Origin of the sequence: Ectobacillus ponti (assembly GCF_024294785.1) — a bacterium.
In the GTDB taxonomy this organism is placed as follows: domain Bacteria; phylum Bacillota; class Bacilli; order Bacillales; family Bacillaceae_G; genus Ectobacillus; species Ectobacillus ponti.
In genome coordinates this window covers 172741-226734 of sequence record NZ_JANCLT010000006.1, presented here as the reverse complement: position 1 = coordinate 226734, position 53994 = coordinate 172741, and the positions used below count along the sequence as shown (strand labels likewise).

Here is a 53994-nt window from a genome sequence, read left to right as displayed (position 1 = left end):
ACATGCATCAACAATATAATCGTATTGATTGCAAGAATACTATTGCCCGCAAATCTGGCACTCAGCCACTTCTCCATATGTTTCCCCCTTCTCCCACTGCAAAAAATAAAGGCGGTCCCGCAGGCCACCCTCTCTATTCCTTCCAAGTATACACTTTTTTCTTCTCCGTCTGTTTGATGGCATATTTCAAGGCTGCTGTACCGGCCATTGTTCCGCCGAAGGCCGCCAAGTCATGGACACCATGCCTCTTTAATGAAAGATACATGAATGGGCCAACCACGCACTCAAGCCAGAAAAACCGCCACAAGTCCCGCTTATCAAACACATAAATTTTCAGCTCTGCCGCTCTTGCTGCCATACAAAAAGCCCTCCCCGCTGATCTCTTCAGTCTAGCCTATGACAGCAGGAGGGCAAACATTTATGAATCTTCCTTCAGCCGCTCAATCTCATCCTTGAGCTGCCTCGTACGCTTGGCATTGCCCTCCGCAAAATTCTGCAGACGGTCCTTCAGCTCACCATCGTCATGAATGCGCTCTGCCGTAATCAGATATGTACGCATCATCTCATTTTCAATCTCCAGAGACTGCTCCAGTATATCTGTCAAATGCTCCTCTGTGATGGAGTTGCGCGGTGTTTCACCGCGGTCATAATCTTTTTCATGCTGATCCATGCTGATTCCTCCTTAATGAAGCGGCGTGCGCGGACCTTCCTCTGCATTCACCTGCACATGCATGAGCTGTCCATCAATGTAGGTGGAGCTCACCGTCACCTTTTTCCCTTCTGTGTCGATGAAAGTCATGAACTGCGTATCGCCCATTTGATCCTCGGTGACAAAATGATGGACAAAGTCCATGCCAAGCACCGGCATGGGCCCCCGTTCCTCCAGCAGCGACAGCATCAATTCATAAATATCCGGGTACTCCTCCAAGGGAAAGTGCTCTCCCAAATAATAACGGAATGCTTCACGCGCATCGGCTTCATTCATAATGAACAGACCCGGCTCGCCGTGGTAATTGATTCTTTCCATCAGCGATACCGCTTTTCACGGACATTCTGTAAAAATCCCCGGTGCTCATGCAGCTGATCCTCCAGCACACCGCGGGAAACGCCGTGCTTTACCTCTAAAATGTCTTCCTCCAGCTGCTGGATTTCACGCAGCAACTGCTCTTCCTTATGGGCATTCCATTGTTCGTCTGTTTGCTTCTCATGTTCCATACGAGTTCCCCCTTTTCAACGTAAGCAGAATCTATTTGTAAGTATGCGCTGTTGCCCGTAAATCATCCCATAAGAAAAACCGGATATCCTAAGACATCCGGTTTCCTTGTTTCAATCTTCGTAATGGCCGTATCTGTAATTTTGGTTGTTGTAACTGTAGCCTTCATTTTCATCTGCATTTTCTTGGTCTGAACCGTACTCAGCCTTCAGCTTCTGGCCATTTGAGAATTTCACCTTCAGCTCCAGCTCCTGGGCTGCACTTGTTCCCAGCGCCTGGTTGATGCGATCCAAGACTTGTCCTGTTGTCATGGTGGATTGCAGTGCCAAATCCTTCACAAAGGACTGCACATTCAAATCTCCAAACTGGCCTGTCTCATCTTCCATTTCCGCCTTGACTCTGCCTCTTTCACGCTCATACTTCAGCTCAAGACTTCCGGATGCAAGCTTCATCTCCAGCTGCAATTCCTGCAAATCGGCATTGTCTGAAACCCCATTTTTGTCGGCGTCCTCAGCACCATCCTTCACACCATCATGGTCACTGTCCGCCACAGACGGGTTTTGGCCGAGATCTATCTCAAGCTCGTTTGTCAGACCATCACGATCCGCATCTTCATCATTATCCAGAATCCCATCATGGTCCGTGTCAGCAGAACGCGGGTTTAAATGCAATTTATATTCAACCAGGTTGCTCAAACCGTCACGATCTGTATCCTGCTTTGCAACCGCCTTGCCCAAGCCAAGCTTGTATTTCACTTCCCAAGAATCCACAATGCCGTCACGGTTTTTATCTGTTACCACCGGCTTCTTGCTCTTCTTGTGCTCTTTGCCTTTTGCATCGGCAGCATACATCCCCTGTGCAAACAACAAAGTAAATGCGAGGCCTCCCGCCAACATCTTGTGCTGCTTCTTCATGATGATCCTCTCCCTTTTGTTATTGTACGGCAGCTGGCTGGCATAGCATGTCGCCTTAGCCCCTGTAGCTTTGCAGCCACTGCGTTTCCGCAGCTTTGCCCTTATCGTTACAACACCTGATGAAGATGCATAACTATATTTACTATAGCAAATACTAATATGCGCATCTATAGTCTTACGCTCCTAGGAAGGGCAGTATATTTTTCCTTTGCAGGAAGGTTTTCTACTGCGTCCATTTCAGCAAAAAAGGACACAAGCACCTGTGTCCTCTTTCTGCATCTCCCAATACCGGCTCCCCTAAAGGCGGCATGCTCTTATATAAGCTCCCTCCGCGGCACTTCTTCTCTCTTTTGCAGACACACACTTCGATGTGATAGTTATACTATCATTTACTTTTAAACAACGCTTTTATGTCAGAATCTCTCACATGATTTATATATTTCACTGTCCCTAATATCCAAATTCCGGTAAACTAGTATTACACACATTAGGAAGGGGGCATTCTTTCATGGAGCATGAACGGCCCTGGCTTTGGGTGGACTGGTTTCTGTTCGGGCTTCGCCTGTGCTGGCTCGGCAGCGGTCTCGCCTATTATGGAGTACGTCCTGAAGCGCTTGGCACTTTAGCCTATCCTCTGTTTCTCATCATCGCCTTTATCTGCTGCTTTATCCCTGTGCTGTTCTGGAGGCCCGGATACCGGAATCGAACTATGTACCTTGCAGTTGAACTGCTGGTGACAGGGTCCTGTTACCTGTACATGAGCATTGGGCTTCACCTGAACAGAGCCACTGTGTTCATCCTGATTCCCGTGTTGATGGCGGGGTATCTCTTAAATAAGCGGAATGCAGTTTGGACCATACCTGTTTTCATCGTACTGCTCCCGCTCGGCAACTATTTTACAGCGGCTGATATGACTACCTTTCTGATGCAGTACATTGATATCGGCATCTTTTTCGGATTTGGCTTTGCCTTTAACTTCATCATCACCTCACAAAGCAAAACAGAGGCTTTGCTTGCGGAAAATTTGCAGCAGTATGAATTGATTCAGAAGCAAAATCAGGCATTGGAGCAGTATGCACGGCAAATTGAACAGCTGACGCTGCTGGAAGAGCGAAACCGGCTGGCCCGTGACCTGCATGATACCATCGGCCATCATTTCACCTCTGTGATCGTTGGTTTGGACGCGGCAGCATACTTGGTTGATATACATCCTGAAAAGGCCAAAAAGAGGATTGAAACCCTTGCCCAAGTGGCGCGGGGCGGACTTGATGAGATCCGCCGCAGCATTCACCAAATTGCCCCGGACGAGGATGAACCATTCTTACAGCAGCTTGAAAAATTGGCACAGACCTTCTCCCAGCACACTGGCACAGAGGTGCGCATACATACAGAAGGCTCGGCCTATGACATTACACAGGCCGGGCAACTCACGCTCGTGCGCTGTCTACAGGAAGCTCTCACAAACGCCAAACGGCATGGAGATGCTACCGTTGTGGATGTAGCCCTTTCCTATCAGCCGGATGCGTTTTCCATGCGTCTTGTCAATAACGGCCATACACCCGAGCTGCTGCAGCACGGCTTCGGACTGAATGCCATGCGGCAGCGTCTGGAGGCATTGAACGGCTCACTGGAGACGGTGAGCACAAAGGAAGCTGGATTTGTACTTACCTGTACACTTCCACGGAGAAAAGAGGGGATTGCATGACACCGATTCGGTTATTGCTTGTGGATGACCAGGAATTAATCAGGGAAAGCCTGTCCATCGTATTGGATCTCGACCCGGAGCTGGAGGTTGCCGGCCTGGCAGCGAACGGGGAAGAAGCACTCGCTCTATGCGGCCAGCTGCAGCCGCAGGTTGTATTAATGGATATCCGCATGCCGGTCATGGACGGGATTACGGCAACACGGGAGATTAAGCAGCGCTGGCCGCATGCGCGCGTTCTCATTCTGACAACCTTTCAGGAGGTTGACCATGTGATTGATGCCCTTTCTGCCGGTGCCGAGGGATATTTGCTGAAAGCGATCCATCCGACTGACTTAATTGCCGGCATTAAGCTGATTCATAGAGGCGGCACACTGCTGCCGCATGACTTGGCCAAGCTGCTTGTCCAGCAGGTAAAGCAGCCGGCCAAGGAGGAAAAAGCAGCCTCGCGCTACGGACTCAGCGAACGGGAGGTACAGGTGCTGGAGTGCTTGGCGCTTGGCTTAAATAATAAACAGATTGCTGAACGGCTGTTCCTATCTGAAGGAACAGTAAAAAATTATATTTCCGGCATCTATCATAAGCTCGATGTAAAGGATCGCATGCAGGCGGCCTACAAAGCCCGCAATGAAGATTTAGTATGAGTGGCAAGAAAAAAGTCCGCACAAGCTGCGAACTTTTTTCTTATTTGACCCGGAGCTGAAAATCACCGGAGCTCGTTTCCACCTGCAGCTTATACTCGCCTGTCCCCGTTTTGCCGCGCAGGCTGTGCTTTCCCTTTTCTTCCCCCTCCAGCTTCATATCGGTGCGCCCGTCACCCGAACTGCTTTCAAACTCCAATGCCAGAGAAGCCGGCTCCTTCTCCAGCTCAATGGTTACATCGCCGCTGGAGGTTTCAATGCCCACCTGCTGCACGATATCTGCAGCCTGGAGCTTCACATCACCAGAGCTGGTGTTTGCGTGCAGCTGCCCTTGCAGACCCACACTGCTGATATCACCGCTGGAGGCCTGCAGGCTCGTTTTTTCTGCAGCTGTATCTGTGATGCGCATATCCCCTGAGGAGGTTTGTATATCGAGATTCTTTGCCTGTGCCCCGCTCACCTCAATATCACCGCTGGAGGTGCGCAGCAGCAGCCGCTCATATTGCTTTTTTGGCAAAGCAATCTCTAAGTTTGTTTGCAGATTTTTCAAAAACGTGAAATCGTCCGTTTTAACTGCCACAACGAGTTCATTGCCCTTTTGCTCCACCCCAAAATGGACGGATTTCACGCCCGCTTCGTTGCCTGTTCCATAGAAATGGACAGCGATTTGGCCATCCTTTGATGGGACAATTGTTACATCGGTTCCCTCCGCCGCCACCTGAATCCGCTGAATATCCCGTCCATCCATGTGCTTCTGCTTATCAATAGAATGCTGTCTCCCCATAACCGATTGGACGGAAAACCCGCCGCTTGTAAGACTTGTTGCCGCGAAACCGACCAATCCGGCGGCAAACACAAGCCCTGCTGTCAGCAATACCTTTTTCATTTCATATGTCCCCTTTGTGCCAGTTTTACATTCCATTTCACATACTTTATAACCAGCCGATACATGGAAGCCCCTGCGTGAATAAGACCTCCCGCAAGCAGCACCCCTAAACCGCCGGACATCATAGACAAGTACACAATCTGCGATACATGTTCATAGTCCATGAAAAGAATGGAAGCAAAGCCCCCGGCAGCCCCGACAACCAATCCGGCAGCCGCTGCCCATAAACCAATGTAGGCACCTGCCGCTCCGGCAGCAGGGCCGGCCACGAAAATCAGATTACATATGATTAAACCAAGCATTACAGCCGCCCTCATCGTTATGCCCCTTCCCCATTTCTTTGATGGCTTTATCATACCGGGAAGAAGTCACAGCACACAGTGCAGGAAGTCATATGATGAGTCACATCTTTACACGCCTATCTGCCTTAAAAAGAAAAAGACGGTACACTGCCGTCTTTTTACAATTTCCGTCCCATGAATTTGTTCACATCCGCGAAGCCGAATTTTTCGTACAGCCGCATAGCCTTATCATTATGGGTATACACATTCAGCTTCACTTCCTCATAGCCGAACTCTTGGAACTCCCGCAGAGCCGCCTCCATCAAGGCAGTGGCGCACCCTTGTCCGCGAAACTGTTCCTTTACAAATATATCATTAATCCAGCCAATTTCCTCGCCGGTCAGGTAGTCCATGCTTTTATCAATCATAACCCAGCCTGCAAGCATGTCCGCCTCTTTGGCACATAAGAAGTAGGCACCAAACCTGAAGGAATGCTCATAGGCGGAAATCATTTTATCTCTGCCATCTTCTCCCGTGTAGCCTGTGGCCTCTCTATGATTAATTCCTGCGAGCTCGTAAATCTCCTGCAGCTCCGCTTCTCCAGCACGTTTCATTGTAAACATATGTATCACTCTCCCCTTCCCATCCTACCATGATTGAAGACGGGACGAAACCAAAAAACGGAAAAAGCACCGCGCCTGCGGTGCCCCCTCTTATACAGTTTGCTTCAGCATCTGCTGCACGGTGTCCAGTACAGTCTGCACATCTTCAGCTGTGATATGGTAGTTCGTCACAAAGCGGACGTGCTCCTCACCCATGCCGCCGGCCAGGATGCCTTGCTCCGCCAGCTGGCGCAGGAAAGCTTCCCGGTCTTGGCCGGATTTTACCATATTGATCAGAATAATATTTGTCTCTACCTGATTATCAATTTGCAAACCCATGGCAGTCAATCCCTGTGCGAGCTGACGGGCATGCTTATGATCCTCGGCCAAACGGTCTGCCATCTTGGTCAGAGCGATTAAGCCCGGCGCCGCAATCACTCCAGCCTGGCGCATGCCGCCGCCAAGGCGCTTGCGCCATTTGCGCGCCCGCTCAATCACATCTCGCGGACCAGCCAGAATGGAACCGATCGGCGCCCCAAGCCCCTTGGACAGGCACACCTGCACTGTATCGACATACTGGGTAAACTCTTGGACAGGTATACCGCTTGCCGCAGCGGCATTGAACAGGCGGGCGCCATCCAAATGAACCGGGATGCCGCACTCCTTGGCAATTTCATACACAGCCTTCATGCTCTCAGGCGGAACGACCGCACCGCCTGCACGGTTATGCGTATTTTCCATACAAATCAACCCTGTATCCGGGTGATGGATATCATCATCCCGGATCGCCTTCATAAGGTCCTCCGGCTGAATGGCTCCGCGAACACCAGGTACAGTCCGGGTTTGCACACCTGCCAAAGCAGAAACAGCACCGCCTTCATATAAGAAAATATGGCTGTTTTCCTCCAGGATGATTTCCTCCCCCGGACGGCACCACGCCAGCACGGCCAACTGATTTCCCTGCGTGCCGCTTGTCACCAACAGCGCCGCTTCCTTGCCGAGCACAGCTGCTGCAGTCTCCTCCAGCTGTCTTACAGTCGGATCTTCCTGGTAGACATCATCTCCAACCATGGCATCAAACATGGCCTGGCGCATTTCCATCGTCGGCTGCGTCACCGTATCACTGCGCAAATCTATCTTTTTCATGGTCTCTCCGCCTTCCTGCATAAGCGATTTGAAACCATCATACTACTAATCTCTCATGCTGTACAAGAAAAGACGAAGGCCTTATTCTCCCTGTGCCTCCGGATGCTCATAGCGGACCTTTGCATGAGGGCAGCGCCCCTGCAGCTCCCTCATAAAAGCGGCGGGATCCAGCGGCATGGACACTTCAAAAATTTCATGCGGATACAGCATGACTTGAACTCGCGTCATGGTCCAGGCGGCCGCAATCGTGCTTCCCTCGACAATATCAACTGTACGGATTCTATCCAATGTCACCCGCAATGGCAGCGGACCGATATGATGGATCAGATGTTCATTTGTTACCTCCAAGCAGGAGCGCGTGGAAGCCCAGTACAAGCCTCCGCCGGCAACTGCAATCACAAATCCGAGCACCAGGCTTACAAATGCAAAAAAGCCGCTTTCCTCAATCCCCAGAATAAAAAGCAGCACGCCGATCGCTGTGAGACCTGCAATACTGCCTGTAATCGCTCTACTTCTTTGAATGGCAAACTTCACGTTGTGTCCCCCTTGCAGCATCATCCCTACTACATTACAAAACATGGTGTAACAAAAAAAGACACAATTCATTTCAATTTCTTAACATAGTGTTACAGGCACGAAAAAATTGAAGCAGCGTTATGTGCTCATACAACAAAAGAGACGTCCCAAAAGACCTTATGCAGCCTTTGGAACATCTCTTTTCAGATCAGCTTATCGAATTCAAGCTTCACATTTTGCAAGCTTTGATACACCTCTGACTGCAATTCGGCAGACAGATTTTGAATGCTCTCATTATCAAAGGAAAGGACCATTGACAGCATATCCGTTAAATAGCGATTATCCACAAAACGCTCTTCCATAGCCGGATGCACCCCCTTATACACAAATCTTTCCTATAGGATAGCCAAAAAACACGGCTTCCATACAGGTGCAGAATACATCCACCATCGCCTTGAAGGAGCAAGGGTTTTTTATCACCTGAATATACTGAAAAGTGTTGCATTTCGTTTCCCGGAATGGCATAATTTGTATCATATAAATTACATACTATCGTTCTTATCAAGAGAGGTGGAGGGTCTGGCCCGGTGAAGCCTCAGCAACCCCTGACAAGTCAGGAAGGTGCTACATCCTGCAGAGCAAATGCGGCTCTGAGAGATAAGAGGTTCCTATATGTACGCAGGCGGCCTCTTGTTGAAAAGAGGCCGTTTTTGTCTGCTTACCATATGGAGGTTACGTATCATGAAGAAAATCGGTTTAATCGGCGGCCTGAGCTGGGAATCCACTGTCCTGTACTATGAGCACATTAACACCCTTGCCCGCAAAGCATCTGCACACTGTGCCAAAATCATCCTGCACGGCATGGACTTTGCCGAGGTTACGCAGCTGACCCAACAGGGGTCTTATGATGTACTGCAGGAAAAGCTCATTGCGACTGCGCAAAAAATCGAGGCGTCCGGTGCTGATTGCATTCTTATGTGCTCCAATGCCGTCCATCAGTTCGCTGGTGCGGTACAGAGCTCTTTGTCAATTCCCCTTCTCCATATTGCTGATGCGGCAGCGGACAGCATGAATGCACATAGAATCCGTAAAGCCGGCGTCCTCGGCACAAAGCAGACGATGGAGCAGGACTTCTATCATGAACGCTTGGCCGCCCACGGCATTACCAGCCTCATTCCTTCTGCCGCCGACCGGGACGTACTGCAGCAGATCATCTTTCAGGAGCTGACGAAGGGCATTCTGTCATCTTCCTCTAAGCAGCACCTGCAGGATATCGCCGGGCGGCTGAAGGCTGACGGCGCAGAAGGAATCGTTCTCGGATGTACGGAGCTGCCGCTCCTGCTGGCCCAGGACGATGTGGATATTCCATTATTTAATACAACCTATCTGCATGCCGAGCAGGCGGTGCAGTTCGCTTTGGCTCCTGTGCCAATTTAACGACAAACGGGAAAATGGAGATTCTTATTCCATTTTCCCGATCAGCCGCAGCAGATGCTTCCGTGCCGTATCTGCACTATCCCTGTGAAATTGCTGCGTGTGCAAATAGTCTCTATCACATTGATCCCAATTTCGCGCCAAGTAATGCCCTTGCTGCAGATACTCCAAAAAAATGCCGCCAATCATCTCAATGTACCATTTCTCACATGTAAGCAAGTGACCTTTCACAATGGCCCGGTCGCGCTCATCCCAGCGCAAGATCCATCCCCCGCCCATCCGCAGCACCTCCGCTCTTTCTACAACATATGCAGAAAACAGCAGATGGAGACAGCTGCCTACCATTTTGAATGAATCGTTATAGATGGAACAGATTGCGGATTGGATACGCCCTGTTTTACATAGAGATAGACCAGCACAGTCAGGATGATCAGTACACCAAGCATAATATATACCGGCATATATTTTTTCCATTTACTCTTCCTTCTGAATGCAACAACCTTCCCCATGTATACCCCTTCTTTTCACTAAATATTCTGATAACATTATAACAAAAGAAGAAGATACATAGAAAGAAAACCTTCAGCCTGTATGCATTTGTACAGTGATCCATTCCTCACTTCGTGCCAAGAGCTGCTGCTTCAGCCCACCCATGGCATAGCGGCGCACTACATCCTTGTAGTTCCAGGTCACCATGCCTGATAGCAGCACCCGCCCTCCCTGCTTCAAATGGGACAAAATAAACGGACACAGGCTCTTCACCTCATCTCCGCCGATATTCGCAAATATCCAGTCGAACGCTTCATGCAGCCGGAATACAGGATCCAGTACATCTCCCTGCAGCACTTCAATACGGGACAGTTTGTTCAACCCGGCATTATACAGCACTTCCGCCCGCACATCCTCAATATCCACCGCCACAATCCGTCCAGCCCCCCGCAATGCCGCTGCAATGCTCAGCAGGCCGGCGCCCGTCCCAAGGTCCAGCACTCGCTTCCCGGTGAAATCCTCAGCCAAAATCACCCTCAGGCAATCCTGTGTTGTGCCATGGAGGCCGGAGCCAAAGGCACGTGGCGGCTCGAACAGAATGGTTTGCTCATGCGGGGCTTCACCGCAATCAGGCGGCTGAATGCGCCAACCGTTGCCTAGATCAATAACCGGAAAAGGCTGCTGCCAGCTTTGCTCCGGCACAAGCTGGCAGTCTACCGGCATATGCAGCAGCCCGGCAAGCCGCGCCTGCACCTGGTCCGGAACGGCAGTCTCTTCATAGATTTTCAGCAGCGCACTGCCGCTCCGGCATTCTGTAAATCCATACCCGTTATGATAGGAATACACTTCGATGGGCTGCTCATGGTACAAATGATAGAATCCGCTTGCTATCAGCATTTGCGTCATTTTCTCTGCTTTGGCGCACGGAATTGTGACTGAGAACTCATATAGCATACTGACTCCTCCTTTTCTCCACTATCCGCATTGTTGCCGGAAATGCACAACTACAAACAGCTCCTGCCAAAGCACATCTTTTTGCATTCTATTCCGCTGCAAGTCTGAAAAACGATCCGCCAAACAGACTAAGCACGCTTCCCCTCTATCTCTTTGTTGTTTTCTAAAAAGCTGTTGGGATTGGCCGATGGGCCTTAATTTCCTGGAAACCAGTTATTTTTGTAAAAACTGACGAGTATGCAGACCTTCTATAGTTGATATAGGGGATCATTCCCTTACAATCCACTTTTTCACCGCGTATCAGGGCAGTTTTTCACCTCTTTTATCGATCTTCATTGGAGAACCCGTCAAGCGTTCTCAAGGCTGCCAGCGAAACACGGCACACCCCCTTGCAAACTGGATAACTTTGCAGCGAATGAGCCTATTGTTCAATAAACTAAAAGGATAGGGCCGACTTAAGTCAACCCTATCCTTCACTTCATTCAATCTATTCAGCAGCCGTCCGGCCCGCAAGCCATGCCTTCGAGATCACCCAGACTGCTTTGCTTACGTGCTTCATCCCTGATAACCTGCTCCAGCAGCTCCTTCGAACGAACACCGGCCAATTTCGTTTCGCCGATGATGAAGGTTGGAACAGCTTGAATTTGCGCCTCATGCCAGGCATGCTGCAGGGCCTGCTCGTGCGCTTCCTTATAACGGCGCGTCTCCAGGGCCTCGCGGTACTCCGTCTCATGAAGCCCAAGCTCGCCTGCTAATTTCACCAGCACATCCACATCGCCAATGTCCTGCTCTTCCTGGAAAAAGGCGTGCAGCAGACGGTCGTTATAGGCAGTTCCCTTGCCTTGCTCCTTCGCATATTGATAGCCTTCAAATGCCAAGTGCGTGTAAGGCTGTGGTGAGACGCGGGGCAGTACAATTGGCACGCTCAGCTGCGCGGCCATCGGATAAACGGCCTGCTGCCATGTCCGCTGCAAATATTCACCTTCCGGGCGGAGTGTCTCGTTCGGGAACGGCCTCAGTTCATACGGCATCCACTCGACTTCCACATCTTTTCCCTTGATTGCTTCCTCCAACGGTCCCTTTGCCAAAAGGCAAAACGGGCATACATAGTCAGAGTATACTTTGATTTGTACTGTCATGACAGCAGCTCCTTTTCTCGATCATTACATGCGCATCTGCTGGAAGAAAGCAGCAAGATCCACATTCAATGCCGCGGCCAGCCGTTGGCCGCATTCCACATCTGCGCGGTAGAAATTACAAATTCCCAGCAGCTTCGTTCTCTCAGCCGCGCCGGCCAAATCCGCAGCGAGGCCGCTGATCAGCTGCGTACGCTCCTCTTCGGAAAGGCTGCGGTATTTTCCGCCCACCTCTTCAAAGTCATTTTCCTGCCACATGGAATTGTGGCTGGACTGATCCAGCCGCTTCAATGAATAGTAGTTTTCTGAAAAACTTGGCGCTCCTTGATTTGTTGTCAAATCTGACATGAAAGCTCCTCCTTTACATGATGATCCATCATGAGTATCTTTATTAGCGATCTCCAATACAAGTATTAGAGTTATTTCTTTTACAAAATAAGTATCTTTTTAAAATCATTATAAATAAAAACCATTGTGCTGACAACAAATTTGTTTACAGAAAAAAGCGCACTTGAGGGCTTCCTCTTCAGCCCCAAGTGCGCTTTTTTCTATTATCTGCTTCTCTTTCTCGTAGAGCTGCCGCGTTGCTCCGGTCTTGCCGCTCCCCGGCCTGCTTCCTGCCGGCCTCTTCCGCCTGGCGGTCTGCCTTCCTGTCTTCCACGGCTGTCTACACGTTCTGACGTCCGGCCTGCTTCCTGCCGGCCTCTTCCGCTTGATGGTCTGCCTTCCTGTCTTCCACGGCTGTCTACACGTTCTGACGTCCGGCCTGCTTCCTGCCGGCCTCTTCCGCTTGGCGGTCTGCCTTCCTGTCTTCCCCGGCCATCCGCACGTTCGGTTGATCTGCCGGCTCCCTGTCGGCCTCTTCCGCCCGGCTGTCTGCTCTCCGGCTTCCGGCTATCGGATCTGGCCGGTTTGTCAGTCCGCTCCCGGTAATCAGGCTTCTTTTCCATTTCCACCCGCGGCAGCTTCATCCCGATACCTGCCTCAATGTCACGCAGCTGTCCCATATCCTTGGCCGCCGCCAGCGTCACAGCCTTGCCGGCTCCGCCCGCCCGGCCTGTTCGGCCCGTGCGGTGAATATAGCTCTCGGCATCCTCCGGCATGTCATAATTGAATACATGGGTTACGCCCTCCACGTCGAGCCCGCGTGCCGCCACGTCCGTCGCCACCAAATATTGCAGGTCCGCTTTGCGGAACCGGTCCATAACCTTCTCCCGTTTTGCCTGCGACAGATCTCCATGCAGCTCTTCAGAATTATAGCCCAGGCTTATCAAGGCTTCATTCAGCTTATTGGCGCGGCGCTTTGTCCGGCAGAAAATGACGGCCAAGAACGGGCGCTCCTCATCCAGCAGCCTGCAAAGCAAGGCCTGCTTTTGCCGGTCCGTTGTCTCATAGACAATCTGTTCAATATCCTTTACAGTGATTTGCTCGGCTTTCACCCGCACACTGACTGGATTTTGCAGATACTTCTTTGCCAACGCCTGCACCTGCGGCGAGATCGTGGCGGAGAACAGCATGAGCTGCCGCTGTGGTGATACTTGGTGTAAAATGGCCTCCACGTCCGGCAAAAAGCCGATATGCAGCATCTGGTCCGCCTCATCCAGCACCAGCATGCTTGTCTCGTCAAGCTGCACCGTTTCCCGGCGCAGATGGTCCAGCAGCCGTCCCGGCGTTGCCACAATCAGATGCATTGTGCCGCGCAGCTTCTTCAGCTGCCGCTCCACATCCTGCCCGCCGTACACAGCCAATACATTCACATCAGATGTCTTCAGCTTGCGGGCCTCCTCTGTAATTTGCAGGGCAAGCTCCCGCGTCGGCGCAACGATGACGGCTTGTGTGTACGGCAGCTCCGGATTGATGCGCTGCAGAATGGGCAGCAGGAATGCCAAGGTTTTCCCTGTTCCCGTTTGTGCCTGGGCAATCACATCCCGCCCCTCCAGCAGCGGCGGAATCGCTTTTTCTTGAATCGGCGTCGGCTCTGTAATTCCGTTGCGCCGCAGTGCTGTCTGCAGCTGCTCATCGATTTGAAGATTCATAAAACTACTCATTAGATCCACTTCTTTCTCTTGTTAATATGTTCAGTATTTCCAAATTCCGCAAAAAAGGGCCGCTCCCAAACGGAACGACCCTCGTTCAAGCTTACAGTACCATCGCAGCAATCATGCCGAAGATGAGCACCGGGATATTATAGTGCAGGAAGGTTGGAATACATGTATCCCAAATATGATTGTGCTGCCCGTCCGCATTCAAGCCGGAGGTTGGACCGAGTGTACTGTCCGATGCGGGAGAACCGGCATCTCCAAGTGCGCCTGCCGCGCCAATGATGGCGATCGTCGCCATTTCACTGAATCCAAGTTGCATGCAAAGCGGGACAAAAATGGTTGTTAAAATTGGGACAGTTGAGAACGATGAACCAATTCCCATTGTAACAAGCAAGCCGATTGCCAGCATGAGAAAGGCAGCCAGCAGCTTGTTATCGCCAATCATATCCGCGCTTGCTTTTACCAAAGAGGCAACATCGCCCGTTTTGCGCAATACAGCGCCAAAGCCGGCAGCAGACAGCATGACAAAGCCGATGAAGGACATCATGCGCATGCCCTGCGTCAGCACCTGATCCGCTTCGCCGCGCTTGAGTGTTCCCGTCAACAACAGGACGGCCGTGCCTGTCAAGGCACCGAAAATCATGGACTCCGTCCACAATTGTACCGCAAGTGTCGCAACAATAGAAGCAATTGCTGTAATTAAGCTGAATGTTGTATAAGAGTTGGTTTCCATTGCTCCCTGTGCCGCCACATCTGTTGTCTTGTATTGGCGCGGCTTGCGATAGGAAAAGAATACAGCAAGCAACAGACCGGCCACCATACCGAGAGACGGAATCGTCATCGCTTCCGGAACCATGCTGACAGCAATGCTCATGCCGCTTTCCTTCATGTTCTTCTGGACAATTTCATGGAAGATGGCGCCAAACCCGGCCGGGAACCACATATATGGTGTAATCAGACCAAAGGTAATGATACTGGCTGTCAGGCGGCGGTCCACCTGCAGTTCATTCAAAATCTTCAGTAACGGCGGAATTAGAACCGGAATGAAAGCAATATGCACCGGAATGACATTCTGCGAGAAGCAGGACATGACCAGGATCATAAATAGAATCAGAACCTTTGAGTACATGTTTCTCTTGGTATCGCCATTTTTGCCGACAAGACGGATGGCGCCGTCAATCATGGCATCCGGCAGGCCGGTGCGGGACAGCGTCACCGCAAATGCTCCCAGCAAGGCATAGCTGAGGGCAATACTGGCGTTTGAGCCAAGTCCCTCCGTGAAAACGTTAATGGTATTTGTCAGGCCGAGGCCGCCAACGAGACCGCCCACAAGAGAGCCGATGACGAGCGCAAGCACGACATGTACCCGGAATAAGCTGAGCAGCAGCATGACTGCCACTGCAAGTACGACTGCATTCATATGTTGTTCCTCCTGTTATTCTAGTTGTCTATGGAATTGTTATTGCACACAATTAAAAAACCACTTTTACAAGCATCACCTCCTTTCCTGAAATACAAAAAAGCCATGCAGGCACAGAAATACCCACATGGCTTATGCTACGTGGGCAAACAGGAACAGCCCTGCATTGCCCACGAAAAATCGCGAGAACGCAAGGCCTAGAAATGATGATGTACAGTTGTCAGTTGTCGGATGGAAAGCTGGATCATCATAATCACCTTTTGATTCGAAAGATATATCCACTGTAGCATCCTATTTTTCTGCCGTCAAATGTAATATTATTCCGAAATATTATAAACGGCACACCATATCAATGTGCGGAATGCCGTCATCCAGGTACGGGTCTGTAATGGCGCCAAATCCAAGTGATTCATAGAAGCCTCTTAAATACTCCTGCGCTTGAATTTTGACTGTTTCCTCCTGCAGAACATCGCGGATGAAGGCCATCGCCTGCAGCATCAGCTCGCGGGCCAAGCCTTCACCGCGGTACTCCTGCTTCACCAGCACCCGGCCGATGGAGGCTCTCGTGTAACGCGTTCCAGCCGGCAGAATGCGGGCGTAGGCAACAACTTGTCCATTCTCCTTGCCCAGCAAGTGGCAGGCAGGCAAATCGTAGCCATCCACTTCCAAATATGCACAATTCTGTTCTACTACGAACACCTGCGTCCGTTCCCGCAGCATGTCGTATACTTCCATGGCAGTCAGCTCCGCAAAGCTTTTCATTTCCCAATTCATTACCTTCACTCCCAAGGCTTCTTTGTTGTCAAGAAGGCAGCCAGATCCTTGCTGTGCTGCTTCCGCTCCTTCCGTATCCGGGTCCGGTCCGGTGCTGTCTGGTGCAGGTACTTTTCCTCGTCTGTTTCCGGAGCAACTCCCGGCACTGCAACCGGCTTGCCGTTGTCGTCCAATGCGACAAAGGTCAAGAAGGCCGTCGCCGCCACTTTCCGGTCCCCTGTCAGCAGGTTTTCCGCAGTCACCTTCACGAATACCTCCATGGAGGTTCGGCCCGTATAGGTCACATACGATTCCAGACAAACCGAATCCTCCTGCGTGATCGGCTGCAGGAAGTCCACGGAATCTGTTGATGCGGTCACCGTCATGCGGCGGGAATGCCGCGCTGCTGAAATGGATGCAATATCATCAATCAGGCTCATCAGCTTGCCGCCAAACAAGGTTTGGTGGTTGTTCATGTCATTCGGGAATACCCGGCTTGTCTTTATGACTCTGCTTTCATTGCAAGTTCTTTGATCCATAGTAATCTCCTTATACTTGTTTTATGTACGGTAAGCGGTATAATGATTCACATACAATTCTTGTACAGTTTATCCCTACAGGAGGACAGAATCAATATGAGCAAAGCAAAATATGAACTGGCGACCTTTGCCGGAGGCTGCTTCTGGTGCATGGTGAAGCCGTTTGACGAGCAGCCCGGCATCCAAAGCGTCATTTCCGGCTATATGGGAGGCCATGTGGACAACCCGGCGTATGAGCAGGTCAAAACAGGCACAACCGGCCATTATGAGGTGGTCCAGATTACCTTTGACCCGGAAGTATTCCCATACAAGAGACTGCTGGATTTGTACTGGCCGCAGACAGACCCGACGGATGACGGCGGCCAATTTTTTGACCGCGGCCCGCAATACCGCACAGCCATCTTCTATCATACACCGGAGCAGAGGGAGCTGGCTGAGAAGTCCAAGCAGCAGCTCGCTGACAGCGGCCTGTTCAAGAAGCCGATTGTAACCGAAATTCTTCCGGCAGCTGTATTTTACCCAGCAGAGGAATATCACCAGCATTTTTACAAAAAAAAACCGGATGCCTACGCGCGGGAACGTGTAGAATCCGGACGTGATGCCTTTATTCAGGGAAATTGGAACAAGTAAAAAGGCGGGGCTGCATGCCTCCGCCTTTTCTCCGTTTATTGAGCAGCTATCTTTCGCGGCTGCTTCGCATAGCGGTCTTCAATCTTCTTCTCAATGCGTGCGAGCGCTGCTGTATCCTTCAGGATTTCCTGCTTCATTTCGTTGGTCAGCTCGCGCAAGGAAAGCTTGCGTTTCTTCATGACTGCGTCCTCCTTAGTTACATCATATAAAAAGACCTCTCCACGGCGGCAAAGGTCTGAAAAAGACAATACACCTTTACCAGTTCGGTAAAGGTCTCGCTAACAACATACAGTTGCCAACAAAGCCGGGAATGGATCCGTAATGACGACTTTGCTGTAAAAGCTACTCCCCTTTAGGAGATCGTATGCACCCTATTATAAGTTCTATGGAACTTTCGGTCAACCTTAAAAATTCTGGAAATCCAAATTTACAAACAATACGAAAAATGGGAAGAACCGGGGATGAACTGGCCCCCGGCTCTTCTATCACACCCCGCGATGCCCCACAATCGGATGCGGCACATACGGCTCTTCCAAGAAAGCCATTTCCCCTGCTGTCAGCTTTACTGAGAACGCTGCCGCCGCAGCCTCCAGATGGGACAGCTTTGTCGCGCCGACAATCGGCGCAGTGACCGGATGCTTATGCAGCAGCCATGCCAGCGCGATTTGTACACGCGGCACACCATGCTGCTCCGCCAGCGCTGCCACACGCTCGACTACAAGGCGGTCAGCGTCAGCCGTTGCATCATACTTGCCCTTTTGTACCTGGTCTGTTTCAGAACGGAGCGTTGTCTCGGACCAGTCGCGTGTCAGACGGCCGGATGCAAGCGGGCTGTACGGAATGACACCGATGCCTTCCTCCTTGCACAGCGGCATCATTTCGCGCTCTTCCTCACGGTATAGAAGATTATAGTGATTCTGCATGGACACAAACTTCGTCCAGCCGTGCTTCTCAGCAACGTGCTGCGCCTTCATGAAGCGCCAGGCAGGCATGGCGGACGCGCCGATATAGCGCGCTTTTCCGTATTTTACGATATCGTGCAGCGCCTCCATTGTTTCTTCAATCGGCGTATCATAATCCCAGCGGTGGATTTGGTACAGATCTACGTAATCTGTGCCAAGACGCTGCAGGCTTTGGTCAATTTCGTGCATAATGGCCTTGCGGGACAAGCCGCCGCCGTTCGGCCCCTTCTTCATGGGGAAATATACCTTCGTCGCGATGACCACCTCATCCCGGCTCACATAGTCCTTCAGTGCGCGGCCCAGAAACTCCTCGCTTGTGCCGTCGGAGTACACATTGGCCGTATCGAAAAAGTTGATGCCCAGATCCAGTGCCTTCTTGATAACCGGACGGCTGTGCTCTTCATCCAGTACCCACGGATGAATCCAGCGCGCCGCATCGCCGAAGCCCATGCAGCCCAAGCAAATACGTGACACATCCAATCCTGTCTTGCCAAGCTTGACGTATTCCACTCCCTTTTTACCCCCTTAGCTTTTGTGCTGTCTCCAAGACAGCTGCGCCGTTGCACACACCGTAGTGCGCCGGATGAATAAAGTCGACCGGAACTCCCTTTTCCTTTCCAAGCTCCCGCAGCTCCGTCAGCAATTAGCGCACCTGCGGCCCAAGCAGCAAAACATCTGCTTCATCCATGTGCCTTTTCACCGAACCGGCTGATACAGCCTGGATGCGGCAGGGAAAACCTTGCTCAGTTGCCGCCTTCTCCATCTTTGTCACAAGCAGGCTCGTCGACATGCCTCCTGCACAGCAGAGTAGAATATTCATATGAATCCCCCTGGGCTATTTCAAAATGCCAAGCATCTCCAGTCCGTGTGCAATGCCATCCTCTGCCACATCCTTTGTTACATAGCGCGCCGCATGCTTCACGGCTTCCGGCGCATTGCCCATCGCCACGCTCGTTTCTACAAATCGCAGCATCTCCACATCATTCAGCCCATCGCCAAAAGCGACGACCTGCTCCGGAGCGAAGCCGAGATGGCGTATGACTGCGTCCAATCCCGCAGCCTTTGAGCCTTCAGCTGGCAGCACATCCATTGATTTCTCATGCCAACGGACAAACCGCAGCGCCGGAAACGTACCGTCATACGCATGCTCCTCATCATCCGTGCAAAACAACAGCGATTGATAAATTTCCCGGTCCTGAAAGAACGAAGGATGATACTCCGGATAGCGTTCCGCCTTCAGCGAGCTGATGCTCTCCCGCACGTAGGCATGGTCTTCCACATTCATTTTCATATGCTCCGCATCCATATATACAAGCGGATGCCGCCTACCTTCCGCAAAGCGGACAAGTGAAGCAAATACTTCGGCCGGAAGCGGATTCCTCCGCACAATCATTCCCTTCACGACAGCATATTGCCCATTGAAGGTAACGTATGTATCAATGCCGAGCTCGCGCCGCAGCGGCTCGAACATGAACGGTGCGCGGCCGGTGGCAATCGCCACCTCATGCCCCGCCTCCTGCAGCTGCCGCACCGCCTGCTTGGCGGAGGAAGGCAACTGCTTTTCCTCATCTAATAATGTGCCGTCAATATCAAAGAAAATGAGCCGTCTCATTCGCGCACCAGCTTCTCTGCACCAAGACGTTCATGCAGCGCAACAATCTCCGCAGCCAACTCCTTCACTGTCATCGCGTTCATGAGATGGTCCTGCGCATGGACCATCAACAGGGAAATCTCGCTTTTCTCGCCGCGGATTTCACCTTGAATGAGCTGCGTCTGGATTGTATGCGCCTCGCCGAGGTCGCGCGCAGCCTGCTGAAGCTTTTCCTGCGCCAGCATGAAATCGCCGGCCCGGGCCGCCGCCATTGCTTCCATTGCCGAACTGCGGCCATTGCCGCCGTGCAGAATGATCTGGAAAACAAGCTGTTCTACATTCTCCATGTCCCGGCCTCCCCTACAGCTCTGCGCCGTTTGTCGTAATCACTTTTTCGTACCAATAATAGCTGTCCTTCTTGATGCGGCGCAAATCATGCCCGCCCTCTTCATGCTGATTCACATACACAAAGCCATATCGCTTCTGGAAGCCGTTCAGCCAGCTCAACAAATCCGTAAATGACCATGTGCAATAGCCCAGCATTTCCACGCCGTCTGTAATGGCATCCTGCACAGCCTCAAGATGCGCACGCAGGTAGGCAATGCGGTAGTCGTCATGCACAGCTCCATCCTCCAGCTTATCATACTCGCCCAGTCCATTCTCACTGATCAGGATTGGCAGACCGTACCGGCTGGTGATGCGGCGCAGACCGATGCGCAGCCCGGCCGGGTCAATCTCCCAATCCCAGTTCGTCGCTTCGAGATTCGGATTGCGGACCGTTTTGAATACGCCCGGAATGCCGGTGTCCTGAGACGTTCCCTTTTTGCCGGATGTATTGAAATGGCCTTCAGACACGCCGTTTGGCAGATTTTTTTCGTATGTTGTTGTCCGATAGTAGTTGACGCCCATAAAATCAGGCTTGCCGGATGCCAAGAGCTCCCAATCGCCGGCTTCAACCTTCGGTGCAAGACCTTTTTCCGTCAGGTAGTTCCAGGCTGCAGCCGGATATTTGCCCCATGCATATACATCCATCCACCAATGGGAGTTGAACTCCTCCGCGTTCTCCGCTGTGAGCACATCCTCCGGCTTGGAGGATGCAGGATATGCCGGGCTGTATGCAAAGCTCGGGCCGATTTTCCCATTCGGCACATATTGGCGGAATGCTGCGATGGCACTTGCATTCGCCAAATTGGCATGGTGGTTCACCTGATAAAACAGCTTCTCATCCTTCACCCCGGGCGGATGCAGTGCCAGCTTATAGCCAAGGCCGGTGAATATGTTCTGCTCATTCAGACTGACCCAATATTTTACCCGGCCGCCATAGCGTTTGAACAGCGTTACGCTGTAGCTGGTGAAATCCTCAACGATACGGCGGGATTCCCAGCCGCCGTACTCTTCCTGCAGCGCCTGCGGCAGATCCCAGTGGTAGATGGTCAAAATCGGTTCAATTTTATATTGTAACAGTTCATCAATGAGTCGGTCATAGAACGCCAGCCCCTTCTCATTGACTTCACCGCGGCCATTTGGAAAGATACGTGCCCAGGCGATAGAGAAGCGGTACGCCTTCAGCCCCATTTCTGCCATCAGCCGTACATCCTCTTCCATCCGGTGATAATGGTCAACTGCCACATCGCCCGTTGTGCCCTTGAACGTCACTCCCGGCTGGCGGACAAACACATCCCAGTTCGATAAGCCCTTCCCATCTTCATTCCATGCGCCCTCCACCTGATAGGCTGCAGAGGCGGACCCCCACAGGAAGCCCGCAGGAAATGATTTTCTCGCAGAATGAATCATGCATATACCTCCTCAAGCTGTTCATCTAATAATGCCAGTACTTCCTCTGGTGTCGCCTTTGCCAGAATTTCCTCCCGCAGCTGCTGCAGCTGCAGCTGTGACAATCCGCGCAGCGCACTGCGGGTTGGCAGAATAGAGGCTGCGCTCATGCTGAATTCATCAAGGCCGAGTGCCAGGAGAATGGGCAGGGCCTGCAGGTCGCCCGCCATTTCACCGCACATGCCGACCCATTTCCCTTGGGCGTGCGCCGCTTGAATGACCCCGTCAATAAGCCGCAGGAGTGCCGGATTGAATGGCTGATACAGGTGCGCCACTTGTTCATTCATACGGTCTGCCGCCATTGTATATTGAATCAAATCGTTCGTGCCGATGCTGAAAAAGTCGACTTCCTTCGCAAACTGGTCAGCAAGAAGCGCCGCAGCCGGAATTTCAATCATGATGCCAAGCTCAATCGCTTCTGACACAGCATGGCCTGACGCCTGCAGCTTCGCTTTTTCCTCTGCTACAATTTCCTTCGCTGCGCGGAATTCCTGCAGCGTCGCAATCATCGGGAACATAATTTTCAAATTGCCTGACACGCTCGCACGCAGCAGCGCCCGAATTTGTGTACGGAAGATATCAGTCTCCGCCAGACAAAGCCGAATGGCCCGGAAGCCGAGGAATGGATTCAATTCCTTCGGCAGCTGCAGATATGGAAGCTCCTTGTCGCCGCCGATATCAAGCGTACGCACGACAACCGGCTTGCCGCCCATCCCCTCCAGTACGGCCCGATAAGCCTGCAGCTGCTCTTCCTCCGTCGGCAGCGCATTTCTTCCCATATACAGGAACTCCGTACGGAACAGGCCGACGCCCTCAGCGCCATTTACCAATGCTCCTGCCACATCATCCGGCGTGCCAATATTCGCCGCCAGCTCCACTGTATGCCCATCCGCCGTCACCGACGGCTCCTGCACAAGCTTCCGCCATTGTTCCTGTTGCTGCTGTTGCATCAATTGCTTATCATTATAGGCAACCAGCTGCTCCTCATCCGGCTGCACAAGAACCATGCCGTCATTGCCGTCCAGAATGATCATCTCACCGTCCTGAACCTGTCTGGTAATGTCCTTTGTGCCGACAATTGCCGGGATACCGAGGGACCTTGCCATAATGGCAGAATGCGACGTGCGCCCCCCGATGTTCGTTGTGAAGCCCTTTACATAGCGTCGATCCATCTGTGCCGTTTCCGAAGGAGTCAGGTCCTCAGCCACAATGACGACCTCCTCCTGCAGCAGACTTAAATCCGGCAGCTTTACTTGTAACAGCTGCGCCAGCACCCGCTGCGTCACATCCTCAATATCAGCTGCCCGTTCCTTCATATAGTCATTGTCCATTTGGGCAAACAGAGAAATATAGAAATCAGCTGTTTCCGCCAGTGCGTATTCCGCATTGACACCTTCGCTTTCCACCTTCGCCTGCACTGCTCCGATAAGCTCAGGATCACTGAGGACAAGCACATGCGCTTCAAAAATAGCAGCCTTGTCGGCGCCAAGCCGAGCTTCAGTCTGGAGGCGGATTTCCTCTAATTCAGCCTTTGCCGCTGCTAATGCCCGCTCAAGCCGCTGTAATTCCGCTTTTGTATCTGCAACCGTTTGTCTCTCCACCTGCAGCTCCGGCATCTCAAGCAGATATGCCTTTGCAATTGCAATGCCAGGTGACGCCGCAATGCCCGCCACCGTTCTCATGCGCAAATTCCTGCTGTCTGCAGCACCTGTGTCAATGCAGCCAGCGCCGCCTCTTCATCCACGCCTAAAGCTGTAATTGTAATTTCCGCCCCCGTCGGCACACCCATTGCCATAACGCCCATAATGGATTTCAGATTCACCTGCTTGCCATTGTAAGCAATCTGCAGTTCACTTTGAAACTTGCTTGCCTGATTCACCAGCACCGCTGCCGGACGTGCATGAAGACCCGCCTGATCTTTTACTGTAAATACTTTCTCTGCCACAATAAGCACCCCTATTCATCAATTATATGCTTCCACTGTAGCAAGAAAGCGATTACAGCTACACACAACCTTCTTCCGTTGCTTAACGGAAGCATTTAATCCACTGAAACCATACCGTAAAAAAAGAGAATGCTCCTGCATCCCCTCTACTTTACAAACACTCTCGTAAACTCTTTATAGGTTTTACATTTTACCAACTGCTGCACAAGAGCGGCATCGTCCACCGCGCGGCCTAGCAGCTTGTACATATTTTGCAGATCTGCCTTGCTGTTGCGTTCCACGTTCAGGAGGCAGACAAACTGTACTTGCTTGTCCTTCCAAAGAATTGGCTTCTGCAGCGTGCAAACTGCCCAGAAGGTTTCATCCGTCTGCGGTGCCATCGGATGCGGAATGGCAACAAGATTGCCGAACGAAGTAGGAGAAAATCGTTCCCGTTCAAGCACCGAAGCAAGATACTGATCATCGACAAGTCCAAGTGCCTGCAGCTTGTCTGCTAAAAACTGCAGTACTTCCTCTCTAGATTCAAGCTTCTGCTGAAGAAAGACCAGCTCCTCGCGCGTATACTGCAAATCCGCCTGCTCCTCACGCAACGCCTGCTCCACCTTCGCCAAGTCCCCGCTCCCCAGAATCGTATTCACTGTAATCACCGGAATGGGCAGCGGCTGTGAGATCGGAATGGTACTAATCAAAAAATCTAACGTATCAAACGGTATTTGCGATAGCCTATAATATTCCGTTGTCCCAATAATGTCCAAGTTCCGGCCGAAGGTTGCCTGCAGCTTATAGTACACAAGCCGGGCACTGCCGATGCCGGATGCACACACAATCATGCAACGCTTTGGCGCATGCTGCAGCTTGCTGCGTTCCATTGCCGCGCCGAAATGCAGTGCAAGGTAGCCAATTTCATTTTCCTCCACATGCAGCCCTGTCTCCTGCTCCAACACAAGGCCGGCAAGCACTGCGGTCTCAAAAGCAACCGGATAGTTCGCCTTAATAGCGTCAAGCATCGGATTACGCAGATTCATGCCATAACGGTAGCGATTCATTGCGGGCTTCAAATGCAAGCACAAACCCACTATGAGCTCACGGTCATGGGCAATGTCAAGCTGCAGCTTCTCCTCAATCACCGCCAGCACCTTCTCCACCAGCTGAAAAATGCCTGTGCCAATAAGCTGATGCAGCTCCTCCTCCGGCAAATCCGTATCTGAAATCAGCTTCGTTCCAAGCAGATGAATGGCAATATAGGCAATTTCCGTCTGCGGAAACTCGACTGCCAACAATCGTTCAATTTCTGAAATAATGAGGGTCGCCACAGCATATTCCGCCTGCTCCGTGATTTGCTTCAGCTCCTGCGGATACAGCGTCACATGATTGCCGTCATGGATGCGTTTGCAAGCAATCGCAATATGAATGACAAGGTTATTCAGCCCAACGTCGGACAGGGTGATATTGTACTCGCGGATGTGTGCCATAATACTGCTGCGAATGCTATCCATTTGCTGTTCAGGCAGAATGCGCAGCATCGCCTGTTCCCCCGGCTGCTTTCTGTTGAACAGATGCTCCGACATACAGAAGCGGAGCCGCACCTCCTCACCCTTCACCCGCAGACCATAGTTTGGCCGCTTCTCAAGCACAATGCTGTACGCCTGCAGCAGCCGCTTTACATCGCGCAAGTCATTCTGCACCGTTGATCTGCTGATATACAGTTCATCAGCCAGGTCTTCCAGCTTCACATATCCATCTGCCAAAAGCAGCCGCTGCAGCAAATATTGCAGCCGTTCCTCCGGAGCATCCGGCACCGCCTGCGGCTCCTGCTCCTGAAACACATGCTGCACCCATCGGTGGAACTGCTGGTCATCCGTAATTTGCAGCGCATAGCCTGTTCCGCGAATCGATTGCAGCGCCGCTCCGTTCTTACGGAGCAGGCAATCCAGTTCCTTCAGGTCATTGCGCGCCGTCCTTGATGTTACCTGGTTCAAAGCTGCCAAATACTCGCTTGTAATCACTGTTGAGGCAGCCTTCGCTGCCATCAGCTCACGTAATGCCACCATAATCCGGGCACTCAGCATCGAAATCCCTCCCCTTATGTGCTATCGCCGTAAAAAGCTTTGTACGATTTGAAGAGTTTGCACAAGCACCGCCCGCGGCGGGATGCTATGCTCCGGACCAATTAGATGGCCCCGGGCAGCCATCCGCTGTCCAACGCTTAAGAACACATTCGCGATGGTTGATACAAGCAGCTGCGTATCTCCCTCATAATGAAGCGACCCATCCGTAATCCCCTCAGCCAGTGGAACCGGCAGCTTGCCTTCTCCATTCAAAAATGTACGATATGCTTCCTCCAACTGTGCATTCGGATATGTATTGCGATAATAGTGATCGAATAGTCCCATAAACCGCAGGCTGTGAGGATGCGTATCATAAAACCACAATGCCCCCTCAAAAAATAAATCCAGTTTGTCTGCGCCTGTTCTCCCCGCCAGCATCCACTCCCGCAGCAGCACATTCATCTCCCGAATCACTTTCATTTGCACCTCAAAGGCAATCTCATGGATGGATTTAAAATATTTATACAGCGTAACGCGGCTAATGCCTGCCCTCGCCACAATATCCGTCATTGTCACATTGGCTAAATCTCTCTCCAAAAACAATGCCAGCGCGCTCTCAATCAACTGCTGCCGCCGACTGCTTCTGTGCTCTGCTAAGGATTGCTTCCACGTTTCATCCATCTGCTTGCTCCCATCGAAAGAAATTACATATTGTAAAGATAGGTTTACACATTGTTAACTGATGAAAGCGTAGCATGCCCGTCATTTTCAGTCAATTTCCAAATAGGAAATTTCTTATAATTTTCACAAATATTCGAAATATATCATTTTCCTTCAATCCTAGCGCAGAAGCATTTCTTTCTCCATACAGGATTTTTCCGTTTTCAGCCGGAAACAGCTGTGTCTCGAAGCCGCCTGTCCCTGCCATATTTAGGCATTAAAAAGAAGCACCTCCTCAGGACGTGCCTCTCTCCTAATGCTATGCCCGCACAAGCAAGCGCTCCATCCCGCGGCTGCACATTCCGATAAATGTGCCAAGGAAGCAGACAAACACGAGACTGCCAAAACCGACCGGACCGCCAATCATAGATGCAAGCAGCAGACCTGTCCCCTCCAAAATCGTACGGGAAACCCCCAGCTTCAGACCAAAGCACTGCCCGATCGCCAGCATCGTCCCGTCATATGGCATGGCCGGGAACTTGGACTGCAAATACAAGCCGACGCCAATCCCAATCAGCACGACACCAAGCAGGAACAGCAGCCAGCGTGACATAAGCGGCAAACCTGCAAACACTGCATGCTTCAGCAGCCCCTTGTTGCACAGGTCCAAAATAAAGCCCCACAGCAAAATTGTGATGGCTGACTCAAACACCGGCCTCTTCTTCAGTAAGGCGCTATTAAGCAGCATAAATAGAATTTGTCCAACAATGACGCAAGTCCCAAGAGACAGCCCCGCCTTCTCCGCTGCCTCTATGTAAAATGCATCCCACGGGCCGGCGCCGATATTCGACCGGATGACAATTGAGACACCCGTGCAGGCAATGAACATACCGAGCGCGTAGTAGATAACTTTTTGTAGCATGCCTTCACCCCCTGCCTCATTGTACCAGCAAGGGCAAGCAATTTACATACAGTTTTTTTCCTCATGCCAACGGAAACAGGCATGAGCCTGCCTATTGCCTTTGCCCGCATAAAGAGCCGCAGCAAAAGCCATTTTTCCATCAAATAGACCGCCATTGAAGCCCTTGATGATACGATGGGATCCATGGCGGTCTTGCCGTTCTCTTTATGGATTGGTGGACCACATGCCGGCAGTCTTGATGAAGATGCGCGGATTCATCTTCAGCTGCGCCACCATGAATTCAGCAAGATCCTCAGGCTGCATCACCTTTTCCGGATTGCCGTCTGTCAGCTTGTTCTCCACTGCCAGTTCTGTTGCGACGGTGCTTGGCGCCAGCGCGCTTACACGGATATTGTACTTTCTCGCTTCCATCATCAGAGATTCGGTCAAGCCAAATACCGCAAACTTGGACGCACTGTAAGCGCTTGTTGCCGCTGCGGCGCGCTGGCCTGCAGAGGAAGAGATGTTGATGATATCGCCTGTTTTGCGCTCCATCATTTCAGGCAGCACCGCACGAGTTGTATAGTACACACCCATGAGGTTTACTTGAATAATTCTTTCCCACTCAGATGGGTCCAGCTCCATGAAGCCGCCGAATTTCGCAATGCCAGCGTTGTTGATGAGAATATCGATTGGACCCAGGTCCTCACGAATATGCGCCACAGCATCCTGTACCGCTTCCAGGTTGGACACGTCCGCTACTGCCGCAGATACATTCACATCATACTGCTCCAGTTCATTTGCCACCTTCTCAAGGTTTGCCATGGTTGTCCCAATTAAACCAATGTTGACACCTTCCTTTGCCAGTGCAATGGCAGCCGCACGGCCAATCCCTTTGCCCGCTCCGGTGATAATCGCTGTTTTTCCTTGTAGAGATTCCATCATCTTCACACCTTTCCTTATGTATTATGCCATAACAAGTTCAGATTATAGAGAAGTGGTATGTAAAAAGCAAATATTGTGATTTACTCTATTTTCACAGAAAAAGCCGCCCAAAAAAAGGGCGGCTTCTATCATTACGCCGATAAACGATCTTGTTCAGACTGAGATTGCACATGGTTCTTCTTTACCTGGCCATAGAACAGGATACCGCTCAGCAGCAGCAGCATACCGAACGCAAATGTCTTCAGGTCCGCTGTTCCGGCTATGATTACCCATGTAGAGTAGATTGTGGACAGAGCAGCCACGATGCCATCTGCCACACGCCCCTTGCCGTTCTCATACGTTTCACCTGTGAACACCAGCTTTAGCTGGAACACAGAAGAAATGAAGTAAGGAATCAAATAAGACAGTGTTGCCACGACAATAATAAAATCAAATGCCTTGGAAATGGAGTTGGACACTGTCGAGAAAATGAACAGCTGTCCAAGAACGTTTGTCACAGTCAAAGAGAAAACTGGCAGGCCCTTTTTGTTTTCCTTCATAAATGCCGGAATGAACAAGCCCTGCTTGGCAGCCTGATATGGAACCTCGGCACTCAGCATCACCCAGCCCATGGTAGAGCCCAGCAAGCTGATCAAACCGATGCCAGCCAGCAGCTTGCCGCCAATTGGGCCAAGCACTGTTTGGATCGCATCAATCAATGGCTTTTCAGACTTCATCAATGTGTTTTGATCCAGCATGCCCATGACAAGCGTACTGATGCCGATGTAAAGGGCCAATGCAATAAACAGACCAAGCATGGTAGCACGCTTTACATCTACTTGATTTTTCGCACGCGACGCAAATACAACTGCAGATTCTACGCCGATGAACGCCCAAAGCGTTGCGACTGCCGCATTTTTCACCTGTCCGAACAAGCCGATGGTTGCACCGCCATCGCCTGCTTTGTCAGCAACGAATGGCACGAGGTTAGACGACTGGAACGCGAATAGTCCAATGACAATAAATAGGAAAAAGCCGATGACCTTTGCCGCAGTTGCTGCGAAGTTCAGTTTGCCGGCATTCTCAAGCCCGCGCAAGATAATAAAATGTGTCGCCCATAGCAAAGCTGTACAGACTACAAACGTCACAGCATTGCCGACCTTTAGTGTGAACGAGCCGACTGTAAACAGTGCAGCTTGGTTTGTCATAACCGGGAAGAAGGTAGAAAGATACCCTGCAAAAGTTGTGACAATGGCTATGTTTCCTGCCAGGTTCCCGATCCAGTAGCCCCAAGAAGCCATAAAACCGGACAGCAGAGATGCCTTAGAGCCTGGCTTAAACAATTCTTTCGCATAAATTTGCGGTCCGCCTGTCAAATTCGGCTTGCGCAGCGCCAGATTGCCGAATACAAGTGCTGTCATTAATACACCAAACCCTGTCAAGAGCCATGCGCCCATGACGCCTGCCGGGCTTGCCGCCTCCGCCAAAGAACGCGGCAGCATGAAAATACCGGAACCGACCATGTTTCCGACAACGAGCGCTGTCAAAATCCACAGGCCGAGCTTATTACCGTTGCTCATTGTTTGTTCTCCTCCCAAGAATTCCCCCGCTCAAAATAGAGGGTATGTCTGCTGCTTTCGTGTCAACAACACAAAAAACACACCTTAGCTGAGGGTGTGAGGACAAACTCCACCGCACCAGATCAAAGGATAGTTCATCATAGCAAGCAACTATGACAGTCCTGCACCTGTTCGGATACAGTCCCAGCTGCCGCAACCAGAGCATGGCGGCGCTTCGGCGATGCTTCCTTTCCCTTGCTTTCATCAAGCTCTCTGACTCTCCGGCAAGATACTCTTAAGCCTCGCGACCTCTACCTCACCTTGAGCCGATGAGGAAGTTATTATTTCATTATATGTATACAGCATACCGACAAAATATGCACATGTCAATATAGAACTATATGGCATTTGTCGTATTTTGTTGAAGCTATTTCCTATACGAATGGATCGAATGAAAATTCACTGTACTATCCGGTGATTCTTACAGCTTATTGCTATTCCACTAAAAGAATCCTCACGCAGGATGCTGGACATCTCTCCAAGAAACGCCTACGACTAAATCATATATAAAGATAACAACTCCCCTTCCCGGACACGAAGTCTCTCCGGCTTTGCATAAGTGCATAAAGGCTGCATAAGGCCTCTGTACACTCTCTTCCTGCGTCCCAATGATTTTCACTGAAAGCGCCGCAGCTGCTCCAGCCTGTTTTCCGCACGCAAAATCCTTTCCTGCCGATCTCCAAACAAGTCAAAATGAGGATACTCGGAGCGCCGGTGAATGAAGCGCGCCTCCAGCCCATGCTGTTCGCCCCATTTCGCCAGCTTGTCCAGATTTGCACAGCCGACCTTCGTCACCGTCCGCATCTCCGGAAAATGTTCATCCACCCAATAATGCGTCAAAAAGGCGATTTCCCCGGACTTCACCCGCTGCTTCCATTCCTGCAATTCCTCCCGTTTAATGCCAAATGCCATGCTCTCATTCCTTTCTGCTGCTTGCGATTCCTTCTTCTTCCCAGTATAGTACTTGCATACACAAACTGCACGTTACGGGGAGATGTATTCCATGATGTACCATGTCACCTACCTATCCGGCGGATTCCGTGTGAAGGGATATCTTTGCCTGCCAAACGGCTTCTCGCTGCCGGTTTCGTTTTTAGAGCAACACCTGCAAAGGCTTTACGGAGTGAGCCTCACTGTCATCCCGCTGACATGCCCGCTGCCGCAGGCAACTGAGGACATCCGCTCTCTTCAGCTGCCGGCCTTCCTTTACTGCCGGGGCGGCATCAATCGTGTCGGCCGGGTCAAGCCGGATTGGGTTGCCCAGTTTGCCAATCAGGGCTTTGTTGTCTTTGCGCCGGCCTATCGCGGCAATGAAGGCGGCGAGGGGCGGGATGAGTTTGGGGGAGCGGAAAATGAGGATGTGCGGGAGGCATACCGCTTTCTAAGCAGCCTGCCGTTTGTGGATGAAAACCAGATTTCCATTATGGGATTTTCACGCGGGGCTGTCAATGCAGCGCAGACGGCTGTACAGATCCCCGCTATCCACAAGCTCGTGCTTTGGGGCGGTGTATCTGACTTGGCGCAGACCTATGAAGAGCGTATGGACCTGCGCCGGATGCTGAAGCGGGTTGTCGGCGGCACCCCCGCAAAAGTGCCGGAAGCTTACCAGGCCCGCTCCCCCATCCATCTGGCGGGGCAAGTCACCTGTCCGGTGCTGATCATGCATGGTACAGAAGATGTGCAGGTTGACTTCAGCCATGGCCTGAATATGTATCGAAGCCTGCAGGAGCTGGGCGCAGACGTTATCATGCATACATATGAAGGCTATGGTCACCACCTCCCCGCACCGATCCATGCGGAAGCTATTCAGCGTATGATGGATTGGGTGCGCTAGTCTTATGCTTTTTCAGAACGAGAGAGGGGAGTTCATTCACGGATTTATACATCTTGCGAATGAACTCCACTTTCAGTTCTTCCTCCCGCTTGTCCACTGTATAATGATGGTAAAGCATTGTAATAAGGAGGCTGCCCTTGAAAGCGATGCAGTTTGTCTTATTGTATATCATCACTTCTGTTATTTACGGCATTTACAAAGCACTGTTTGTCGCCGTACATTTGCAGTTTGGATTATCTCTTCCCTATGAAGCTCTCCTGCAGGCGGCAGGCTTTTTGCTCTTCCTATTCTTCTCATTCTCGGCAGCCTATGCTTATCAAAAGCGGCTTGCCCATGCATGCACCCTTCTTCTCTTTTCCCTGCTTTGGACCTCCGACACCCTTTGGCTGTGGACATACCTTCATGTGCTTTCTTAATATACCAAACCACCGAAAGGATTATGGAGATGAAAGACATTTTGCTGCAGTATATGACCCGTTTCACCTCCCTCAGCAAGGAGGAACAGCAAGCGGTTGCTGATGAACTGCCAATCCGTGAATATAAAAAGGGAGACCTCCTTCTGCAACAAGGAGACATGACAGCTGTGAAATGCTATTTCGTGCTGAAGGGATGTGTGAGGCAATACTTTATTGATGAGTCAGGCAAAGAAATTACCGTTCAATTTTTTACCGAGAAGCAAGCCATCCTCATCTCAAATGAACAAAAGCAGGAAGCACCGGCTGCATACTCTTTTATATGTATGGAGGATTCCGTGTTGCTTGTCGGCAGCACGGATTCAGAGAGAACCATGTACAAGAAATACCCGCAGCTGGAGACTATGGTCCGTAAAATGATGGAAATCAGCATGGGCGAAATGCTGGATGAGCATGCGATATTTATCAGTTCCTCCCCGGAGGAACGCTATAAAGCCCTATTGCAGAACCGGCCTCAGCTCATCAGCCGTGTCCCGCAGCACCAGTTGGCAAGCTATCTCGGCGTGACGCCCGAGTCGTTGAGCAGAATTAAGAAAAGACTAAGCAAGGATACCTAGCAGTCAACCGCTTTTCGGAAGCTTCCCGCCCCTGAGCAGCAGCCATATGCCAAGGCTGAATTCACCCAGAGACATCGGGACACTCAGAATGGCTTCAAGCATACTGATGGCCTTGTTGAATTGCGGCAAAAAGGCATAACCGGAATGAATGATGGTATAGCCTGCCGCCGCAATCAACAAAAGAATACCGATGACCTTCGGGACAGCCTCTGTTTTGAAGGCCATGAAGCCTATAATCAGCAAGTGGCCGCCAAACACAATCAAGCCGACGGACCACATCAGATGAAAATTTTTTAGAAAAAGGGCTGTCAATGCCTGAAGCTGCTCAAGGTTGAACGAAGAGAAGCCGCCCGCTTTGCCGGCCAATGCGGCTGCAAACATCAGGTTCATAATTGCCGCTCCCAGTATCCCGGCGTATACAAGACGCAGCCATGCACCCAGCAGGGACAACTGCCAATGAATGGGCTTGAAAAAGATATACAAGCCCCAAGCCGCCACAATATCACAGATTAAGGTGATCAGCCAGCCAGCTATCCCCGCACGAAACAGGCCGGGTGATGCCTGAAGATTATGAAACGTCGCTCCCTTATCCCCCTCAATCACAAGGCTTCCCCAAACAAAGCCATAGGAAAAAAAGGCTGCAAGAGCCATAATCATCAGCACTGTACCCGCTGCCAGCGCAGCCTTCCGTTGATACATCATATACAATCCCCCTGTTCACCATGTTTCCTTCAGTGTAACAGGGGGATTGTGATATCTCATTGACTTAAGTTAAGAAGATTTACTGCATCAGCTGCAGCATTCCCTGATCACGCTTCTGCCGCTCCTCCGCCGAAGACAAATCATATTTCTTCAACAGGTGAAACAGTTCATTCAGCACCTCCTGCGTATGCTCGCGCTGCAGGAAGCTGGCCAATCCTGCAGCAATCTCCTGCGGCAGAAATGCCCGCTGTCCTTCAAATTTTTGTACAACATCCTCGTGTGAGTGGTCTAAGTTACAAGCCATATGTATCCTCTTTTCTCTTGTTTTTTCTATTATATCTGTTTCGGCTGGCATGGCAAAAGCCCCTGGCTTGCAGGGGCTTTTGTATATAGTTATTTGTTCTTGCCTTTAATAATAATATTGATAGCCATAGTATGGCATCGGATAAGGAACCGGGTACGGAACAGGGTAGCCATAACCAAAGCCCGGCGTCAGCAGGGCGCCTGCAGCCAATCCTCCCAAAAACGGCAATCCAAAACCAAAGCCCCATGGTCGGCCAAAGCCCCATCCCCACGGTCTGCCAAAACCCCATGGTCTTCCAAATCCAAAGCCGAACGGACGGCCGAACCCGAATCCGAATGGACGGCCGAAGCCGAAGCCCCAGCGTCGCTGCATATCTTCCATATTTACTCACCTCGTATTTATTTTAGAAAAAGAACGGAAACCCAATGCCAAAGCCGCCAAAGAATGGCCCCCCGAAGAACGGGCCGCCGAAAAATGGCCGGCCGTAGCCCCAGCCCCAGGGCCGGCCAAAGCCGCCGTAGAAAAAGCGTTGGTCGTCCATCGTCTGCGGCATGTATGGATCAGAAAACTGTTGCGGGTACATCTGTTGTTGCATCATGTATGGATTCATGTACCACCCTCCCCTCCTGCTTTGTAACTCCTGTCACTCACAGCGTATGTAGGACAAACGTCCACGGCATGGGTATTTACCCGGCTGCAGCACCTTTTTTTTTGCAAATGAAAAAGGAGTCATCCGAAGATGCTCCCCATAGTTTGTATTGCCCATCAGTAGCCTGTTGGGTAGCCGTAGCCTGGATAGCCATAGCCCGGATAGCCGCCGTAATATGAAGTCTGCGCTGGGTATGGCACTGGGTATGGTGCCGGATAACCGCCGTAGCCGCCTCCCGCGCCAAGCAATGCTCCTGCTGTCAGACCGCCCAGAAGTCCGCCCGCAAAGCCGCCAAACGGATAGCCGCCTCCGCCCCAGCCGCCGTGATGGTGATGGTAGCCTCCACCCCAGCTGCCTCCGCCATGATAGCCGCCGTAGCCGCCTCCGCCCCAACTGCCTCCGCCATGATAACCGCCATAAGGTGCTCGTGGATCATTCATCATATTCATGTACGTAAGTCCTCCTTTATTCTGCTGAAGCTATGTCAACAGTAGCACTATATGCAGGGCATTTGTCCTGTGTATAGGCATTCGCCTGCCTATGGTTTCCTTTGCGCGGAAAAGCAAAAAGGAGTATCATAGCATATGGGTATAACAGAGGAATTTTTACATCATAACAGAACAGGTGGGAGCTTCATGCTACAGCATTTTCATATAAATACACAGCTGAGAAATCAACTAGAACAGATTCACGAACGCAACAAATCGGCCGTTGGCGAAGCGGCGTTAATCGGTAAAAAAATGTATAGAGCACAGGATCACAGCATCATTGAAGATGCCCTGACAGCGCTGCTGCTCGGCAAAAACGTGCTGCTGAAGGGGCCGACCGGAAGCGGGAAAACCGTATTGGCGGAGACATTATCGTATTTGTTCCAAAAGCCGATGCACAGCATCAACTGCTCCGTTGACCTAGATGTGGAAGGCATTCTTGGCTATAACACATTAAAAGGAAACGGTGCTTCCTCTGAGGTTGTATTCGTGGACGGCCCGCTTATGAAGGCGATGAAAAACGGCCAGTTCCTGTACATCGATGAAATCAACATGGCAAAGCCAGAAACCCTGCCCTTGCTTCACGGTGCCCTTGACTACCGTAAAATGGTGACAAACCCGTTCACGCAGGAGGTTGTGTACGGCCAGGAGGATTTCCGTGTCATCGCCGCGATCAATGAAGGCTATGTCGGCACAAGCGAGCTGAACGAAGCCTTGAAAAACCGCTTTGTGATCATTGAAGTGCCGTATATCCAAGGCGATACACTGAAAGAGCTGCTGCTGTCGGAATCCAAGCTGAAGGACGCCGCAATTCTTGAAAAGTTTGCCCAATTCTCCAGCGACATCATCCCGCTCGCCCGCGATGGCCGTGTCAGCGAAGAGGCTGCCAGCATCCGCGGCATCATTGATGCATGCGATCTCAGCGTATTCATCCCTGTGATGCGGGCGATTGAACGCAGCATCATTGCCAAGCTGAGCGACGAGGCGGAGCAGGCCACCCTGCGTGAGCTGGCAGAAAGCTACTTTCTTGAGGGATAACCTATGAAGCATGTAATGTTCAACGATAAAAAAATTGATGCTTCTCTCTTCCTGCAGATGGAGAACCTGATGTATGCCCTCCTGAAGCAGCAGGATGCTTATCTGGAATACGGCTACCAGGCATATTATGATGATCGCGAAAACAAAGTGGTCATCAGCCACTTTTGGGATGACCGGAGCCAGGGGGATAAGGTGAACGGGCTGAAGGGCGAAATTTACTTGAAGGCGCTTGGCAACAAGCATTATTCCGATATGAAGCTCATCCGCGAATACAGCCATGAGCTGCTGGAGTCGCCGCTGAAGCGTTTTTTCACCCAGCTGTTCGTCCTGCTGGAGGACTTGCGGATTGAGGAAAAAATCAAGGCGGTCCGCCCCGGCACGAAAAGCATTTTCGCCCGCCGGCGCGAAGTGTACCGCAGCTATTTTCAAGCCCAGCACGAAATCAACCGCATTCGCGGCTTTCAGGCGGATATGCTGTTCGCCCTCATCCATCTGACGCTGACGAGCGACAAGTACGAAAGCTTCTCCAACCCATACCTGGAGCAGGTGCAAACTATTTTATATGATGCCTTCCATGCCCAAAGCACAGAGGACATCATGTACACAGTCGAGAAGCTCCGCTACCGCCTGGAGGAGCAGCTGCAGGGCGACATGATCAACCATTACTTCGGACTGGCGCCCATCCGCAACAATGTGGCTGCGGAAAAGGAAGAACGCGTCCATAAGCTGGCGAATGATGATATGCAGGAGCTGGAGGACGACGATAAGAAAAATAAGATGGATGAGAAGTTCTCCACGTGGCACCGTGAAAACAAAAATAACAACAACGAAAACTTCCTCCGCTTCGAGCTCGAAAGCGGGACCAAAACAAATTTGATGGGCAATACGGCCCGCGAATCTGAGGATGCAGATCAGGCAATGGCCAGCGTGCAAGGCGGCTCCAAGAAAAGCGCCCAGGCCGACTTTGACCAGGCTGACACGAAGGATACCAGCACGGACGGCTCCTCCGCCGGGGAAAGCGCCTATGGCAAGTACAACACAGGAGCGCATCATACGTTCAAGCAGCCGCATAAGCCGCTTCCCGCTGAACGGGCCGCCTATCAGACCATTAAGTCTCTGGTAAACCGTGATGTGCGCGAACTGAAAAAGATTATTGAAAAGACCATTGAGAATAAAACGAATGCCCATACAGAGAAATATTACGGCCGTCTGCGCAAGAAGTTTATCCGTATTTTTACCGAAAAGCAGCCGCGCATGTTTTATAAGAAGGGCCAGGAGTCCAAGGAGCTGGACGTGGCGTTCCATCTCCTGGTGGACTGCTCCGGCTCTATGTACAACAAGATGGAGGAAACGAAGAAAAGTGTTGTCCTGTTCCACGAAGCGCTGAAGTCCCTGAAGATTCCGCATGCCATCAGCGGCTTCTGGGAGGATGCAGCCAACGCGAAGGAATCCTCCAAGCCGAATGTCCTTCACGAGGTCATTTCCTACAACACCTCCCTCATTCCGAGCAGCGGTCCGGAAATTATGCAGCTGCATGAGGAGGAGGATAACCGTGACGGCTATATCATCCGTATCGTGTCCGAGCAGCTGGCAAAGCGCCCGGAAAAGCATAAGTTTCTGCTTGTGTTCACGGACGGCGAGCCGTCAGCGCTTGATTACCATCAGGACGGCATTCTCGATACACATGAAGCGGTAAAGCTTGCCCGAAAAAAAGGGCTGGATGTCATCGGCATCTTCATTGAGGAAGGCGAAGCGCAGGAAGCAACATACCTGCTGATGAAAAATATTTATAACCATCACTTCCTTGTGGCGCAGGATGCCGAGGATTTGCGCTTGAAGATTAAGCCGCTGCTGAAGAAGCTGCTGCTGAAGACGATTCAATGATGCCTTGCGGGGCATCTTTTTTTTTCTGTTTGTTGCGTATTTCGCTGCTCAAACAGCTATAGTTCCCTTCCTGGAATTGGTATACTGGAGAAAAAGGGGAAAACTCATGAGGATCATGCTCGCACTCCTGCTTCTGCTTCTCTCCGGCTGCAGTAAGGGGCAGCAAAATGTCATCATCGATTGGGCCGATGTTGTACACATCACCAATACAAGCTATGACGGCGCGCAGAACAGCGTTTTGACAGACCCTGCTCTGGCAGGCGAGGAACTGGGTACGGTGAAATTCAAAATGGCCGACAATGTGAAGGACCCTTCCTACCGTATCAAAAACGGAGATGCCACCTTCCTTGAAAAAGGGACAAAGCTGTATGCTATAAACGGCGCACCGCGCTGGCTCGCAGTCAAGGACGAAAAAGCCATTCACGGCTATCACCTCTATTATGCTCGCAAGAAGAGTGAGGAAGGATATTTATGGGGCTATGATGCGCTGGACAAGAAAAAAATCCAAAAAGTGGAGCTGTACAAGGAGGACCGGGATCAGCGGAAGCAGCTGGTGCGGACAGTATCTGAGCCGGACTTAACTCGTTTTCTGTCCCTCTTGGAACGCTCCGTTCCAGATGACTCAGCCATAATTTCCAGCGAGACCACGGACTTTGCACGGTTCCACATCATCGTCTATACAGATAGCCCGGTTGCCCCCGGCTACATCCTATTCCGCAGTGACGGGCAGTATATTTGGGCACCGGACGACCAACGGCGTCTGCCGCCGGAAATCAGCGGGTTTATACAATAAGAAAAGAGGACACCCGCGTGCCCTCTTTCTTTATTTACAATGAGCTTGAATGAATGAGATTGCCCGCTCGGCAATCAGCTCTTTATCCTGATCAAGCGTCGCTACATGATAGCTGTTTTCAAGCTGCAGGATTTCTTTTTCCGCAGAACTGATGCTTTCCAGAATCAGCCGGGAATTATCCGGCGGCACAACATGATCTTCTGTTGATACCATGATAAGTGCAGGACATTGAATGAGCGGCAGCCGTTCCTTCGTCAGGCGCATGAGCTGCAGAATTTCGCCGACAGATTTCACTGGCGTTTTTTCATATGCCAGTTCAACCACACCCGCCTGCTTAATATCCGAGCCTATCGCATCCAAATAGCGCGGCTCGCTGGCACCTTCCAGCGGCTCCATTGCCGTAATTTCAATGGCGGCGTTGACCGGAACAATACCGCTGATATCGGGGTACTTACTGGCAAGATACAGCGTCAGTGTGCCGCCCATGGACAATCCCAGCACAAACACCCGCTTGCACTCCTGCTTCAGCTTCTCATAGCCCTCTTCCACAGAAGCAACCCATTCCGCATATGTACTGGCCTCCATATCCTCATAATGAGTGCCATGCCCTTTCAGACGCGGGCCATATACAGTGAAGCCTGCCTCTGCCAATCTTTCGCCAATGAAGCGCATGCTTTGTGTCGTGCCGGTAAAGCCATGCGACACCAGCACGCCAATCTCATTTCCCTTAAAATAAAATGGCTCTGCTCCTGGTAAAACCGAGTATCTTTCTGCAGCCATGGGAATCCCTCCTCATCTTTTACGTAATAGATTCTAGCTGCACACACCGGTTCCCTTTCAGCTTGCAGAATAAGAAACAGCTCCTCTAGAATCCCGACAGTCGGGCGTATTTTCCTGCAAATCAAAATGCTTTTCCTACAATTCATTTGACTCTTCCTGCAATTCACGGCTGTTTTCCTACAAATTGCGGCGTCTTCCTGCAGTCTGGTTGGCCCCTGCAACTATACTGTTTGCTTCACTCGCCGGCCTTTTCCATGCGGAATGCACATCGGCGTCCCAAACAGCGGATCCGCTGCAATTTCGCATTCCATCCGGAACACATCGCGGACAAGCTGCGAATCTACCACTTCCTCCGGACTGCCTTGTGCATAAATCTGCCCGTCAGCTACAGCCACAATATGATGCGCGTAGCGGCAAGCCAAATTCAAATCATGCAGGACCATCACGACGGTCCGCTGCTCCTGTTCATTCAATTCAAACAGCAAATCCAGAATTTCAATTTGATGAGTCATATCCAAATACGTAGTCGGTTCATCCAATAAGATAATATCTGTTTCCTGCGCCAATGTCATCGCGATCCAGGCACGCTGCCGTTGTCCGCCAGAAAGTGAATCCACCGGCTGCTCCATCAGTTCTGTCATACCAGTTGCGGCCAGCGCCCGCCCCACGATGGCTTCGTCTTGGGCTGACCATTGCCGGAACCAGCGCTGGTACGGATACCGTCCCTGCTTCACAAGCTGCAAAACGGTTAATCCCTCCGGCGCGGCCGGACCCTGCGGCAAAATCGCAAGCTTCTTGGCTACCTCCTTCGTAGGCAGCTTGGCAATCTCGTCGCCATCGAGCAGAACCGCCCCTGAAGCGGGCTTCAACAGACGGGCCAGCGAACGAAGCAAGGTGGATTTGCCGCAGCCGTTGCCGCCAATAAACACCGTAATTTTCCCTCTGGGAATCTGTAAATTCAATGTATCAATAATAACGGTATCTCCGTATGACAAGGTCAATTCTTTTGTTTGCAGTGCTTCCACAGCTGTTCACTTCCTTCTTAAGCATTTCTGCTTCGATACAGCAGATAAATAAAGTACGGGGCTCCAATCGCTGCTGTGAAGACACCCGCAGGAACCTCAAGGGGTGCAAACAGCAGACGGCCAAGCAAATCAGCCGTCATGACAAGAATGGCTCCAATCACCGCAGCGGCAGGCAGCAGCACCCCGTAGGCCGAACCGACAAGGCGGCGGGCAATGTGCGGCGCAATCAATCCGACAAAACCGATTCCGCCGGCAAAAGCCACAGCGCCGCTGATCAATGCTGTACATAATAGAAGCAGCCAGATGCGCTGCCGCTGCACCGCACTGCCCAAGCCGGTCGCCAGCTCTTCCCCGAGCTCCTGCACATTCAGCTTACGTGCCGCTATCCAAACCAAGGCAAAGAGAAGGGTGGTCCACGGCGCCAAAATGCCGACCTGCTTCCAATTGGCCCCGTATACTGTGCCTGTCAGCCAAATATTAGCTTGGCTCGCTTGATGAATCGGACCAAGAATCATCAGCAGCGTGGTCAGCGCCTGCATCACTGCTGATACCCCAATGCCAATCAGCACCAGCCGCAGCGGTGAAATGGCGCTGCGCTGCCAGGCCAGGGCGTACACAAGGATGGCGGTAATTGCCGCCCCGGCAAAGGCCCCGACCGGCAACCAATGAATGCTGATGGTGAGGGCATTGCTTCGATCGCTGAAAACAGCTAAAAACAGCACCACCGCTGCACCTGCACCTCCTGTAATGCCCAATATCTCAGGCGAAGCAAGCGGATTTCGGACGATTCCCTGCAGGATGCTGCCAGCCGCCGCAAGCGAAGCACCGACAAGCAGCGCCATGAGGATGCGCGGAAGACGAAATGACATGACAACGAGCCGCTCCAGCTCATTTCCCATGCCGACCAATGCCTTGGCAACATTCCAAGGTGCAATCCTGATTTCGCCAAGACCGGCGCTGATGAAGAAAACAGCAGCAGCGGCTGCCAGCATCCAGAGGAGGCGCCGCACCTGCTGCTTTTCCCACATAAAAGATATGCTCCCTGCACGAACAATACGATATCGGCTCATTTTGCCAATCCCCCTTTGCGTGCCGCGTAAATAAAGAATGGGGCACCGATCAGTGCCGTCATAATACCGACGGGCACCTCCTGTGGCATGAGGATGTACCGCGCTCCGATATCGGCTGCCAGCAGCAAAATGCCCCCGAGCAGAGCACTGTACGGAATCACCCACCGGTAATCTTGTCCGACAAACAAACGGGCAAAGTGGGGCACGATGACGCCAACAAAGCTGATCGGTCCCGCCGCAGCCACCGCACTGCCGGCAAGCAGCACCACAAGCAAGGCCAGTATGCCTTTTATAAATTGTGTCCGCTGCCCAAGACTTTGGGATACATCATCCCCCAGCAGCAATATGTTCGTTTTGCCGCTCAGCAGTATAGCGCCGGCCCATGCCAGCATCATATAAGGAAGCACATTTGTTAAAGCCTCCAGCTTCCGCCCCTGTACCGACCCTGCCAGCCAAAACAGCACCTGGTCCAGGGCCGTTTCGTCCAATACAAGCAAGCCTTGTGTGAAGGAGGAAAACAGCGCTCCCATGGCCACACCGGCCAGCGTCAGCTTCACCGGAGTCAGCCCCTCTCTTCCAAGCGAACCAACCACATAAACAAGCGCTGCCGCAGCACCTGCACCGGCAAAGGAGATCCAGCCGAAGGCCTGCAGCGATTGCACAGAAAACAAGGTGACCGCCAATACAATAAAGAACGCCGCACCGGCATTGATGCCGAGAATGCCTGGCGATGCCAGCGGGTTCTTCGTCAATACCTGCATGAGTGCGCCCGCAACCGCCAAGCTCGCCCCGACAGCCGCGGCAATCAACGCCCGCGGCAGGCGCACAGTTTGAATGATAATATGTTCGGTCGACCCATTATACTGTGTAAAAGCGGCGATCGCCGTCTTCGAACTTGTATCCGTATAGCCGTATATAATACTCGCCCAAATGCAGGCAAGCAATATAACCAAGCAAGCAAAGAGGCCTGCTGCCTTTCTCTGGTGTGTTCGTAATTGCATCTTCCCGTTCCTCTCCAAGCTTTTTCCTCCTTTAGTCTACCGAATATGGAAAATGGCGTCAATGAGAATGATAATTTTTTTCAATTAGATATTGACACTTCTGATAACTGTCATGTATGATTCAATTGAAAATGATTATCATTAACAATTGGAGGGTACATACATGAAGAAGAAGTCATGGAGCTTATGGATGTTGCTGCTGGCATGGACTGTATTTATCAGCGCTTGCGGTGCAAAAAAGGAAACAGCAGCACCTGAGAAGGAAGCCAAGGCAACTGAGTCTTACACAGTACAGCATGCCATGGGCACAACAGAAATCAAGAAAACTCCCAAGAGGATTGTGATTTTGACAAATGAAGGCACAGAAGCATTGCTCGCAATGGGCATCAAGCCTGTTGGCGCAGTAAAGTCCTGGACGGGCAATCCTTGGTACAGCCATATTGAGAAGCAGATGGCTGATGTGAAGGTCGTAGGTACTGAGAGCGAAGTAAACCTGGAAACAATTGTGGGATTAAAGCCGGATCTCATCATCGGCAACAAAATGCGCCACGAAAAAGTGTATGAGCAGCTGAAAGCAATTGCGCCAACTGTATTTTCTGAGACACTGCGCGGTGACTGGAAGGAAAATTTCAAGTTTTACGCAAAAGCTGTCAATCAGGAAAAGAAAGGAAATGAAGTACTGGGCAAATACGAGGAACGTGTTTCCGGCCTGAAAAGCAAGCTTGGCGACAAGCTGCAGCAAAAGGTGTCCATTGTCCGTTTCATGGGGGCGGACGTCCGTATTTACCATAAGGATTCCTTCTCTGGTGTAATCCTGGATGAGCTTGGCTTTACACGCCCGGAATCTCAAAATAAGCCTGACTTTGCGGAAAAGGGCATAACAAAGGAGCGCATTCCGGCCATGGATGGGGACGTACTCTTCTACTTTACGTATGAAGAAGGAGACGGCAAAGGAAATAAGGTAGAAGCTGACTGGGTGAATGACCCATTATTCCAAAACCTGCAGGCAGCAAAGAACGGCCAAGTGCACAAGGTAAGCGATACAATTTGGAACACGGCAGGAGGCGTATTGGCAGCAAATCTGTTTTTGGATGATGTGGAAAAGTATTTTTTAAAGAAGTGACGCATAAACAGACCTTCCCCTTGCTGGAGGTCTGTTTTTCTGCGAAACAGGAAAGCACCGACTTCGATTCCCAAGTGCCTCATGTATGACATTTTCTATTCGAATATATAATTATTAATTATATAAGAAAAATAATGCAGTTGTATAAAAAGGATGATGAAACCAAAAAATACAGATAAATAAGATTATTTCGGCTTTATCAATGCAGGCAAACTCGTAAAACGCTTATATTTTATGACTATTTTCATTATTCCCATATAATTCTATTGACCCTCTTTTAGTTTGTGAACTAAAATATTGTGTATGACCAAAAACAATATAGACATAGCTTTATAAGGAGGTTGTACTATGGAAGCAGCTGCAAAGCTGACAAATCAGCAGCCGGCGAAGAAGCACCCGCCCGGTTTATATCTGCTATTCTTGACAGAGATGTGGGAACGGTTCAGCTACTACGGTATGAGAGGACTGTTGATTCTATATTTGACAAAAGAGCTTGCCAGCGGCGGGCTTGGAATGAAGGAAAGCACCGCCATTACAATTTATACACTCTTCACGGCTCTCGTCTACATTACGCCGCTGATCGGCGGTTACTTGACTGACCAGTTTATCGGCAAGCGCTTTGCCATTACCATCGGTGGTATTGTCATGGCAATCGGGAACTTTATTCTGTTTGCGATGAACAGCGTGACAGGCTTGTATTTGGGACTCATTCTGCTGATTGTCGGAAACGGCTTCTTTAAGCCGAATATCTCCACGCTGGTTGGAGAACTCTATGAGAAGGATGATGCGCGCCGCGACGGTGCCTTTACAATCTTCTACATGGGCATTAACCTTGGGGCATTTTTAGCTCCGCTGATCTGCGGCTATTTGGCTGAAGATTATTTCAAAACAACAGTTGGCGGCACTATTCAATACGGCTACAAATACGGCTTCCTTGCCGCTTGTATCGGTATGATTATCGGCCAAATCATCTTTAACGTACTGGGGCCGCGCTTCCTTGGAGAAGCAGGTTTGAAGCCCGCAAGCAAGGTGGCAAAGGAAAAAGCGGGTTCAGCTGCCCAGGCGCCGCTGACGAAGAAGGAAAAGCAGCGTACTGCGGTAATCCTGATTCTTGCTTCCTTCGTTGTCTTTTTCTGGGCTGGCTTCGAGCAAGCCGGCAGCTCCCTGACACTGTATACAGACAAGTTTGTGGACCGGAATCTGTTCGGCTGGACAGTGCCGACATCCTGGTTCCAATCCTTGAATCCCATGTTCATTATCCTGTTGGCTCCCTTGCTTTCCGCTTTCTGGACGAAGCTTGCTTCCTCCAAGCGCGGCGACCTGCCAACACCGACAAAAATGGCATTTGGCATGATTCTGCTCGGCATCGGCTTTGTGGCTGTCATCTTGGCTGTCATGCAGACAGGCAGCGACGACAAGGCTTTGACTGTAAAAGCAAACATGATTTTCATTGTAATGACGTATTTCTTCCACACAGTGGGGGAACTGTTCCTATCACCAATCGGTTTGTCCATGGTAAGTAAAATTGCCCCTATCAAACTGGCTTCTCTGCTGATGGGCGTTTGGATGGCCAGCTCGTTTGTAGCCAACCTTCTGGCGGGCACACTTGCAGTATACACAGAGTCTCTGGGGTATCTGGAAGTATTCAGCCTCATTGGTGTGGTAGTCATTCTATTCGGCCTCATCCTGCTGGGACTTTCCAAAAAGCTGACGGCAATGATGGAATAAGCCTGTGGCATACAAAGACGCTTCTTCGTTTTGGAAGGAAGCGTCTTTGTAGCATGGTTTCTTCCCATGCTTGTTTTCAGCACGCAATATCTCGTCTATGCTCCCGCGATCAAACAATGTACATAAGGGTTATTTTTAGAAGGAGGGTTCAACATGCAGGCTCATGAAATTATGAACACTGAAGTCTTTAAGGTAACTGAAAAGGATAGTGTGCGTGCTGTAATTGAAAAGTTTATTGAAAAAGGAATCAGCGGGATGCCGGTGGTAAATGACAGAAATAAGATTGTGGGCTATATCAGTGACGGCGATATCATGCGCCACATCGGCAAGCACAAGGATATTGTGATCGACGGCTTTTATTTCATCAATATCATTGTAGGTGATGAGGATGAATACGAGGAACGGGCGAGAAAGACATTGGACTTGAATGTGATGCAGGTGGCGAAGCGAAATGTGCTGACTGTTGCCTGGAATGAAGATGCCGAAAACGTGGCGGCGATTTTAGGGAAAAAGCATATTAAGAAGCTGCCTGTTGAACGCAATGGGGTGCTGGCCGGCATTATCAGCCGGGGAGATGTCATCCGCACCTCCTTTAAGCATTTGCTGTAAAGGGCTGGCGCAGAAGATGGATGTCTTCCGCGCCAGCCTTTTATTTTTTACGGTGTTGTCCCACGTACACGCGCCCAGCATTTTGACAAGAGACACTACTCCTGCAACAGCGCCTGTACCTGCTCCAAAGTCGGCAGCGCTGTCATTGCCCCCTTTTGGGAGGCGGCAAGACCACCGGATACACTTGCAAAGCGCGCAAACTGCTCAAGCTCATGCACTGTAATTTTGTCGCCGGCAAACTCATGGAAGCTGTACAGAATGCCGGATACATAGGCATCCCCGGCACCTGTTGTATCCACTGCCGTCACCTTCATGGCTGCTGCGCGGCTGAGTTCGCCGCCTGCCGCCACATAGCTTCCTTCAGCGCCTAATGTGATGAAGATGTAGGGAATGTTGTATTGCGCCAAGGCAGCGAGTCCAGCCTCAATTTCTGCATGACCTGTCAAAAACTCCAGCTCTTCTTCCGAGATTTTCAAAAGGTCCGCATGCGGCATCATCGATAGGATACCTTGACGTGCCGCCTCCCCGCTTTCCCAGAGACCAAGACGCAAATTCGGGTCATAAGATACAAGCACTCCATGCTTCTTGGCCAGTTCCACTGCGCGCATAGTAGCGCTTCGGGATGGCTCGTGAATCAGTGAAATAGAACCAAAATGCAGGATTTTGCTTTGCTCAAGCAGTTCTTCACTTATATCCTCTTGCGCAAGCAGTTGATCAGCGCTGCGTTCAATGAAAAATTCAAAGCTGCGCTCCCCGCTTTCCGCCAAGGTTACAAATACAATGCCCGTCCGCGCTTCATCCGTCAACGGCAGATGGTCTGTCCGTACTCCGTAGCCCGCCAATGTCTCCTTTAGAAACGTACCGAGCACATCGTTTCCTAATTTCCCGAGAAATGTCGAAGGGATCCCCAGCCGCGCAGCCCCCACCGCTACATTCGCCGGAGCACCGCCCGGGCATTTCTGATAGACCATATTCGTATGATCCGCCGGGATGAAATCTATTAGCGCTTCTCCCAAACAAACTATACCCTTTTTCATGAAATCCCCCCTGTTATGTATCTATACACTTCTATTATAGGTTGAAAAACTGCTGCGGGGAAGAAGGGACGTCCCGCATCAGGCCATGTAAAAAGGGACCCTTCAAAAGTACACCTTTTGAAGAATCCCTGCCCGCATATTACATCTCCTGCAATTCTGTGATGCTTACTTCCACTGTCTCATCCGGATTTTTCACATCGTGCACATTGGCAATGCCGTTGGATTCATCACAGCTTTCAATCCATACCGGCACCCCGTTGTATTCCACCCGGACATGGCTTGGGGATGATAGAATTTGCTTCACGCGGTTCACGTCCATAAGGAAGCCTCCTTCATTTGGTTTCCCCTTTAGGTTGCCGCATTTCGCCTTGATTATGTGCTGCGACCAGCCGGACAGCTTCAGATTCAACACATGACATGCCGGAGCATCCATAAAAACTGGCAATTGCTTCGGCAGATTACCTGCTTTTCACAAGGAGCTGGACAGCCTCTTTCACTAAATCGCGGTCCGCATACTCGCCGTTATCCATCTGCTCACGCAAGCATTGCTCCAAATTTGTGCCGACGACAAGACCGATTGTACGGTCAATGGCCGCCCGGGCAGCGCTCAGCTGTGTAACAACTTCCTTACAGTCCTTCTCTTCCTCCAGCATGCGCAGCACACCGCGGATTTGTCCTTCAATCCGTTTCAGCCGGTTCTTCATTTCCTGCGTATATTCCATGCGACACCCTCCAGATTACATACCTTAATAGGTATACTAATGCATCCAGTATCACTTGTCAAAAACACGGAGAAAAAGAAGCAGCCGGACGGCTGCTTCCCGGATTATATGGCGTCAGGCAAAAAGTGTTTCCATAACCTTTCTAATCCGCTCATCCTGCACTTTGTAGTATACTTCCAGGCCCCGTCTGTCAAATTGTACAACACGGCTTTGCTTTAGCTTCGTCAGGTGCTGCGAAACAGTTGACTGCGGAATCTGCAGCAGCTCCTGCAGCTGCGTCACATTGCAGGTGCCGCGCTTCAGCAGCTCGCGCACCAAACGCAGGCGCAGCGGATGTGCAATAGCCTTCAGCATTTGAATATCGTCTTCAGCAAACTCATGATTGAACTGATGTTGACCCATAATTTCCCCTCATTCGCACTTTATTGCATATACGGTTCTAATATCTCAAGCATTGCGTCCTTCGGCTGGAATCCAACAATTTGGCCAAGCGGCTTTCCATCCTGAAACAATACCATAGTCGGGATGCTCATGATTCCAAATTGCGCAGCCGTCACCTGGTTCTCATCCACGTTCACCTTCACAATTGCCAGGCGGCCGCCCAGCTCTTGGTCCAGCTCCTCCAGCACCGGAGCCACCATGCGGCACGGTCCGCACCAAGGGGCCCAGAAGTCCACCAATACAAGGCCCTTGGCAACAGAATCCGCAAAGGTTGCATCTGTTGCATTTCGAATTGCCATCACAATCCCTCCTATTTGGTTTGTATATGCTTTCTGCTTATTAACAGTTATTTATAAATCAAAATATAACATAGATATCGTTCTTTATAAAGCACATTTTTTGAATGAGGGGAAATTATTTTTATGGTTATGCTCGCTGCACCGCAGAATATGTTTTATATCCGCCGTCCAAATTTCTCACAGTAAACCCATGCTGCTTCAAAATACGGCTGGCCAAGTATCCGCGCAGCCCAACCTGACAGGTGACATGGATGATTTGGTCATTCGGAAGCTCCGCAAGACGATCGCGAAGCTCATTCAGCGGAATGGCTGTTGCCCCCGGAATGGTGCCGCGGGCCACCTCACCGGGGTCGCGTACATCGATCAGCATACCGCCTCCGCGGACAATTTTGTCAATCTCATGCCATTGTACCGTTTCTACATCACCTTCTACGATATTGGATGCCACATATCCCGCCATATTGACTGGATCCTTGGCCGAAGAGAACGGCGGTGCATAAGCCAGCTCCAAGTCCGGCAGATCCATGACAGCAAGACCGCCTTTAATGGCTGTAGCAATCACGTCAATCCGCTTATCGGCTCCGTCTTTGCCGACTGCCTGCGCCCCGTATATTTCGCCCGTCTCTCCATTAAAAATCAGCTTCAGCGAGATTGGGGAAGCTCCCGGATAGTATGTGGCATGGTTTGCCGGATGAACATGCACTACCTGATATGGGATGCCCAGATGCTTCAATGTTTTTTCATTGTTGCCGGTTGCAGCAACCGTTATATCAAAGATTTTTGCGATGGATGTTCCAAGTGTTCCTCTGTAGCGCACATTGCGCCCGTTGATATGGTCGGCAACGAGACGCCCCTGGCGGTTGGCTGGCCAAGCAAGCGGAATCATCGTTTCTGTACCGTTAATATAATCCCGTACTTCCACAGCGTCACCAATCGCATAGATGGCCTCATCTGAGGTTTGCAGCGTCTCGTTCACCTTTATTGTGCCGCGCACACCGAGTTCTAGTCCGGCCGCTTTCGCCAGTGAGCTTTCAGGCTGCACACCAATTGCCAGAATGATCATGTCTGTGGCAATCTCCCGGCCGCTGTTCAGGCGGACTGTTTTCCCTTCACGTTCGAATGCCTGCACGCCATCCTGCAAAATGAGCTCCACTCCATGCTCACGCATGTGCGTATGGACCATTGCCGCCATCTCATAATCAATCGGCGCCATCACCTGGTCCGCCATTTCTACAAGCGTTACCTCCATACCCCGTTCACGCAAATTCTCAGCCATCTCCACTCCGATAAAGCCGCCGCCAATGACCATTGCATGCTTCGGCTGCAATTCATCCACATACTTCTTGATTCGGTCTGTGTCCGGTACGTTGCGCAAAGTGAACACTGCCTTCGCCTCCCCCAAACCGGGAATTGGCGGCTGAATTGGCTTTGCACCCGGTGACAGCACCAGCACATCATAGGACTCCTCGTACACCTCGCCGGTCCGGACATTGCGCACGGTCACTGTTTTACGGTCCCGGTTTACCTTTGTGACTTCGCTGACATTCCGGATATCAAGCTTAAAGCGCTTGGACATCCCCTCCACCGTTTGTACAAGCAGCTTCTGGCGCTCCGTAATTACGTCCCCGATGTAATAAGGAAGGCCGCAGTTCGCAAATGAAATATATTCTCCGCGTTCAAACAGCACAATATGATCTTCTTCATTCAAACGGCGCAAACGCGCTGCGGCTGTAGCTCCTCCGGCAACTCCGCCGACAATGACGATTTTCTTCATGGCTTCGTTTCCTCCCTATTGTTTTCTTAACTCCAACTTCATTATATACCCTGTAGGGTATAATGTAAATGAACAGAGTGCGCCACTTTTTATCGTTTTTGTGAAAACTCCCCTCTCTATATACCTCCCTATGTATTTGACAGATTTTTCTTGCCTTTGGTACGATGAAAGCATGAGTTCAACTACATCATAACGGCAGCGATGCTGCTTATTTTGGAGAGGAGAACAATAAAATGAAGAGATGGATCCTGATTCTCCTGTTGGCCGGCATGGCCATCTGGGCGGTTATGAATCAAACAGGAAATGAAAAAGAAGCTGCCGGTGAAAAGCTGGCTGCCTCTGATGTACGCATCGGCACAAATGAAGGAGAGGCTGCTCCCCATTTCGCGCTGCAAACCTTGGATGGGCAAAAAGTAAAACTCACCGACTACCGTGGAAAGAAGGTGCTGCTGAACTTCTGGGCCAGCTGGTGCGGCCCTTGCAAAGCGGAAATGCCGGAAATGCAGACCTTCTATGAGGAAACAAAAGGCACAGATGTGGCTGTACTGGCGATTAATGTGACCTCCAGCGAGAAAAGCATGGATGATGTGAAAGCCTTTGTACAAGCAAACGGCTACACCTTTCCTGTGCTGTTGGACAGCGAGGGGCGGGCCAACGGAGCATACCAGACCATCAGTATCCCCACCTCTTATTTTCTGGATGAGAAAGGCATTGTCCGGGTCAAGCACATCGGCCCAATGAGTGCTGCCGATATGCGGGAGTATATCAAGAGGATTAAATAAAAGACCGGCTGCCCCCTATAGGGCAGCCGGCTTCCATATTTCCTGCAGCGCTTGTACAAACAGCTGATTCAGCAGCCGGACATCGACCTCCGCAGCATCCGGCAAATCCTTCGTATACCCCTCGTAGTAGGCAATCCGTTCCGCCAGAAACCGCTGCAGCACGGGTCTCTGTGCACCGGAGCGCAGCGTTTCGCCCGCTTGCTTTTGGGCCAGCAGTTCATCCGCAGCCTGGCGCACCTCTTCGCTGAGCTCCAGCGCTGACAGCAGCTCTGCAAGCGGCACGGGAGGAATGCTCTCCTCACGCTCCAGCCACATGCATGCCAGAATCGGCCGCAGGACATACAGGTATTTCTTCACCTTCACTGTGTCTCCTTGCAAATACTCGTGGAAATTCCGTTTCGCCATATGCAGGTAGTGATAGATGCTTGCTTTTGTGGAAATATAGCTGCTGCTGATTTGCCGCAGCTGCTCTGCCGTGCTGTATGTTTCCTCATAAACGATGGGAGAGCGCAGCCATTCAATGAGAGCCGGGTTGGATTTCAGCAGAAGCCGCAGGGCCTTCTGCAAATCCCATCCGCTTATATCCAGCTGCTCACTGACAGGCCGCTCGATTACATCGCGGCGGGAATCTATGGACAAATACCATTCGACAGGGTGCACATACAGAAAGCGGACGTCATAATCGCTGTCAGGAGCAGCAAAGCCCCAGGCGCGGCTGCCGGATTCCACCGCATACAGAACCTTGACTCCATCCTCTTCTTCAATCCGGCGCAGCTCTGCGGCAATCTGCTCCCTCATGCTTGCCCTCTCGTCTCGGCCAGCGCCTGCTCCGTCAGCAGCGACATTGTAATATCATCCGCCGGTGGATTATGCAGCCCTGCCCGGACATTGACATAATAGCGGTGCAGCGGGTTTCCGGCAGACAAGCTCCGGGCGCCGACAATCCGCATAGCTTTATCCACGACAGCAATTGCAGCATTTGTGGCCACATGCTTCACTGCCGCCAGCTCCCGCTTCAGCTGTCCGCGCTGCTCTGAGGCATCGTACTGCGCGGCAACACCATACATCATATGCCGGGCTGTCAGCAGCTCCAATTCCATTTCAGCGATCAGACGGCGAACATTCGGCAGAGATGAAATAGGCTCTTGTGTGCTATTATTGTGATAGGAAGCGGCAAACCGCAGGGCATACTGCCTGGCGGCCTGCGCAATGCCCAGATAGCAGGCGGCAATGTGCAGCAGCCAGCCGCTGTTCTTTGGACGCGGGCTATTGCGCCATTCCACCAGATATGCCGGCGGGATCTGCACCTGCTCCAGCACAAGGTCATGGCTGGCCGTACCGCGCATGGCGACACTGTCCCACGTTTCCTCAATGCTGACGCCTGCAGCCTTACGCGGAATTAAGAATTCGCCGATTTGTCCTTCCTCCTCGACCCAAGCAGAAATGAGAATATAATCCAGTGCCGGCGCCATGGAAGTGAAGGTTTTACGGCCGCTGATTTGCCAGCCGTTTTCGATGCGGACCGCAGCTGTTTCCGGCCGGCCGCCCCGCGCCGGGCTGCCGGTTGCCCGCTCAGAGGCGGCACGGTTCAAAAGTGCTCCATGTTGTACCTCCCCGCACATCCAGGCAAACAGCTCTTCCTCCCATTGGCGGTTTTCCGTCAGCTCCTGCATAATCCCCATATGCCAGCCGATGGACAGTGCCGTTGCGCCGTCCCCTTCGGCAATTTTCTCCTGAAACAGCAGCAAATCATACAAGGATGCCGCTTCGCCGCCATATTCCTTCGGCAGCGTCAGCTTATGATAGCCCATTCCCTTTAAATCCGCGATGTTCTGGAAAGGAAAGGAGCCTAGAGCATCCAGTTCATGCTCTCTGCTTTGAAAAATCGGCACAAGCGCTTGCAGCTGCGCCATGATTTCAGCCTGTTTCTTTGTACGAATGAATACATCTGCCATACTTTCACCCTCTTTTCTCTTCTCCTTGCTCCTATTGTAGAGCACCGCTCTCTCCTTCTCCAAATAAAAAGGATGCTCCGCAATAAGGTCTGCGCAAGCATCCTGCTCCATTATGTGTGCTGCTTCTGTACCAGCAAGGAAGCGCCGGCAATTTCAGGATGCGTCATTTCGTACGGATCCAAAATGATATCAAGCTCCGCCTCTGTCAGCACACCGTAATGCAGGCAAAGCTCCCGCACTGATTTTCCGGTGGCAATGGCTTCACGGGCAATGCGCGAGGCCATTTCGTAGCCGATGTGCGGGTTCACCGCCGTGATGACACCTACACTTCTTTCTACGTACTCCCTCAGCACCCGCTCGTTGGCGACAATGCCTTCTATACAATATGCACGGAATACCTCAAACGCGTTCTTCATAATATCAATGGACTGAAGCAGATTGAACACAAGCACCGGCTCCATCACGTTCAGCTCCATCTGGCCCGCCTCAGCAGCCAAACAAATGGTGTGGTCATTGCCAATGACTTGAAACGCCACCTGGTTCACCACCTCAGCCATAACCGGATTCACCTTGCCCGGCATAATGGAAGAGCCGGGCTGACGGGCGGGGAGCTGAATTTCCGTTAAGCCGACCCGGGGTCCGGAAGCCATCAGCCGCAAATCATTGGCGACCTTGGACATGTTCATCATACACACCTTCAGTGCTGCCGACACCTCTGTATACGCATCAGTATTTTGTGTCGCATCCACCAGGTCCTCAGCACGGACAATCGGGAAGCCGCTGATCTCAGCAATGTGTGCGACCACCCTTTCAATATAGCGCGGATCCGCATTGAGCCCTGTCCCGACTGCGGTTGCCCCCATATTTACCTCATACAGATGCTGGCGGGACTGCTGAATCCGCTTGATATCGCGGGCGAGCACGCGCCGGTATGCTTCAAATTCCTGTCCTAAGCGGATCGGTACGGCATCCTGCAAATGGGTGCGCCCCATTTTAATCACATGGTCAAATTCCCTTGCCTTTTGCGCGAAGGCATCATGCAGCTTTTCCATCGTCTCAAGCAGCTTTCCCAGCATGCTGAGCACTGCGAGATGAATTCCCGTGGGAAACGCGTCATTTGTGGATTGCGCCATATTCACATGGGT

The 53994-nt window shown here is 51.2% G+C and carries 66 protein-coding genes, 1 pseudogene and 3 riboswitches (2 of these 70 cut by a window edge); of the genes and pseudogenes, 14 read left to right on the top strand and 53 right to left on the bottom strand.

What is annotated here, in order from left to right; all coding sequences use genetic code 11:
• The 6 genes from NK662_RS13545 to NK662_RS13520 all read right to left on the bottom strand — a co-directional run.
• On the bottom strand, positions 1-77 hold the start of the coding sequence (locus tag NK662_RS13545; protein WP_254759474.1) for a hypothetical protein. The gene continues 319 nt to the left of window position 1, outside the view; only the first 77 of its 396 coding nucleotides appear in the window; it begins with the start codon at positions 75-77; its stop codon lies beyond the left edge, outside the window.
• A 56-nt stretch (positions 78-133) separates the two neighbouring features.
• Positions 134-358: a hypothetical protein gene (locus tag NK662_RS13540; protein ID WP_254759473.1), complete on the bottom strand. Its 225-nt coding sequence runs from the start codon at positions 356-358 to the stop codon at positions 134-136.
• 60 nt (positions 359-418) lie between these two features.
• On the bottom strand, positions 419-670 hold the full coding sequence (locus NK662_RS13535; RefSeq protein ID WP_254759472.1) for a hypothetical protein: 252 nt from the start codon (positions 668-670) through the stop codon (positions 419-421).
• Between the two features lie 12 nt (positions 671-682).
• Positions 683-1027, bottom strand: a complete 345-nt coding sequence (locus NK662_RS13530) for a hypothetical protein (protein WP_254759471.1) — start codon at positions 1025-1027, stop codon at positions 683-685.
• Positions 1027-1215: a hypothetical protein gene (locus NK662_RS13525; RefSeq protein WP_254759470.1), complete on the bottom strand. Its 189-nt coding sequence runs from the start codon at positions 1213-1215 to the stop codon at positions 1027-1029. The genes NK662_RS13530 and NK662_RS13525 overlap by 1 nt, the downstream gene beginning before the upstream one ends.
• Before the next feature lie 111 nt (positions 1216-1326).
• Complete coding sequence (locus NK662_RS13520; RefSeq protein WP_254759469.1) at positions 1327-2127, bottom strand: hypothetical protein; 801 nt, start codon at positions 2125-2127, stop codon at positions 1327-1329.
• A gap of 25 nt (positions 2128-2152) precedes the next feature.
• Positions 2153-2237: riboswitch (cyclic di-GMP riboswitch) on the bottom strand.
• Between the two features lie 398 nt (positions 2238-2635).
• Between NK662_RS13520 and NK662_RS13515 the strand changes: the two genes are divergently transcribed.
• On the top strand, positions 2636-3832 hold the full coding sequence (locus NK662_RS13515; protein WP_254759468.1) for a sensor histidine kinase: 1197 nt from the start codon (positions 2636-2638) through the stop codon (positions 3830-3832).
• Positions 3829-4473: a response regulator gene (locus NK662_RS13510; protein WP_254759467.1), complete on the top strand. Its 645-nt coding sequence runs from the start codon at positions 3829-3831 to the stop codon at positions 4471-4473. Before NK662_RS13515 ends, NK662_RS13510 begins: the two co-directional genes overlap by 4 nt.
• A gap of 40 nt (positions 4474-4513) precedes the next feature.
• On the opposite strand, the gene NK662_RS13505 is transcribed toward NK662_RS13510, so the two are convergent.
• From NK662_RS13505 to NK662_RS13480, 6 genes are all read right to left on the bottom strand, one after another.
• Positions 4514-5356: a DUF4097 family beta strand repeat-containing protein gene (locus NK662_RS13505; protein WP_254759466.1), complete on the bottom strand. Its 843-nt coding sequence runs from the start codon at positions 5354-5356 to the stop codon at positions 4514-4516.
• A complete protein-coding gene (locus NK662_RS13500) occupies positions 5353-5673 on the bottom strand; it encodes a DUF1700 domain-containing protein (protein WP_254759465.1) in 321 nt (106 codons plus the stop codon). The genes NK662_RS13505 and NK662_RS13500 overlap by 4 nt, the downstream gene beginning before the upstream one ends.
• 143 nt (positions 5674-5816) lie before the next feature.
• Entirely contained in the window at positions 5817-6260 is a 444-nt protein-coding gene (locus NK662_RS13495) for a GNAT family N-acetyltransferase (protein ID WP_254759464.1), read from the bottom strand.
• Between the two features lie 90 nt (positions 6261-6350).
• Positions 6351-7385: a threonine aldolase family protein gene (locus NK662_RS13490; RefSeq protein ID WP_254759463.1), complete on the bottom strand. Its 1035-nt coding sequence runs from the start codon at positions 7383-7385 to the stop codon at positions 6351-6353.
• An 81-nt stretch (positions 7386-7466) separates the two neighbouring features.
• Complete coding sequence (locus NK662_RS13485; protein WP_254759462.1) at positions 7467-7919, bottom strand: PH domain-containing protein; 453 nt, start codon at positions 7917-7919, stop codon at positions 7467-7469.
• Positions 7920-8104: 185 nt separating this feature from the next.
• Entirely contained in the window at positions 8105-8263 is a 159-nt protein-coding gene (locus NK662_RS13480) for a hypothetical protein (protein ID WP_254759461.1), read from the bottom strand.
• 193 nt (positions 8264-8456) lie between these two features.
• Positions 8457-8565, top strand: a riboswitch (SAM riboswitch).
• 77 nt (positions 8566-8642) lie between these two features.
• Between NK662_RS13480 and NK662_RS13475 the strand changes: the two genes are divergently transcribed.
• On the top strand, positions 8643-9338 hold the full coding sequence (locus NK662_RS13475) for an aspartate/glutamate racemase family protein (protein WP_254759460.1): 696 nt from the start codon (positions 8643-8645) through the stop codon (positions 9336-9338).
• A gap of 24 nt (positions 9339-9362) precedes the next feature.
• On the opposite strand, the gene NK662_RS13470 is transcribed toward NK662_RS13475, so the two are convergent.
• The 9 genes from NK662_RS13470 to NK662_RS13430 all read right to left on the bottom strand — a co-directional run bounded on the left by NK662_RS13470 (position 9363) and on the right by NK662_RS13430 (position 16668).
• Positions 9363-9614 carry a hypothetical protein gene (locus tag NK662_RS13470; RefSeq protein ID WP_254759459.1) on the bottom strand — a complete coding sequence of 84 codons (252 nt, stop codon included), beginning with the start codon at positions 9612-9614 and terminating at the stop codon, positions 9363-9365.
• 59 nt (positions 9615-9673) lie between these two features.
• Entirely contained in the window at positions 9674-9844 is a 171-nt protein-coding gene (locus NK662_RS13465) for a hypothetical protein (protein WP_254759458.1), read from the bottom strand.
• A 73-nt stretch (positions 9845-9917) separates the two neighbouring features.
• Entirely contained in the window at positions 9918-10778 is an 861-nt protein-coding gene (locus tag NK662_RS13460; protein ID WP_254759457.1) for a 50S ribosomal protein L11 methyltransferase, read from the bottom strand.
• Between the two features lie 491 nt (positions 10779-11269).
• Positions 11270-11917, bottom strand: coding sequence for a DsbA family oxidoreductase (locus NK662_RS13455; RefSeq protein WP_254759456.1), 648 nt, complete (start codon positions 11915-11917; stop codon positions 11270-11272).
• A 24-nt stretch (positions 11918-11941) separates the two neighbouring features.
• A complete protein-coding gene (locus NK662_RS13450) occupies positions 11942-12262 on the bottom strand; it encodes a catalase-related domain-containing protein (RefSeq protein ID WP_254759455.1) in 321 nt (106 codons plus the stop codon).
• A 203-nt stretch (positions 12263-12465) separates the two neighbouring features.
• Positions 12466-13950 carry a DEAD/DEAH box helicase gene (locus NK662_RS13445; protein ID WP_254759454.1) on the bottom strand — a complete coding sequence of 495 codons (1485 nt, stop codon included), beginning with the start codon at positions 13948-13950 and terminating at the stop codon, positions 12466-12468.
• Positions 13951-14053: 103 nt separating this feature from the next.
• Positions 14054-15376: a Na+/H+ antiporter family protein gene (locus NK662_RS13440; protein ID WP_254759453.1), complete on the bottom strand. Its 1323-nt coding sequence runs from the start codon at positions 15374-15376 to the stop codon at positions 14054-14056.
• 330 nt (positions 15377-15706) lie between these two features.
• Positions 15707-16150, bottom strand: a complete 444-nt coding sequence (locus NK662_RS13435; protein ID WP_254759452.1) for a GNAT family N-acetyltransferase — start codon at positions 16148-16150, stop codon at positions 15707-15709.
• A 5-nt stretch (positions 16151-16155) separates the two neighbouring features.
• Positions 16156-16668: an acyl-CoA thioesterase gene (locus tag NK662_RS13430; RefSeq protein WP_254759451.1), complete on the bottom strand. Its 513-nt coding sequence runs from the start codon at positions 16666-16668 to the stop codon at positions 16156-16158.
• 96 nt (positions 16669-16764) lie between these two features.
• Here NK662_RS13430 and msrA point away from each other — a divergent pair, with 96 nt between their 5' ends.
• A complete protein-coding gene (msrA, locus tag NK662_RS13425) occupies positions 16765-17298 on the top strand; it encodes a peptide-methionine (S)-S-oxide reductase MsrA (RefSeq protein WP_254759450.1) in 534 nt (177 codons plus the stop codon).
• 35 nt (positions 17299-17333) lie between these two features.
• Here msrA and NK662_RS13420 read toward each other — a convergent pair whose 3' ends face one another.
• The 14 genes and pseudogenes from NK662_RS13420 to NK662_RS13355 form a co-directional block, all read right to left on the bottom strand.
• On the bottom strand, positions 17334-17477 hold the full coding sequence (locus tag NK662_RS13420) for an FbpB family small basic protein (RefSeq protein WP_254759449.1): 144 nt from the start codon (positions 17475-17477) through the stop codon (positions 17334-17336).
• 306 nt (positions 17478-17783) lie between these two features.
• Entirely contained in the window at positions 17784-18770 is a 987-nt protein-coding gene (locus NK662_RS13415; protein WP_254759448.1) for an aldo/keto reductase, read from the bottom strand.
• A 7-nt stretch (positions 18771-18777) separates the two neighbouring features.
• A pseudogene (locus tag NK662_RS13410) lies at positions 18778-19080 on the bottom strand (PTS sugar transporter subunit IIB).
• Between the two features lie 15 nt (positions 19081-19095).
• On the bottom strand, positions 19096-19872 hold the full coding sequence (locus tag NK662_RS13405; protein WP_254759447.1) for a Cof-type HAD-IIB family hydrolase: 777 nt from the start codon (positions 19870-19872) through the stop codon (positions 19096-19098).
• Positions 19869-20198: a PTS lactose/cellobiose transporter subunit IIA gene (locus NK662_RS13400; protein ID WP_254759446.1), complete on the bottom strand. Its 330-nt coding sequence runs from the start codon at positions 20196-20198 to the stop codon at positions 19869-19871. The genes NK662_RS13405 and NK662_RS13400 overlap by 4 nt, the downstream gene beginning before the upstream one ends.
• 13 nt (positions 20199-20211) lie before the next feature.
• Positions 20212-21645 (bottom strand): glycoside hydrolase family 1 protein, encoded by a 1434-nt coding sequence (locus tag NK662_RS13395; protein ID WP_254759445.1) that lies wholly within the window; start codon positions 21643-21645, stop codon positions 20212-20214.
• Positions 21642-23366 (bottom strand): phosphoenolpyruvate--protein phosphotransferase, encoded by a 1725-nt coding sequence (ptsP, locus tag NK662_RS13390; RefSeq protein ID WP_254759444.1) that lies wholly within the window; start codon positions 23364-23366, stop codon positions 21642-21644. The genes NK662_RS13395 and ptsP overlap by 4 nt, the downstream gene beginning before the upstream one ends.
• Positions 23363-23629, bottom strand: coding sequence for a phosphocarrier protein HPr (locus NK662_RS13385; protein ID WP_254759443.1), 267 nt, complete (start codon positions 23627-23629; stop codon positions 23363-23365). The genes ptsP and NK662_RS13385 overlap by 4 nt, the downstream gene beginning before the upstream one ends.
• A 146-nt stretch (positions 23630-23775) precedes the next feature.
• Positions 23776-25698 (bottom strand): BglG family transcription antiterminator, encoded by a 1923-nt coding sequence (locus NK662_RS13380; protein ID WP_254759442.1) that lies wholly within the window; start codon positions 25696-25698, stop codon positions 23776-23778.
• Positions 25699-25719: 21 nt separating this feature from the next.
• Entirely contained in the window at positions 25720-26358 is a 639-nt protein-coding gene (locus NK662_RS13375; RefSeq protein WP_254759441.1) for a TetR/AcrR family transcriptional regulator, read from the bottom strand.
• A gap of 298 nt (positions 26359-26656) precedes the next feature.
• The gene (locus tag NK662_RS13370; RefSeq protein ID WP_254759440.1) at positions 26657-27259 is read right to left on the bottom strand and encodes a YczE/YyaS/YitT family protein; all 603 of its coding nucleotides are present in this window, start codon (positions 27257-27259) and stop codon (positions 26657-26659) included.
• A gap of 204 nt (positions 27260-27463) precedes the next feature.
• Positions 27464-28180: a 3-ketoacyl-ACP reductase gene (locus tag NK662_RS13365; RefSeq protein WP_254759524.1), complete on the bottom strand. Its 717-nt coding sequence runs from the start codon at positions 28178-28180 to the stop codon at positions 27464-27466.
• A 134-nt stretch (positions 28181-28314) separates the two neighbouring features.
• Positions 28315-29742 carry an amino acid permease gene (locus NK662_RS13360; protein ID WP_254759439.1) on the bottom strand — a complete coding sequence of 476 codons (1428 nt, stop codon included), beginning with the start codon at positions 29740-29742 and terminating at the stop codon, positions 28315-28317.
• A 122-nt stretch (positions 29743-29864) separates the two neighbouring features.
• Positions 29865-30043, bottom strand: a riboswitch (Lysine riboswitch).
• 353 nt (positions 30044-30396) lie between these two features.
• A complete protein-coding gene (locus NK662_RS13355; RefSeq protein ID WP_254759438.1) occupies positions 30397-30693 on the bottom strand; it encodes a hypothetical protein in 297 nt (98 codons plus the stop codon).
• 91 nt (positions 30694-30784) lie between these two features.
• On the opposite strand from NK662_RS13355, the gene NK662_RS13350 reads away from it, so the two are divergent.
• The 3 genes from NK662_RS13350 (at position 30785) to NK662_RS13340 (ending at position 32645) form a co-directional block, all read left to right on the top strand.
• Positions 30785-31615, top strand: coding sequence for an alpha/beta hydrolase family protein (locus tag NK662_RS13350; protein WP_254759437.1), 831 nt, complete (start codon positions 30785-30787; stop codon positions 31613-31615).
• A gap of 137 nt (positions 31616-31752) precedes the next feature.
• Positions 31753-32031: a hypothetical protein gene (locus NK662_RS13345; protein ID WP_254759436.1), complete on the top strand. Its 279-nt coding sequence runs from the start codon at positions 31753-31755 to the stop codon at positions 32029-32031.
• A 29-nt stretch (positions 32032-32060) separates the two neighbouring features.
• Positions 32061-32645: a Crp/Fnr family transcriptional regulator gene (locus tag NK662_RS13340; protein WP_254759435.1), complete on the top strand. Its 585-nt coding sequence runs from the start codon at positions 32061-32063 to the stop codon at positions 32643-32645.
• A gap of 3 nt (positions 32646-32648) precedes the next feature.
• Here the strand turns inward: NK662_RS13340 and NK662_RS13335 are convergent, their stop codons facing one another.
• The 5 genes from NK662_RS13335 to NK662_RS13315 form a co-directional block, all read right to left on the bottom strand.
• Complete coding sequence (locus tag NK662_RS13335; protein ID WP_254759523.1) at positions 32649-33344, bottom strand: DUF4386 domain-containing protein; 696 nt, start codon at positions 33342-33344, stop codon at positions 32649-32651.
• A gap of 82 nt (positions 33345-33426) precedes the next feature.
• A complete protein-coding gene (locus NK662_RS13330; protein WP_254759434.1) occupies positions 33427-33651 on the bottom strand; it encodes a group-specific protein in 225 nt (74 codons plus the stop codon).
• Between the two features lie 105 nt (positions 33652-33756).
• Positions 33757-34023: an inner spore coat protein YmaG gene (gene ymaG, locus NK662_RS13325; protein WP_438503621.1), complete on the bottom strand. Its 267-nt coding sequence runs from the start codon at positions 34021-34023 to the stop codon at positions 33757-33759.
• A gap of 31 nt (positions 34024-34054) precedes the next feature.
• Positions 34055-34261: a hypothetical protein gene (locus NK662_RS13320; protein WP_254759432.1), complete on the bottom strand. Its 207-nt coding sequence runs from the start codon at positions 34259-34261 to the stop codon at positions 34055-34057.
• A gap of 155 nt (positions 34262-34416) precedes the next feature.
• Positions 34417-34749 carry a hypothetical protein gene (locus NK662_RS13315; protein WP_254759431.1) on the bottom strand — a complete coding sequence of 111 codons (333 nt, stop codon included), beginning with the start codon at positions 34747-34749 and terminating at the stop codon, positions 34417-34419.
• A gap of 186 nt (positions 34750-34935) precedes the next feature.
• Between NK662_RS13315 and NK662_RS13310 the strand changes: the two genes are divergently transcribed.
• From NK662_RS13310 to NK662_RS13300, 3 genes are all read left to right on the top strand, one after another.
• Entirely contained in the window at positions 34936-35826 is an 891-nt protein-coding gene (locus NK662_RS13310; RefSeq protein ID WP_254759430.1) for an ATP-binding protein, read from the top strand.
• 3 nt (positions 35827-35829) lie between these two features.
• On the top strand, positions 35830-37710 hold the full coding sequence (locus NK662_RS13305; RefSeq protein WP_254759429.1) for a vWA domain-containing protein: 1881 nt from the start codon (positions 35830-35832) through the stop codon (positions 37708-37710).
• Between the two features lie 106 nt (positions 37711-37816).
• Positions 37817-38503 carry a hypothetical protein gene (locus tag NK662_RS13300; protein ID WP_254759428.1) on the top strand — a complete coding sequence of 229 codons (687 nt, stop codon included), beginning with the start codon at positions 37817-37819 and terminating at the stop codon, positions 38501-38503.
• 30 nt (positions 38504-38533) lie between these two features.
• Here the strand turns inward: NK662_RS13300 and NK662_RS13295 are convergent, their stop codons facing one another.
• From NK662_RS13295 to NK662_RS13280, 4 genes are all read right to left on the bottom strand, one after another.
• Complete coding sequence (locus NK662_RS13295) at positions 38534-39283, bottom strand: alpha/beta hydrolase (protein WP_254759427.1); 750 nt, start codon at positions 39281-39283, stop codon at positions 38534-38536.
• A 221-nt stretch (positions 39284-39504) separates the two neighbouring features.
• A complete protein-coding gene (locus tag NK662_RS13290; RefSeq protein ID WP_254759426.1) occupies positions 39505-40308 on the bottom strand; it encodes an ABC transporter ATP-binding protein in 804 nt (267 codons plus the stop codon).
• A gap of 17 nt (positions 40309-40325) precedes the next feature.
• Positions 40326-41378: a FecCD family ABC transporter permease gene (locus tag NK662_RS13285; protein WP_254759425.1), complete on the bottom strand. Its 1053-nt coding sequence runs from the start codon at positions 41376-41378 to the stop codon at positions 40326-40328.
• Entirely contained in the window at positions 41375-42379 is a 1005-nt protein-coding gene (locus NK662_RS13280; protein ID WP_254759424.1) for a FecCD family ABC transporter permease, read from the bottom strand. Before NK662_RS13280 ends, NK662_RS13285 begins: the two co-directional genes overlap by 4 nt.
• Positions 42380-42569: 190 nt before the next feature.
• Here NK662_RS13280 and NK662_RS13275 point away from each other — a divergent pair, with 190 nt between their 5' ends.
• The 3 genes from NK662_RS13275 (at position 42570) to NK662_RS13265 (ending at position 45839) form a co-directional block, all read left to right on the top strand.
• Positions 42570-43502 (top strand): ABC transporter substrate-binding protein, encoded by a 933-nt coding sequence (locus tag NK662_RS13275; RefSeq protein WP_438503620.1) that lies wholly within the window; start codon positions 42570-42572, stop codon positions 43500-43502.
• 348 nt (positions 43503-43850) lie between these two features.
• Entirely contained in the window at positions 43851-45230 is a 1380-nt protein-coding gene (locus tag NK662_RS13270; protein WP_254759422.1) for a peptide MFS transporter, read from the top strand.
• 153 nt (positions 45231-45383) lie between these two features.
• Positions 45384-45839, top strand: coding sequence for a CBS domain-containing protein (locus NK662_RS13265; RefSeq protein ID WP_254759421.1), 456 nt, complete (start codon positions 45384-45386; stop codon positions 45837-45839).
• A gap of 95 nt (positions 45840-45934) precedes the next feature.
• Here NK662_RS13265 and NK662_RS13260 read toward each other — a convergent pair whose 3' ends face one another.
• From NK662_RS13260 to cdr, 6 genes are all read right to left on the bottom strand, one after another.
• On the bottom strand, positions 45935-46876 hold the full coding sequence (locus NK662_RS13260) for a carbohydrate kinase family protein (RefSeq protein ID WP_254759420.1): 942 nt from the start codon (positions 46874-46876) through the stop codon (positions 45935-45937).
• A gap of 139 nt (positions 46877-47015) precedes the next feature.
• Complete coding sequence (locus tag NK662_RS13255; protein WP_254759419.1) at positions 47016-47195, bottom strand: H-type small acid-soluble spore protein; 180 nt, start codon at positions 47193-47195, stop codon at positions 47016-47018.
• A 139-nt stretch (positions 47196-47334) separates the two neighbouring features.
• Positions 47335-47598: a metal-sensitive transcriptional regulator gene (locus NK662_RS13250; RefSeq protein ID WP_254759418.1), complete on the bottom strand. Its 264-nt coding sequence runs from the start codon at positions 47596-47598 to the stop codon at positions 47335-47337.
• Positions 47599-47712: 114 nt separating this feature from the next.
• Positions 47713-48000: an ArsR/SmtB family transcription factor gene (locus NK662_RS13245; RefSeq protein WP_254759417.1), complete on the bottom strand. Its 288-nt coding sequence runs from the start codon at positions 47998-48000 to the stop codon at positions 47713-47715.
• A gap of 20 nt (positions 48001-48020) precedes the next feature.
• Positions 48021-48338, bottom strand: coding sequence for a thioredoxin (gene trxA, locus NK662_RS13240; RefSeq protein ID WP_254759416.1), 318 nt, complete (start codon positions 48336-48338; stop codon positions 48021-48023).
• Positions 48339-48465: 127 nt separating this feature from the next.
• Positions 48466-50112, bottom strand: a complete 1647-nt coding sequence (gene cdr, locus NK662_RS13235) for a CoA-disulfide reductase (protein WP_254759415.1) — start codon at positions 50110-50112, stop codon at positions 48466-48468.
• Between the two features lie 233 nt (positions 50113-50345).
• On the opposite strand from cdr, the gene NK662_RS13230 reads away from it, so the two are divergent.
• Positions 50346-50894, top strand: coding sequence for a TlpA disulfide reductase family protein (locus tag NK662_RS13230; protein ID WP_254759414.1), 549 nt, complete (start codon positions 50346-50348; stop codon positions 50892-50894).
• A gap of 15 nt (positions 50895-50909) precedes the next feature.
• Here the strand turns inward: NK662_RS13230 and NK662_RS13225 are convergent, their stop codons facing one another.
• The 3 genes from NK662_RS13225 to aspA all read right to left on the bottom strand — a co-directional run.
• Positions 50910-51692, bottom strand: a complete 783-nt coding sequence (locus NK662_RS13225; RefSeq protein WP_254759413.1) for a nucleotidyltransferase domain-containing protein — start codon at positions 51690-51692, stop codon at positions 50910-50912.
• On the bottom strand, positions 51689-52849 hold the full coding sequence (locus NK662_RS13220; RefSeq protein ID WP_254759412.1) for an acyl-CoA dehydrogenase family protein: 1161 nt from the start codon (positions 52847-52849) through the stop codon (positions 51689-51691). Before NK662_RS13220 ends, NK662_RS13225 begins: the two co-directional genes overlap by 4 nt.
• 110 nt (positions 52850-52959) lie before the next feature.
• Positions 52960-53994, bottom strand: the 3' portion of a protein-coding gene (gene aspA / locus NK662_RS13215) for an aspartate ammonia-lyase (RefSeq protein ID WP_254759411.1). 396 nt of this gene lie beyond the right edge of the window; only the last 1035 of its 1431 coding nucleotides appear in the window; its start codon lies beyond the right edge, outside the window — the gene reads right to left on this strand; it ends in the stop codon at positions 52960-52962.

What these genes read in the sequence shown, in the direction of transcription:
- NK662_RS13505 (WP_254759466.1), bottom strand. Translation starts at nt 5,356, where the DNA reads ATGAAAAAGGTATTGCTGACAGCAGGGCTTGTGTTTGCCGCCGGATTG.
- NK662_RS13540 (WP_254759473.1), bottom strand. Translation starts at nt 358, where the DNA reads ATGGCAGCAAGAGCGGCAGAGCTGAAAATTTATGTGTTTGATAAGCGG.
- NK662_RS13430 (WP_254759451.1), bottom strand. Translation starts at nt 16,668, where the DNA reads ATGGATCAAAGAACTTGCAATGAAAGCAGAGTCATAAAGACAAGCCGG.
- NK662_RS13535 (WP_254759472.1), bottom strand. Translation starts at nt 670, where the DNA reads ATGGATCAGCATGAAAAAGATTATGACCGCGGTGAAACACCGCGCAAC.
- NK662_RS13370 (WP_254759440.1), bottom strand. Translation starts at nt 27,259, where the DNA reads ATGCTACAAAAAGTTATCTACTACGCGCTCGGTATGTTCATTGCCTGC.
- NK662_RS13495 (WP_254759464.1), bottom strand. Translation starts at nt 6,260, where the DNA reads ATGTTTACAATGAAACGTGCTGGAGAAGCGGAGCTGCAGGAGATTTAC.
- NK662_RS13245 (WP_254759417.1), bottom strand. Translation starts at nt 48,000, where the DNA reads ATGGGTCAACATCAGTTCAATCATGAGTTTGCTGAAGACGATATTCAA.
- NK662_RS13330 (WP_254759434.1), bottom strand. Translation starts at nt 33,651, where the DNA reads ATGGCTTGTAACTTAGACCACTCACACGAGGATGTTGTACAAAAATTT.
- NK662_RS13435 (WP_254759452.1), bottom strand. Translation starts at nt 16,150, where the DNA reads ATGAATTGGGAAATGAAAAGCTTTGCGGAGCTGACTGCCATGGAAGTA.
- NK662_RS13285 (WP_254759425.1), bottom strand. Translation starts at nt 41,378, where the DNA reads ATGAGCCGATATCGTATTGTTCGTGCAGGGAGCATATCTTTTATGTGG.
- NK662_RS13455 (WP_254759456.1), bottom strand. Translation starts at nt 11,917, where the DNA reads ATGACAGTACAAATCAAAGTATACTCTGACTATGTATGCCCGTTTTGC.
- NK662_RS13250 (WP_254759418.1), bottom strand. Translation starts at nt 47,598, where the DNA reads ATGGAATATACGCAGGAAATGAAGAACCGGCTGAAACGGATTGAAGGA.
- NK662_RS13475 (WP_254759460.1), top strand. Translation starts at nt 8,643, where the DNA reads ATGAAGAAAATCGGTTTAATCGGCGGCCTGAGCTGGGAATCCACTGTC.
- NK662_RS13510 (WP_254759467.1), top strand. Translation starts at nt 3,829, where the DNA reads ATGACACCGATTCGGTTATTGCTTGTGGATGACCAGGAATTAATCAGG.
- msrA (WP_254759450.1), top strand. Translation starts at nt 16,765, where the DNA reads ATGAGCAAAGCAAAATATGAACTGGCGACCTTTGCCGGAGGCTGCTTC.
- NK662_RS13500 (WP_254759465.1), bottom strand. Translation starts at nt 5,673, where the DNA reads ATGAGGGCGGCTGTAATGCTTGGTTTAATCATATGTAATCTGATTTTC.
- NK662_RS13255 (WP_254759419.1), bottom strand. Translation starts at nt 47,195, where the DNA reads ATGGACGTGAACCGCGTGAAGCAAATTCTATCATCCCCAAGCCATGTC.
- NK662_RS13320 (WP_254759432.1), bottom strand. Translation starts at nt 34,261, where the DNA reads ATGAATCCATACATGATGCAACAACAGATGTACCCGCAACAGTTTTCT.
- NK662_RS13315 (WP_254759431.1), bottom strand. Translation starts at nt 34,749, where the DNA reads ATGAATATGATGAATGATCCACGAGCACCTTATGGCGGTTATCATGGC.
- NK662_RS13450 (WP_254759455.1), bottom strand. Translation starts at nt 12,262, where the DNA reads ATGTCAGATTTGACAACAAATCAAGGAGCGCCAAGTTTTTCAGAAAAC.
- NK662_RS13470 (WP_254759459.1), bottom strand. Translation starts at nt 9,614, where the DNA reads ATGGGCGGGGGATGGATCTTGCGCTGGGATGAGCGCGACCGGGCCATT.
- NK662_RS13445 (WP_254759454.1), bottom strand. Translation starts at nt 13,950, where the DNA reads ATGAATCTTCAAATCGATGAGCAGCTGCAGACAGCACTGCGGCGCAAC.
- NK662_RS13260 (WP_254759420.1), bottom strand. Translation starts at nt 46,876, where the DNA reads ATGAAAAAGGGTATAGTTTGTTTGGGAGAAGCGCTAATAGATTTCATC.
- NK662_RS13520 (WP_254759469.1), bottom strand. Translation starts at nt 2,127, where the DNA reads ATGAAGAAGCAGCACAAGATGTTGGCGGGAGGCCTCGCATTTACTTTG.
- NK662_RS13375 (WP_254759441.1), bottom strand. Translation starts at nt 26,358, where the DNA reads ATGGATGAAACGTGGAAGCAATCCTTAGCAGAGCACAGAAGCAGTCGG.
- NK662_RS13365 (WP_254759524.1), bottom strand. Translation starts at nt 28,180, where the DNA reads ATGGAATCTCTACAAGGAAAAACAGCGATTATCACCGGAGCGGGCAAA.
- NK662_RS13295 (WP_254759427.1), bottom strand. Translation starts at nt 39,283, where the DNA reads ATGGCTGCAGAAAGATACTCGGTTTTACCAGGAGCAGAGCCATTTTAT.
- NK662_RS13395 (WP_254759445.1), bottom strand. Translation starts at nt 21,645, where the DNA reads ATGATTCATTCTGCGAGAAAATCATTTCCTGCGGGCTTCCTGTGGGGG.
- NK662_RS13220 (WP_254759412.1), bottom strand. Translation starts at nt 52,849, where the DNA reads ATGGCAGATGTATTCATTCGTACAAAGAAACAGGCTGAAATCATGGCG.
- NK662_RS13490 (WP_254759463.1), bottom strand. Translation starts at nt 7,385, where the DNA reads ATGAAAAAGATAGATTTGCGCAGTGATACGGTGACGCAGCCGACGATG.
- NK662_RS13400 (WP_254759446.1), bottom strand. Translation starts at nt 20,198, where the DNA reads ATGGAGAATGTAGAACAGCTTGTTTTCCAGATCATTCTGCACGGCGGC.
- NK662_RS13420 (WP_254759449.1), bottom strand. Translation starts at nt 17,477, where the DNA reads ATGAAGAAACGCAAGCTTTCCTTGCGCGAGCTGACCAACGAAATGAAG.
- NK662_RS13300 (WP_254759428.1), top strand. Translation starts at nt 37,817, where the DNA reads ATGAGGATCATGCTCGCACTCCTGCTTCTGCTTCTCTCCGGCTGCAGT.
- NK662_RS13380 (WP_254759442.1), bottom strand. Translation starts at nt 25,698, where the DNA reads ATGCTGAGTGCCCGGATTATGGTGGCATTACGTGAGCTGATGGCAGCG.
- NK662_RS13335 (WP_254759523.1), bottom strand. Translation starts at nt 33,344, where the DNA reads ATGTATCAACGGAAGGCTGCGCTGGCAGCGGGTACAGTGCTGATGATT.
- NK662_RS13480 (WP_254759461.1), bottom strand. Translation starts at nt 8,263, where the DNA reads ATGGAAGAGCGTTTTGTGGATAATCGCTATTTAACGGATATGCTGTCA.
- NK662_RS13360 (WP_254759439.1), bottom strand. Translation starts at nt 29,742, where the DNA reads ATGAGCAACGGTAATAAGCTCGGCCTGTGGATTTTGACAGCGCTCGTT.
- NK662_RS13525 (WP_254759470.1), bottom strand. Translation starts at nt 1,215, where the DNA reads ATGGAACATGAGAAGCAAACAGACGAACAATGGAATGCCCATAAGGAA.
- NK662_RS13355 (WP_254759438.1), bottom strand. Translation starts at nt 30,693, where the DNA reads ATGGCATTTGGCATTAAACGGGAGGAATTGCAGGAATGGAAGCAGCGG.
- NK662_RS13405 (WP_254759447.1), bottom strand. Translation starts at nt 19,872, where the DNA reads ATGAGACGGCTCATTTTCTTTGATATTGACGGCACATTATTAGATGAG.
- NK662_RS13305 (WP_254759429.1), top strand. Translation starts at nt 35,830, where the DNA reads ATGAAGCATGTAATGTTCAACGATAAAAAAATTGATGCTTCTCTCTTC.
- NK662_RS13310 (WP_254759430.1), top strand. Translation starts at nt 34,936, where the DNA reads ATGCTACAGCATTTTCATATAAATACACAGCTGAGAAATCAACTAGAA.
- ptsP (WP_254759444.1), bottom strand. Translation starts at nt 23,366, where the DNA reads ATGAGAACGGTGGCGGGCATTGCGGCGTCACCTGGCATTGCAATTGCA.
- NK662_RS13280 (WP_254759424.1), bottom strand. Translation starts at nt 42,379, where the DNA reads ATGCAATTACGAACACACCAGAGAAAGGCAGCAGGCCTCTTTGCTTGC.
- NK662_RS13440 (WP_254759453.1), bottom strand. Translation starts at nt 15,376, where the DNA reads ATGAATGCAGTCGTACTTGCAGTGGCAGTCATGCTGCTGCTCAGCTTA.
- NK662_RS13230 (WP_254759414.1), top strand. Translation starts at nt 50,346, where the DNA reads ATGAAGAGATGGATCCTGATTCTCCTGTTGGCCGGCATGGCCATCTGG.
- NK662_RS13275 (WP_438503620.1), top strand. Translation starts at nt 42,570, where the DNA reads ATGTTGCTGCTGGCATGGACTGTATTTATCAGCGCTTGCGGTGCAAAA.
- trxA (WP_254759416.1), bottom strand. Translation starts at nt 48,338, where the DNA reads ATGGCAATTCGAAATGCAACAGATGCAACCTTTGCGGATTCTGTTGCC.
- cdr (WP_254759415.1), bottom strand. Translation starts at nt 50,112, where the DNA reads ATGAAGAAAATCGTCATTGTCGGCGGAGTTGCCGGAGGAGCTACAGCC.
- NK662_RS13265 (WP_254759421.1), top strand. Translation starts at nt 45,384, where the DNA reads ATGCAGGCTCATGAAATTATGAACACTGAAGTCTTTAAGGTAACTGAA.
- ymaG (WP_438503621.1), bottom strand. Translation starts at nt 34,023, where the DNA reads ATGCAGCGACGCTGGGGCTTCGGCTTCGGCCGTCCATTCGGATTCGGG.
- NK662_RS13460 (WP_254759457.1), bottom strand. Translation starts at nt 10,778, where the DNA reads ATGCTATATGAGTTCTCAGTCACAATTCCGTGCGCCAAAGCAGAGAAA.
- NK662_RS13515 (WP_254759468.1), top strand. Translation starts at nt 2,636, where the DNA reads ATGGAGCATGAACGGCCCTGGCTTTGGGTGGACTGGTTTCTGTTCGGG.
- NK662_RS13530 (WP_254759471.1), bottom strand. Translation starts at nt 1,027, where the DNA reads ATGGAAAGAATCAATTACCACGGCGAGCCGGGTCTGTTCATTATGAAT.
- NK662_RS13350 (WP_254759437.1), top strand. Translation starts at nt 30,785, where the DNA reads ATGATGTACCATGTCACCTACCTATCCGGCGGATTCCGTGTGAAGGGA.
- NK662_RS13225 (WP_254759413.1), bottom strand. Translation starts at nt 51,692, where the DNA reads ATGAGGGAGCAGATTGCCGCAGAGCTGCGCCGGATTGAAGAAGAGGAT.
- NK662_RS13270 (WP_254759422.1), top strand. Translation starts at nt 43,851, where the DNA reads ATGGAAGCAGCTGCAAAGCTGACAAATCAGCAGCCGGCGAAGAAGCAC.
- NK662_RS13465 (WP_254759458.1), bottom strand. Translation starts at nt 9,844, where the DNA reads ATGGGGAAGGTTGTTGCATTCAGAAGGAAGAGTAAATGGAAAAAATAT.
- NK662_RS13340 (WP_254759435.1), top strand. Translation starts at nt 32,061, where the DNA reads ATGAAAGACATTTTGCTGCAGTATATGACCCGTTTCACCTCCCTCAGC.